This window comes from Enterobacter cloacae complex sp. IR53041 (assembly GCF_049238285.1).
GTDB lineage: Bacteria > Pseudomonadota > Gammaproteobacteria > Enterobacterales > Enterobacteriaceae > Enterobacter > Enterobacter roggenkampii.
Map to the genome: position 1 here is coordinate 1 of NZ_JBMKHB010000035.1, position 45,582 is coordinate 45,582.

Below are 45,582 nucleotides of genomic sequence, written 5' to 3' on the forward strand. Positions count from 1 at the left end.
TTTACGGCAATGAGAGCAGAGATAGCGCTGATGTCCGGCAGTGCTTTTGCCGTTACGCACCACGCCTTCAGTAGCGGAGCAGGAAGGACATCTGAAGGAGATGGAAGCCACGCAAGCACCTTAAAATCACCATCATACACTAAATCAGTAAGTTGGCAGCATTACCGAGTTGCAAATAGAGTTACTTACCCATGTTTTAATTCATGCTATTAATAACGCTGGCATGCGCGAACTGGCATTGCGTATCTCTTCATTACTGGATTTTCTTCCACTATATAATGTTGATTGCCAGCCTGACGGTAAGATGATCTACGATACCTATACCCAGCCAGAGTGGAAAACGGCATTGTTTGATCACTATTTAATTCTTCTGTACCACTATGCCGAGACAAAGAAAAAATCCACTTTCTGCGGTACGGTGATCAAAACCAGAAGCCTTCCCGATACTCCTGAAACCCAGGCGATCGCCAAAAGACTGTTGGCTTTCAGCCCACGGCTGGGAAAACTCGCCAGTAAAGCCTGTCAGGTACACATTCAGGCTATTAACGTGCAAGAGGGTGAACCGCTTAATCTGGATAGATGCATGCATACGCTGAACCAGATACGTCATCAGGTCACGGTGAAACCATCGGTAAAAAAAGCCAAAAAATAATATAGCGAAAACGCTGCCACGATATTCCGTGGCAGCGTTGGAATTACCGGCACCTGAACAATAGGTGCGACGCTATTACAGTAAGGCCCTGCTTTAGAACGTCTCCCAACCTGCATCATGGCCTGCAGCCGCAGACACAGGGGACATTTTAAGAGGACGTTTAGGGGCTTTGGCCGCAGCCGCCGCCGTTTGTACCCCAGGTAAACGGAATACATCAACCAGTTGTTGCAGCTTGACCGCCTGATCTTCCAGACTTCCCGCAGCAGCAGACGATTCCTGAACCAGAGCGGCGTTCTGCTGTGTTGTCGTGTCCATTTCAGACATGGCCTGAGCAATCTGCGCAATACCCCGATTTTGCTCGTCAGACGCTGCGGCAATTTCCTGCATCAAATCTTTAACCTGGGTAACGGAGTGAACAATCCCACTCATACTTTCACCCGCCAGATCGACCTGTTTTGCGCCTTCTTCTACAAAATGAACTGACTCGCCGATGAGCGTTTCAATCTCTTTTGCAGCCTGTGAGCTGCGCTGAGCTAATGAACGTACCTCTCCGGCAACAACGGCAAACCCGCGCCCCTGGTCGCCCGCACGCGCAGCCTCAACGGCGGCATTGAGCGCCAGAATATTGGTCTGGAACGCGATACCGTTAATAACGGTGGTAATTTCAGAGATGCGGCGTGAGCTTTCGATAATATCTTTCATCCGACTCACGGCATTACCTACAACAATACCCCCCTGACTCGCCGTATCGGACGCGGTAACAGCCAGCAAACTCGCCTGTTGGGCGTTTTGCGCGTTCTGTTTTACCGTCGAGCTCAGCTCTTCCATACTGGCAGCAGTTTCAACAACGGCGGCAGATTGTTGTTCAGTACGCGCTGACAGCTCATCATTGCCTAAAGAAATTTCGTTTGCCGCAGTATTTACCGAAGCAGAAGCATTCCTCACCATACTGAGGGATTCCGCCACCCGCTCAACGAGATGGTTAAATGCCGTGATGGCATGGCCAATTTCATCCTGGCGGCCGGCCGGCAGATTTTTGCTCAGATCAAGGTCTTCACTGATCTGCACCATGCCATCTCTCATGGCATTTAAACGGCGACGAATATTTAAAACCGTAAGCAGACCAAACAGCCCAAGAAGAATGGTTGCAGCCAGCGTTGCGCTCACTGATAAAATCAGTGCTTTGCTAATAAGCGATTTACTGGCCGCATTCGCCTGTACAACTAAAGAGGTGTTGTAGTCAATCTGGTCATTAAAATCAGCAAGTAATGCAGCAATTTTTTCTGCGATTAATCCGCCTTTTTGCATGCTTTGGATAAGCGCTTTGTTGTCATTCGATTCTGATATTTTAAAATATTGGTCCATTGCTCCGCGGAACGCCTGTAAATCCGCCAGTGTTTTATTGCTCAGTTCTACTTCGCGCGGGTCAGAAGCTAATTCTTTAAGATAGTATTGATGTTTTACAAGGAGCTCATCATAAATTTTATTGGCACTTTGTTTAATGACATCCATTTGCGCCGGGTCTTCGATTAAACCATGCAAATAAAGTTGCGAATGAATGCCTGTAGCCTGAATCATTTCCTTATTCATTGTCGTCAGGCTGGGAAGAATATTTTCCTGGAAATAATTAGTGTCCTCACTAATTTTTGATAAAGAAATCATTGCAATGATATTCGTGCCAATCAAGCTAATGATAAGTAGAGAAAAAGCGAGTAATAACCGTTTGGTGATGTTCATCATACCTCTCCAATTTAACTTTAGTATCTTTGAAATATCATGATGAATAACCACCATGAGGGATAGTCCTTTCACACTTCGGTTTTATTTATCGGAACGCTTTATTAAAACTTTAGGGAAGGTGCGAACAAGTCCCTGATATGAGGTAATGCTGCCAACTTACTGATTTAGTGTATGATGGTGATTTTGGTAATGACTCCAACTTACTGATAGTGTTTTATGTTCAGATAATGCCCGATGACCTTGTCATGCAGCTCCAGCGATTTTGAGAACGACAGTGACTTCCGTCCCAGCCTTGCCAGATGTTGTCTCAGATTCAGGTTATGTCGCTCAATGCGCTGAGTGTAACGCTTGCTGATAACGTGCAGCTTTCCCTTCAGGCGTGATTCATAAAGCGGCCAGCCATCCGTCATCCATACCACCACATCAAAGACCGACAGCAGCTCCAGAAGACGCTCCAGTGTGGCCAGAGTACGCTCACCAAAGACGTGTGCCACCACCGTCCTGCGCATCCTGTCATAGGCGTAAAATAACCAGCGCTGACGTGATTTAGCCCCGACGTAGCCCCACTGTTCGTCCATTTCCGCGCAGACAATGACGTCACTGCCCGGTTGTATGCGCGATGTTACCGGCTCCGGCCTGAGTTTTTTAAGTGCCGTAAAATCGTGTTGAGGCCAACGCCCATAATGCGGGCACTGGCACGGCACCCAACCCCATTCATAGCCATATCAATGATTTTCTGATGTGTACCGGGTTGAGAGGCGGTGTAAGTGAAGCTGATTTGCCATGTTTTACGGCAGTGAGAGCAGAGATAGCGCTGATGTCCGGCAGTGCTTTTACCGTTACGCACGACGCCTTCGGTAGCTGAACAAGTGGGACATCTGATGGAAATGGAAGCCACGCAAGCACCTTAAAATCACCATCATACACTAAATCAGTAAGTTGGCAGCATTACCGATTTGTCTTGTGATAAATATCCTTAACAGACGGCGAGCTCGTCCGCCCATTTTGTTGCGGCCTGCATGGTTTCTATAACAGTGAACTCGCTGATATTGAGGGTATTACATATTTTCGCGGTTTCCTCCCAGTTAAGTTTCTCATAACATAACGACAGGGTCAGTATGTCAAAAAGTTCACCTTTATGTTCACAAAGCGCGGCAGTTACGTTTTGCGGGATTGAAATCTGTTTAATTAAATCGTCCATGGGGAGTTCAAGAATGACATCCAGCAATGAAAACAGACCGCATATAAATGCGTTATAGGATAATGAAACATTATTTATTTTTCCGGCAATTAATTCGCAGAATTTTCCGCGAACCATGCTCAGATGATAAAGTTCACTGATGCCGGAACGCCCCATATTTGAAAGGGCGGCCACCGCAACAAACCGCCGGAGTTCTTTGCCCCCCAGATACATCAGCATTTCTTTCAGGGTAAGATTGTCCGCCTGAATTATGCCATGTGATTTAAACAGCATGTTTCTGACGTAGCGCATGATTTTATATGACAGCGTCAGATCGGTTTTAAGCAGACGTTCGACCGCGGCAAAGTCCGGGTTTTCCCTGTTCACCTCCATCATCAGCCTGGAGAGTGGCAGGGGGTTCTGGGAAAGGCATTTATTTCTGAGGATTTCCGGGCGACTGAAGAAAAATCCCTGGAAAAGCGCGAAACCCGCCCGGCTGTAAAGCTCAAACTCGTCCCTTGTTTCCACTTTTTCAGCAAGGAATTTTATGCCCTGCAGAAGCTGACTTTTTCTGTGGATATATTGCCGGATATCTTCATAGTCATTGTCTCTGACATCAAATTTGATGACAGAAATATACTGCATAAAGCGGTCCCATTCATCATCCATCGTGAAATCATCGAGCGCAAGCTGGTAACCCCTGTCGTGCATATCCTTTACGGCACAGAAAAGCGCATCATCCGGGACTGCATTTTCCAGAATTTCGATGACCACTTTTTCATTCGGCAGCGTATCGCCCAGTCCGTTAATGATCATCTGGTGCGGCACATTAATAAAAGAACTGTGATTGTTGGCTATACGGGGAACAGGGATGCATAAAAACTGGTCAGAAATCATTCTGGACGTGGCGTATTCTGGTGAAACATCGGGAAAGGCATTGTTCATTCCGTCCCTGAAAAGCAGCTCATAAGCGACGGTCTGCATTTTTGTGTCAAAAATAGGCTGGCGTGCGATAAATGAATACATATTCCCGGTCCCCAGGTCAGCGTTATAATTTTTAGAAATGTAACCTTTCCATGCTTATAACACGCACTACGGACAATAAATTTGATCCGGAGCACAACTCAAATCATAAAAGAACCGGGATGATGCGACATCACCATTCCCGGCCAACAGAATTGTTCACTGATTTATTCCTTCCCTGCAATTTAATTTTCGGGGTAAATTTCATTTATGTCCATAGAAAAAATCATTTTATCCACAGTTTTTGACAGACGTCATACAATTTTTTAACCGTTACACAGAGAATTAAACCGGTACCATTAATACCGTAACTGATTATTATTACCAGTGGGCATCCGATAATAACAAGTCTGATAATGATCAGGCTATTATTAATTCCCGTCTGCCGCATCACCTGATGAATAATAAATCGCCATCAATGCAATAATAATCATTACTGACAAGAAAACGGATGGCCACCATGTTTTCATCTGTCCATCATGAAGAAACACTCGCCTTCCTTTGCCTGACATTACGGCAGCCGGTTAGCGCCTGGTGCGCACAGAGGATCTCATCGAGCAGGACAAACCTGTCAGACACAACCAGGATTGCACCACTTGCCCCGTTAAGGTATGTGGCAAAAACGATCTGTACAGTCATCCCCCAGACTTTCCCGTCACGACAGAGATACGATATTCTCGTTCTGTACGTCGATGCTCTGATAATTTTAGGGAAGGTGCGAACAAGTCCCTGATATGAGATCATGTTTGTCATCTGGAGCCATGGAACAGGGTTCATCATGAGTCATCAACTTACCTTCGCCGACAGTGAATTCAGCAGTAAGCGCCGTCAGACCAGAAAAGAGATTTTCTTGTCCCGCATGGAGCAGATTCTGCCATGGCAAAACATGGTGGAAGTCATCGAGCCGTTTTACCCCAAGGCTGGTAATGGCCGGCGACCTTATCCGCTGGAAACCATGCTACGCATTCACTGCATGCAGCATTGGTACAACCTGAGCGATGGCGCGATGGAAGATGCTCTGTACGAAATCGCCTCCATGCGTCTGTTTGCCCGGTTATCCCTGGATAGCGCCTTGCCGGACCGCACCACCATCATGAATTTCCGCCACCTGCTGGAGCAGCATCAACTGGCCCGCCAATTGTTCAAGACCATCAATCGCTGGCTGGCCGAAGCAGGCGTCATGATGACTCAAGGCACCTTGGTCGATGCCACCATCATTGAGGCACCCAGCTCGACCAAGAACAAAACGGCCATCAACATCGAATACATGAAAGCCAGCATCCGGGCCAAGGTGGAGCACCCATTTCGCATCATCAAGCGACAGTTCGGCTTCGTGAAAGCCAGATACAAGGGGTTGCTGAAAAACGATAACCAACTGGCGATGTTATTCACGCTGGCCAACCTGTTTCGGGCGGACCAAATGATACGTCAGTGGGAGAGATCTCACTAAAAACTGGGGATAACGCCTTAAATGGCGAAGAAACGGTCTAAATAGGCTGATTCAAGGCATTTACGGGAGAAAAAATCGGCTCAAACATGAAGAAATGAAATGACTGAGTCAGCCGAGAAGAATTTCCCCGCTTATTCGCACCTTCCTTAAATTCTGGCGTCAGTTTGTGACGCCAGTTGGTTCAAAAACCATACAGATTAAAATAGACCTACGTGACGCTGGGGATTATGATAACTTCAATGATTTAATATGCGTTAATGTTAGCTCAACCTATTTTTTGAATTATAGTCGACATCCATACCAGTACACTTCACCCTATGCCCTTCCTCAACGGCGTCACGTTATAATCCTCACCTCTTTCTAAGGAAACCAGCAAGTTAGCCCATAAATCTAAGGCTTGTTTCCTCTCGTCGAAATACTGATAGCGGTTGTAAATCCCCTCAACGCCTTTAATTCTGTGATTCAGGCAGCGTTCTGCAACAACTGGATCAACTCCCAATGCGGCCAGATGAGATCGCGCTGTGCGTCGGAAATCATGAATGGTGAAGTTAGGAACGCCGGGCATGTTGGCTTTTATTTTTGCTAACGCTACTGGCAATGTGCTTTCCTGAATGTGGGGGATCATCCGGTGCTGCATCTTCCTGGCCGGAAGCACCCACTGACTATTGCAGGACATCCGGTGCAGTTCTTTCAGCCATTCAAGCGCCGGTGCTGGAATGGGGATATCGATCGCATCGCCATTCTTAACCCGCTCTGCGGGTAAGTGCCAGACGGCTTCATCAAGATCAAACTCTTCCCAACGAGCACCGCAAAGCTCCATTTTGCGGCAGCAAAAGACTAACAGGAGTTTCATTGTCAGTTCATTTTGACGTGAGAATCCCTTTGTCATAGGCATGGCCTGAAAGAACTGGATGAGTTCTTCACGGCTTAGCCAGCGTTCCCGGCTTTGCTCCTGACCGCCCGCATCAGCAATTTCAAATGCGCCTGTAGGATTAGTTTCCAGCATATGCCGTTTTATGCCGTAATCGAATATACGGCGAGTCCACCTCAACACATCGTTAGCGACTGTCGGCGCACCACGCTGGACGATTTTTTGCAGCATGTCGTCGATATGCCAGGCTTTAACGTCTTCGATTCTGAGATGCCCAATATTGGGGTTGATGTCCTTGTCTATGCGACGGCGCAGAATGTCCGGGTGTTTCCACCGGTTGAGGATCTGGCGCTCAAAGTATTCAGCGGCCAGCTCTGAAACACGCAGCGCGTGCTTTTCTTCCTCCATTTTCTTTAACGCATCAGCCTTGCGTTCTTGCTTCTCTCCCGATACGTCGTAGCCCAGCGCAACACGGGCTGACATCTCTTTAGCCGTTTCGCGTGCTCTAGCGAGCGACAGTTCAGAATACGTGCCTATGACCATTGCCCGCTGTTTGCCCGCAAAGCGATAGCGAAAACGCCAGAAGGGTATCGAGTAATTCTCAGGGAAGCATAAATACAGCCCGCCTCCGTCAGAGCGACCAGCAAAATGCTCACCCGCTTTTATCCATGCTCTGATTTGTATGTCTGTCAGTTTCGCCATGCTTACCTTGTCTCATTGCTGTGTACATAAGCGGCGTGTCATAAATGCCAGTATGTACACGTCTATGTACACACGAAACACGCGCTGTAGTGATACAATATGAGACTATATAAAACAAAAAGGCCATGATTTACAATGGCCTTTTTGTCCTGATGCGACTTAGTGAGACTCTATGAGATCGCGTGAAACACTACTCGATATTTTGAATCTGCTCGCGCATTTGCTCAATCAGTACTTTCAACTCAATCGCTGAATTCGTCACTTCCGCATTGATCGACTTAGACGCAAGAGTGTTCGACTCGCGGTTGAACTCCTGCATCATAAAGTCCAGACGGCGGCCTACCGCTTCTTTTTTCTTAAGAATGTTGTAGGTCTCTTTAACGTGCGCTTCCAGACGGTCCAGCTCTTCAGCGACATCAATACGTTGCGCCATCAGCACCAGCTCTTGTTCCAGACGGGTGTTTTCCAGCTGAACTTCTGCCTCTTCCAGTTTGGCGACCAGGCGCTCACGCTGCCACTGCAGCACTTCCGGCATATGGGTGCGAACCTTAGCCACTTCCGCACTCACGCCTTCTAGGCGCTGCTCAATCATCGCTTTCAGCGCCTGACCTTCGGTTTCGCGGGCAACGATAAAGTCATCCAGCGTGCCGTCGAGGGCGGCCAGAATTTCAGCGGCAATCGCGTCCAGATCCTGCTCGCCGGCGGCCATGACGCCAGGCCAGCGCAGAATATCAACCGGGTTGATTTCGCCTTCATCGCTCTGCATTTTGACCCAGTTCGCCGCATTCACGAGCTGTTTCGCCAGTTTTTCGTTGAGGATCAGCTCGCCCTGTGCGCTGGCATCGGGCTCAAAGCGCAGGTTACATTCCACTTTACCGCGCGTCAGACGCGTACGGATACGCTCGCGAACAACAGGCTCAAGGCTGCGGAACTGCTCCGGCATACGGAAATACGTTTCCAGGTAACGCTGGTTTACCGAGCGCATTTCCCATGTAGCGCTACCCCAGCTACCCTTGATTTCACGCCGGGCGTAGGCGGTCATACTGCGGATCATAGACATTCCCGTTTTTAAAGGAGAGATGGGGGGATTATAGCTTTCGGGGGCTTCTCAGGATAGGAATAAGCGTCCTTTATCCGTATAATGCGCAGCCACATTCGTTTCAAGCCGGAGAATCCATCATGCGTCCATCAGGTCGTAGCGCCAATCAGGTGCGTCCCGTCACCCTGACCCGTAACTATACAAAACACGCTGAAGGCTCCGTGCTGGTTGAGTTTGGTGACACCAAAGTGCTGTGTACCGCATCCATCGAAGAAGGCGTTCCGCGCTTCCTGAAAGGTCAGGGCCAGGGCTGGATCACCGCCGAGTACGGCATGCTGCCGCGCGCGACCCATACCCGTAACGCTCGTGAAGCGGCAAAGGGTAAGCAGGGCGGTCGTACCATGGAAATTCAGCGTCTGATCGCGCGTGCGCTGCGCGCCGCCGTTGATCTGAAAACCCTCGGCGAATTCACGATTACCCTGGACTGCGACGTGATTCAGGCCGATGGTGGCACGCGTACGGCCTCTATTACCGGCGCCTGTGTAGCGCTGGCCGATGCCCTGAACAAGCTGGTTGCAGCCGGTAAGCTGAAAACCAATCCAATGAAAGGCATGGTTGCGGCGGTCTCCGTAGGCATCGTTAACGGTAAAGCGCTTTGCGATCTGGAATACGTTGAAGATTCCGCTGCAGAGACAGACATGAACGTGGTGATGACCGAAGACGGTCGCATCATTGAGGTGCAGGGCACGGCAGAAGGCGAGCCGTTCACCCACGAAGAGCTTCTCTCCCTGCTGGCGTTGGCCCGAGGGGGAATCGAATCCATTGTCACGACGCAGAAAGCGGCGTTAGAAAATTGATTTTAAAGGCGACCAATGAGTCGCCTTTTTTTTGCCTGTAAGACAGAAAAACCAAAGGAGCTAATCCATGAAATCGTATCAGCGCCAGTTTATTGAGTTTGCGCTTAACAAGCAGGTACTTAAGTTTGGCGAATTTACGCTGAAATCCGGGCGTAAAAGTCCTTATTTCTTCAACGCCGGGCTGTTTAATACCGGGCGCGATCTGGCACTGTTAGGCCGTTTCTATGCCGAAGCGCTGGTGGATTCCGGGATTGATTTTGACCTGCTGTTTGGCCCGGCCTATAAGGGCATTCCGATTGCGACCACTACCGCGGTGGCGCTGGCGGAACATCATGATCGCGACGTGCCGTACTGCTTTAACCGCAAAGAAGCCAAAACCCACGGTGAGGGCGGGAATCTGGTCGGCAGCGCGCTGCAGGGCCGCGTCATGCTGGTGGACGATGTGATCACCGCGGGCACGGCGATCCGCGAATCAATGGAGATTATCCAGGCCAACGGTGCAACGCTGGCTGGCGTGTTGATTTCGCTGGATCGTCAGGAGCGTGGTCGCGGAGAAATTTCCGCCATTCAGGAAGTGGAGCGGGATTACAACTGCACTGTGACGTCAATAATCACCCTGAAAGATCTGATTGCGTATCTGGAAGAGAAGCCTGAGATGGCGGACCATCTGGCAGCGGTAAAAGCGTATCGCGAAGCGTTTGGGGTTTAAGTGCATTGCCCGGTGGCGTTGTGCTTACCGGGCCTACCCGTTCGTAGGCCGGATAAGGCGACGCCGCCATTCGGCGATGGCGTTACTGTAATTGTGCTGCGACTAACGGCCAGCGGGCGTCAAAATCGTCCGTTGGACGGTATTTGAACTCGCTGCGCACGAAGCGGGAAAGCATCCCTTCACAAAACGCCAGAATCTGGCTCGCCAGCAGCGTTTCATCAATGCTGTATCCTTCACCCTCACGCATTTTCTTCTCGCGCAGAACCTGGCGCAGCTGCGCTTCAATGCGTTCGAAAAGCTGGTTAATGCGGCCCTGGAGTCTGTCCTGCTCAAACATCAGCGCGTGGCCGGTCAGGATACGGGTTAAGCCCGGATTGCGTTCACCGAAGCCCAGGATTAACAGCACTATCAGACGCAGACGCGCGGTAGTGTCTTTTTCGTCTTTCAGAATCAGGTTGATGCGCGTGATCAGGCTGTCTTCAATAAACTCGATCAGGCTGTCGAACATCCGGGTCTTGCTCGGAAAATGACGGTACAGCGCCGCCTCAGACACGCCTACGGAGGCGGCCAGTTTAGCGGTGGTGATGCGTTGACTGCCATCGCTGGATTCAAGCATCAGAGCCAGAGATTGAAGTATTTCTTCGCGACGATTCCTTTTCGCGGTTTGTTTTTCTGCCATGTTACAAAATACCCCTGAAAATAAGCACTTGCCAGGCTGGCATCCACACAGCGACCGCAAACGGACGTTTGCGGTTTGTTATTGCATTATGACGCTGTGAGATACGTGTTTGTCGGGCCGTTATTTGCGCCCGGAATGGCCGAAGCCGCCTTCGCCACGGTCAGTGGCGTCAAAGTCTGCCACCAGGTTAAATTCTGCCTGTACCACCGGTACAAAGACCATCTGTGCGATACGCTCGCCCGGTTCAATGGTGAAGCTGTCCTGACCACGGTTCCAGACGGAGACCATCAGTTGACCCTGATAGTCGGAGTCGATCAGGCCCACCAGGTTACCCAGCACAACGCCGTGCTTATGGCCCAGGCCAGAACGCGGCAGGATAACCGCTGCCAGCGACGGGTCAGCAATGTGAATCGCCAGGCCAGTCGGAACCAGGGTCGTGGCACCCGGAGCCAGTTCTACGGCGTCATCGAGACAGGCGCGCAGGTCAAGACCGGCAGAGCCGGAGGTGGCATAGGTTGGCAGCGGGAATTGCTCGCCAACACGCGGGTCCAGAATCTTAACGTCGATTTTTTTCATCATAACGGGTAACGATCTCGTCGAGTAAATGTTGGCCCAGGAGTTCCTTGCGCTCAAGCGGTAAGACTTTATCTCCATCCTGCCAGAAAAGGTGCAGTGCGTTGCTGTCGCTGTTAAATCCTTGTGTGGCCAGCGATACGTCGTTCGCGCAAATCAAATCGAGGTTTTTGCGGGTACGTTTTTGCCGGGCATATTCTTCCACATTATTCGTTTCTGCGGCAAACCCAACAACGTATGGCCGGTGGCTTTTTAGTGCGGCGACACCGGCAACAATGTCCGGGTTTTTCACCATTTTTAGTGTTAATTCATCGCCTTGCTTTTTAATTTTAGCCTCGGCGATCGTCTCAGCACGATAGTCTGCAACGGCCGCACAGCCAATAAAAATCTGCTGGCTTTGCGCATGTGCCTGCACGGCGGCTTCCATCTCCAGCGCGGTGGTAACGTCAATTCGCTTCACACACGCAGGCGTAGGCAGAGAGACCGGGCCGCTCACCAGCGTGACGTTCGCACCACGCTTCGCGGCGGCGGCGGCAATCGCAAAGCCCATTTTGCCGGAGCTATGGTTGGTAATGTAGCGCACCGGATCCAGCGGCTCGCGCGTGGGGCCCGCGGTAATCATGATGTTGAGATGTTGCAGATCGTTGACAGGCGAGAAGTGGGCTGCGGCCATATCAACAATCGTCAGCGGATCAAGCATGCGGCCCGGGCCAACATCGCCGCAGGCCTGGCTACCGCTGTCCGGACCCCAGATAAGCAGGCCGCGTGAGGCCAGGGTCTCAAGATTGTGCTGCGTAGCCGCGTTACGGTACATCTGCTGGTTCATGGCAGGCACGACGGCAACAGGCGCAGGTGTGGCCAGACAAATGGTGGAGACCAGGTCGTTTGCCATACCGGCCGCTACCCGGGCGATTAAATCAGCCGTGGCGGGGGCGAGGATAACCAGGTCTGCCCATTTCCCAAGCTCAATATGGCCCATCGCGGCTTCGGCGGCCGGATCGAGCAGGCTGTCAGATACCGGGTATCCTGAAACGGCCTGCAGGCTCAGAGGAGTGATAAAGGCTTTACCGCCTTCGGTTATCGCGACCCGCACATCTGCCCCGCGCTCGCGCAGACGACGCACCAGCTCCGGCGCTTTGTAGGCAGCAATACCGCCGCTCACGCCAAGAACGATTTTTTTATCGGCCAGGCTCATCATGATTCTTTCCTGTTGGGGTTCACCAGAGAGCGGGCATTTTATCACAATCCCCAAAACGGGGTGATTTTGTCCTTCGACCACTTTGCGAGGCGCTACGCAAGAACGCAACGTGGTCGTCGAGTGCCTGACTGGCCTGTGGCAGCATGCGGTTAAAAAAGGGAGAAAGAGCATGGAAGAAGAGGATGAGCCGCTGCTGCCGCGCGAAAAACTGCTGCGCTATGACGTCACCCTGTTAAAAGATGATGAACTGCTGGCGCTCTTTTTACGTACCGGAACGCCCGGTAAAACGGTATTTACGCTGGCAAAAGAGCTGATCTTACATTTCGGTTCTCTGCACGGTTTGCTGACCGCCGAACTGGCGCAGTTTAAGCACGTAGAAGGGATCGGTGTGGCGAAATATGCCCAGTTGCGGGCCATTGCTGAACTTGCCCGCCGTTTTTACAATGTCCGCATGGAGAAGGACGATCCGATCCTGACGCCAGCGATGACGCGTGAATACCTGCAAAGCCAGTTAACCGATATCGAGCGCGAGATCTTTATGGTGATCTTTGTCGATAACAGAAACCGGGTACTGAAACATAGTTGCCTCTTTGCCGGTACGTTAAGCCACGTTGAGGTGCATCCGCGAGAAATTGTGCGGGAAGCGATAAAAGTGAATGCAGCGGGCGTGATCCTCGCGCATAATCACCCCTCAGGCTGTGCAGAACCGAGCAGAGCGGACAAAGAAATCACCGAGCGCATTATCAAATGCTGTCAATTCATGGACATTCGTGTGCTGGACCATCTGATAATTGGCCGCGGAGAGTACATTTCTTTTGCAGAACATGGCTGGATTTAGGCTATTTCTCGCGATCCATCGGGATCTTTGTCTGTTCGGGACTTGAGCACACCGCCGAGTCAGCGTATACTACGCCACCTTTGAGAATCTCGGGTTTGGCATTTGGGCCTGGCAATCGAGAGTTCACTTAGAACTATGCGATGACCGGGCTGTAAAGCCTGACGAGGCGCCGATACCCCATACGAAGCTCGAGCTAATTTGATTTTTGGAGAATAGACATGTCCCGAGTCTGCCAAGTTACTGGCAAGCGTCCGGTGACCGGTAACAACCGTTCCCACGCACTGAACGCGACTAAACGCCGTTTCCTGCCGAACCTGCACTCTCACCGTTTCTGGGTTGAGAGCGAGAAGCGTTTTGTCACCCTGCGCGTATCTGCTAAAGGTATGCGTGTAATCGATAAGAAAGGCATCGATACAGTTCTGTCTGAACTGCGTGCCCGTGGCGAAAAGTACTAAGTACTTAAAGAGGAAATAAATCATGGCTAAAGGTATTCGCGAGAAAATCAAGCTGGTTTCTTCTGCTGGTACAGGTCACTTCTACACCACCACGAAGAACAAACGTACTAAGCCGGAAAAACTGGAACTGAAAAAATTCGATCCAGTTGTACGCCAGCACGTACTGTACAAAGAAGCTAAAATCAAATAATTTTAGTCTCCTTGTATCGAAAAACCCCGCAACTGCGGGGTTTTTTGCATTCTGTATCTCAACGGAGGAACCATGCCTGAATTACCTGAGGTAGAAACCAGCCGTCGCGGCATTGAGCCCCATCTGGTCGGTGCGACGATTCTTCACGCGGTTGTCCGTAACGGGCGTCTGCGCTGGCCGGTATCCGATGAGATCCATGCCCTGAGCGATAAACCCGTCCTTAGCGTGCGGCGCCGCGCGAAATACCTGCTGCTGGAGCTGCCCGACGGCTGGATCATTATCCACCTGGGGATGTCCGGGAGCCTGCGCGTTCTTACCGAAGAACTGCCTGCGGAAAAGCACGACCACGTGGATCTGGTGATGAGCAACGGCAAAGTGCTCCGTTACACCGATCCACGGCGCTTTGGCGCGTGGCTGTGGACGAAGGAGCTGGAAGGGCATAACGTGCTGGCGCATCTGGGCCCGGAGCCGCTCTCAGACGCGTTTAACGCGGAATACCTCAAGGCGAAGTGCGCGAAGAAGAAAAGCCCGATTAAGCCCTGGCTGATGGATAACAAGCTGGTGGTCGGCGTGGGGAATATCTACGCCAGCGAATCGCTGTTTGCGGCCGGGATCCACCCCGATCGGCTGGCCTCGTCGCTGTCGGCGCAGGAGTGCGAGCTGCTGGTTCGGGTGATTAAAGCCGTATTGCTGCGCTCGATTGAGCAGGGGGGGACAACGCTGAAGGACTTCCTGCAAAGTGACGGCAAGCCGGGCTATTTTGCCCAGGAGCTGCAGGTGTATGGCCGTAAGGGCGAACCGTGCAGAGTCTGCGGCACACCCATTATTGCCACGAAGCACGCCCAGCGCGCCACGTTCTACTGCCGTCAGTGCCAGAAATAGGGCTACTTGAGCTTTTCCATCAACGCCTGGTGGACGTTAACCGGCAGGAAATGGGTAACGTCCCCGTGATGGCGCGCCACCTCTTTCACCAGCGTGGACGAGATAAACGACCACTCTTTGGAGGGCATCAGGAATACGCTCTCCAGCTCCGGCATCAGGTGGCGGTTCATGTGCGCCAGCTGCATCTCATATTCGAAGTCTGCCACCGCGCGTAAACCGCGGATCAGAATGTTCGCCTGCTGGGCGCGGGCGAAGTTCGCCATCAGGTCGCTGAATCCGACAACCTCAACATTCGGCAGGTGCGAAATGGCATCGGTGGCGAGCTGCACGCGCTCGTGGAGGTCAAACATCGGCTTTTTGCTGGGGCTGGCGGCAATCGCCAGGATCACCTTGTCGAACATGCACGCCGCACGGGTGATGATATCAAGATGACCGTTGGTGATCGGATCGAAGGTACCCGGATAAATCGCTTTTGTGCTCATGGCTCACGTTTTCTCTGAGTAGCCGCGGCAGAGCGCCCACAGCTCGGTGTATTTGTTGAAAGTATACTGGGCATTGACTACCGCAAGTAACCAGCCCTGCTTACCGTCCAGCACGCCACCACGCAGCAGCAGCGTTTTCAGGAACGCGCCCAGCGTGTGGGTGAAGATTCCGGTCAGCGAGGCCTTCTTGCCGCGCTGGTGACGCTCCTGCGCCCATGTGGTGGCATAGTTGAGCTGTTTGCGCTGGAAGCTTGCGAAATCGCGGCAGGTCAGGTGCAGCAAATCGCCCGTCAGGGGGATGACCTGGGCATTGTCGCAGGCCAGAGATTCATGCACCAGATTGTCGTTGTACTGATACCGCTCGCGCTCGTAGAGGCGCGTCACGCGGTCAGGATACCAGCCGCTGTGGCGCATAAAACGGCCAAGGAAGTAGTTGCGGCGGGCAATGCTGTATACAGCACCAGGTTGAGGTGAGGAAAGCACCGCCTGAATGGCCTGCTGAAGCTCCGGCGTGATGCGCTCGTCAGTATCGAGCATCAGGACATAATCTCCGGTGGCAAACCCCTGCGCGCGCTGGCGCTGGAGGCCATAGCCTTGCCAGTCAGTATCGATAAAGACTTTTGCGCCCGCTGCCCGGGCAACGTCCACCGTGTTGTCCGTACTTCCGGAATCAAGAACGACTATCTCGTCAGCCCAGGCAACCGACGCCAGGCAGTCCGGAAGCAGGTCGGCGGCGTTTTTGGCGATCATCACGACCGACAGACGCGTTGACATCAGTGGCTCCGCTGGGGCAGGTAAGGTTGCAGAAGTTGCAGCAGACGGGTCAGGGCACCCTGGTTCTGGTGCAGCACTTCGACCGCATGTCGCCCGTACCACAGGCGATAATCTTCGTCAGTCAGAAGGGTTGAGACCTCTTTAACTACGGAGTCCGCATCGGTCACGGTAATTAAACCATCGGCCTGCTGTAATTTCGCGCAGATATCTTTGAAGTTAAACGTATGTGGCCCCATCAGCACCGGAATCGCGTGGGCTGCCGGCTCGAGCGGGTTATGGCCGCCGCGCTCCACCAGGCTGCCGCCGACAAACGCGAGGTCAGCAATGCCGTAGAGCAGCATCAGTTCGCCCATCGTATCGCCAATCACCACCTGGGTGCTGCCAGACGGGATCTCCCCGCTGCTGCGCAGCGTGAAGCTGAAACCGGCTTTCTGCACCATTTCACGGGCATCTTTAAAACGTTCCGGATGGCGGGGCACGAGGATCAGCAGTAAGTCCGGGAAGGTTTCCAGCAGCTTTCGGTGCGCCTGCAGGATAATCTCTTCTTCGCCATCATGGGTGCTGGTCGCAATCCAGACCTGACGACGCGGGGCCCACTGGCGGCGAAGCGTGATGGCGCGGGCGGCGAGTTCAGGGGTAACCGAAATATCAAATTTCAGGCTACCCGTCACCGCAAGCTGGTTGCGTTTGAGGCCCAGAGAGATAAAGCGTGCCGCATCTTCTTCATTCTGCGCGGCAATCAGGGTGATTTTGCTCAGCAGGCGGCGCATAAATTTACCCAGCTTGTCGTAACCTTTCGCCGAGCGCTCTGACAGGCGCGCGTTGGCAATCACCAGCGGAATTTTACGGGCATGCAGGGCGGAGATCATGTTCGGCCACAGTTCGGTTTCCATCACAATCACCAGCTTCGGGCGAACGGTATTCAGGAAACGATTCATGGCGCAGGGGAGATCGTAAGGGAGATAGACGTGATGAACGTCTTTGCCAAAAGCGGATAACGCGCGCTCCGAGCCGGTTGGCGTCATCGTCGTGACGGTAATCGGCAGCGACGGGTAGCGGTGACGCAGGGCGCGAACCAGCGGGATTGCCGCCAGCGTTTCACCGACAGAAACGGAATGCAGCAAAATACCGTCCGGCGCGACTTTATTGCGGCAGAAGCCATAGCGTTCAGCCCAGCGTTTACGATACGCAGGCGCTTTACGGCTACGAAGCAACAGTCTCAGCCACACCAGTGGCTGAATGATGTAGAGCAGAGCGGTATACAACAATTCCAAGCGATTATCCGTTTTTTTAGTTTCGGCGGGCAAATTCTAAGCATTTAAGCCAGGTAAAGCTATCTCTTATGCCAGATACCGTTTCAGACGGAAATAACGGCGTCCCAGGCGCCAGTGCTGGCGCAGCCCACGGGCGTTTTTCCAGATTAGCGACCAGATCCCGCGGTCAAACAGCTCGCGGATGATTTCACGCTTTTTGCTCTGATCGCCGATGTTGTTAATGGCGTGAAGAATGCCCAGACCCTCTTTGGCAATCTGCCACTGGCAGGCCGGCACATGGCGCACCGCATCCGGGTAACGCTGGTTGATTGCATCCAGCATTTCGAGGATTTTCATGTAGTGGCGGGCGTTGCGCATTCGCGTGTCGTCCGTTCCCGGCGTGTGCGACACCGAGGCCGAGTGGATCAGGTAATCGTAAAAGGTTTCGTCGGTGTACTGCACGCGTTTGGCGGTCAGCAGCACTTCAGTGGTCCAGGGGATATCCTGGTGGCGCAGACCGTGTTCAAAGGTGAAGCCCTGCTCCTTGATGAAAGCATGGCGGTAGATATTCAGCCAGGTCACGTGCAGGAACTTTCGCGATGAAAGCGCGCGCTGAAGCCAGGTTGGGCCGTCCAGTACGTCGGTGGACTGCAGCTTGTCGGACGGGAAGATCTTTTTCGACGGGCGTCCGTCGTCGTAGATATAGGTACCGTTGCAGGTCGCGACATCAAGATCGTTCTTTTTGGCCATCTCAAGCAGGCGCGGGTACATGCCCGGATAAATCACGTCGTCGATGTCCGGGAAGGCGACGTATTCGCCCGTTGCCACCGCCAGGCCGGTATTACGCGCGGCCGACACGCCCTGATTGGCCTGATCGATAACTTTGTAGAAGGGGAATTCGCTGGCGTACTGCGCAATGATGGTGGAGGAGCTGTCGCTTGACCCGTCGTTCACAACGACCAGTTCCAGACTGTCCAAATGTTGAGCTTTAATGCTGTCGAAAAATGCATTGAGGAATTTTTCACCGTTATAAACGGCGACCACGAGGCTCAATAAAGGTTTGTCGGACATGCTTTCTCCGTTGTGTTCAGGGCAGGCCACCCAATATGGTGGTACCATTCGCGCTGTATTATATCTGGTGGATACTAAAAACATATGCCTGGAGGGACAAAGATCGTTTCAGGTGGAAAATTAGCGTCACGCGGGCGAGATTTTTAACAGGAAATATATGCATATTGTTCACACTGAAGCAGACGGCGGCAAAGGCGGGCAGCCTCTGCGCATTATCAACGAATCGCTTGGGATGATTCAGCGTGGCCATCAGGTGACTCTCCTTTGTCCGGAAACTGCGCCGCTCCACGCGCTGGCACGCAATGCCGGTCTGACGGTGGTCACGATGCCGTTGAAGCGTAAGAACCTTAAAAACCTGCAGGTGCTGCGTCGCTGGATGAAGGATAACCGTCACTCGATTGACGTCATCAACAGCCATAACTCTGCCGATACCTGGCTGGTGGCGCTGGCGAATCTGACGCTGTCCAACCCTGTACCACTGGTGAGAACCCGTCATGCGTCCGGCGTACCGCGCAACAACTGGACGACCCGCTGGCTCTTCCGCACGGCCTGCGCGCATATCGTGACCACCGGCGAGGCGCTGCGCCATCAGGTGGCAAATATTGGCGTGCCGATGTCTCAGAGTACGTCGGTGCCAAGCGGTGTCGATACGCAGCGTTTCCATCCGGGAGATAAGCACCAGGCCCGGGTTCATTGTGGTTTGTCGCAGGACGATTTCTGGCTGGGCGTGGTATCGCATTTGCGCCCGAACAAAGGCCATAGCGTACTGCTGCGCGCCCTGGCGAAAATCGACAATCCACACATCAAGCTGGCGATTGTCGGCGAAGGTCCGCACAAAGCTACGCTGGAACAGGAAATCACCGCCCTGGGGTTACAGCAGCGCGTGGTCATGGCGGGACATCAACCCGATCCGGAACGCTGGTTTCCGGCCTTTGATATTGCGCTCAGCCCTTCGCACGATATGGAAGGTGTTCCGCAGGGCGTGCTGCAATCGTTAGCCAGCCGTATTGCCACCATTGCGACGGATGCGGGTGGAACGGGAGATGCGGTGATTAACGGGCAGACGGGAGTGCTGGTCGCGCAGCGCGACGAAAACGCGCTGCACGATGCCATAATGAAACTCTATGACGACTCAGCCCTTCGTGAGACGCTCGCGCAACAGGGATATGACTACCTGAGCACGCACTTTACCCGCGAATGTATGCTGGACGCGATGGAGAAAGTCTTCTCCGATGCCGCTCAGCGCAGCAAATCACGATAAAGCGCCTGTAGCTCTTTCGCCATTCTGTCCAGGGTGAAGGGCTCGGCGGTTGCACGCGCAGCGGCGGAGTAATCGACACCCTGTTCACGGCCTTTCAGCCACAGCGAGATGGCCTGCTGGTAGCCTTCGCTGTCCAGCGCATCGCGCACCCAGCCGTTTTGACCCTCGGTTATCCACTCCGCCGCGCCGCAGCCGTGGCTGGTAAGCAGCGGCAAACCACAGGCCAGCGCTTCCACGCAGACGTTCGGGAAGGGATCGTAGAGCGTCGGCAGGATAAGGGCATCCGCCGTGCCATAGACTTCACGCACGTTGGCAACGGGGCCCAGGAACTTCACTCGTGAGGAAATCCCCAGCGCCTGTGCCAGCTTTTCGAACTTCCGCGCATGTTTATCGCGGCCGGCAATCAGCAGCCAGACGTCAGGATGCGCCACAATGGCGCGCAGCGCGGTGGCGACGCCTTTGCGGCTGAAGCCTGACCCAACATACGCCAGCACCGGTGCGTCAGGAGGAATACCCAGGGCATCACGCTGCGAAAGGGCGCGGACCTCAGGGCTAAACTGAACGGTGTCCACGCCGTTGTAGATCACCGTCAGCTTGTCGTCCGGCAGCCCGAAGCGACGCACGATATCATCGCGCACCATCTTCGAATTACAGATCACCTTGCGCAGCTGCGGATGGGTAAACATCTGCGCCTCGGCCTGCAGAATGTAGCGGTGATAGCGGCTCAGAGATTGCGCCCAGCGCGCCAGCGGCGACAGAATGCGGCCATATTGCTCAAGCCAGGTGGCGTGAACACCGTCGCCTGCCCGGAAGATGGTGGCTCCCGGTATGCGTTCGTGGCTTTGCACAATATCAAACTGCGCAAAATGCGCGGCGGCTTCGAGGGCAAAACCGGATTCACGCGCGATGCGATTGTGAAACGGCGGATTGACCGTCAGCGTTTTCCAGCCTGCGGCATCCTCCCACTGGCGGGCAATCAGCGTGACATCAAGGGAGGTATCCTGCGCCAGCACGTTCAGCGCACGCGAGACGAAACGCTCTGCGCCACCGTTGGGGTTGTAGGTCTGTCGGACAATCGCCAGCTTCATGCAGGGGTTTCCGTTTCCAAGAGCATCGTATCAATGGCGCTCAGCACCTGCTGTGGGGTGATGGCCGTGATGCAGTCAGAGACACCGCTGTCTCCGCAGCCCGCTTTGCCGCACGGCTGGCAGGTAAACCCGGCCACGATTACACGATAATTTACCCCCCACGGCGCCCATTTGATGGCGCCGGTAGGGCCAAAGATGGCGACGGTTGGCGTACCGACAGCGCTCGCAAGATGCATTGGCATGGAATCCACGCCGAAGTACACCCGGGCGTGCTTCATGAGCGCGCCCAGCTCTTTCAGGTTCAGCTGACCGCTTAAATCAAAGACCGGCTGGGTGAGGGCTGCGCGCAGCGCATCCATATAGGCCTTCTCTTCTTTTGACGGTGCGGCGGAGAGGACGATCGGCAGGCCGCGCGCCGCCAGGTTATCAATGGTCGCTGCCAGCTTTTTGATATCCCAGGCCTTAAACATCCAGCGCGAGGTCGGGTGAACCAGAATGTAGGATTTACTCGTGAGCCCAAACCCGGCCAGCTTTTCGGCCACAGAGGCTTCTGCCGCGTCACCGGGCACAAAAAGCGTATGTTTGTCTTCATCGGACTGCGGATGAATGCCGATCCGGCGCAGGGCATCCAGATTAACCTCCACCATATGACGGCTGTTGTCCTGAATCGCCGGATAGAGCGTGGTGAACGATTTCACCCAACGACGACGCGCCAGGCCCCCGCGCTTATCCGGCTTAAAGCCGACGGAGACGCGCGGTTTCAGGCGACGCGCCAGGCGCGCGCCGTGCCAGTGTTCGGTCAGGTTAATCAGCACGTCATACTGACGGCCTTTCAGGGTGTTCAGCAGGGCGCGGTAGAGGCGGAATTGTTCAAACCAGCCCTTCTTGCGCCAGTTGCGCCCAATAGTGTGCACCTGGTCGATATGCGGGTGGCTGGTCAGCATCGCCTGGGTATCGTCATAAACCAGCGCATCGACTTCCACGTTCGGCCAGTTCTTTTTCAGCACGGTAAAAACCGGCGAGGTAAGCAAAACGTCACCGTGGTGACGAAGCTTAATAATCAGCACGCGCTTTGGCGGGCGCTCCGCTGAGAAAAAATCAGACATAGGCTCTCTCTGCTGCCAGCAAAGGCTCTAATTGCGCAAATACCGCAGCGGCGCTGAGGTCGCTCAGCTGCGATGAGTGTTCCGGGCGGCAGATATATTGATTTTTTCCATAGCCGCCGATAAGCCCCGGGTCCGTTGGGCCGTAAAGCGTAATATTAGGACGGTCCAGCGCCGCCGTCAGGTGGCTGAGTCCCGTATCCACGGAGACCACTGCCGTAGCGCCTGCCAGCGCCTGAGCGACGCCATCCAGCTTCATGCGCGGCAGAACGTCCACATAATCAAACCCTGCCGCCAGGCGTTTGGCCCGCGCCTCTTCGTGCGGTGCACCCCACGGGAGTTTGATACGTAACCCCTCACTCCCCAGCAGGCCGATCAGTTCGCGCCAGTGCGCTTCCGGCCAGTGCTTGTCGTCGCGGGTCGTTGCATGAAGGAAAATCAGGTAGGGTGCGTCTGTTTGTTGCGAACCGTGCAAAAAATGCTGCGAAATGGCGTAATCGCCCTGCGTTTCCGGCTTTGCATAGCCAAGACTCTTTGCAAATAGCTCGCGGGTACGTTCCACCGCGTGCTGCTGCTTCGCGATGTGGTGGCGGTGGTTATAGAACAGGCTCGCCAGCGGTTCGCGGGCGGTTTGCCAGTCCATGCCGTGCTTTACGCCGCGCGCCAGTCGCGTCACCAGCGCGGCGCTTTTGACCAGCCCCTGCGCGTCGATGATGGCATCATAACGCTGCGCCTGTACCGCCTCGCGGAAGGCTTTGCGTTCGGCTTTAATCGGCGCGGAGAACCACGCTTTCCGCCAGCGGCGAATCGCCACCGGGATCACGCGGTCGACCGCTTCATGCCAGGTGGGGATCTGCGCGAAGCCCTCTTCCACCACCCAGTCAAAACGAATGCCCGGTACGGCCTGCATGGCGTCCGTCAGTGACGGTAGCGTGTGCAGAACATCGCCCATCGACGAGGTTTTAACGATCAGTACCCGCATTCGTTATCCTTCTTCGCTCAACAGCAGTTCGTTAAGCTCTTCAAGAACGCGCTGCGGGGTAATGTCGATCAGGCTCTGATGATAACCTTCAGCGGCATCGCCTTTGCGCACCTTGTGGTAGCCGGTGATCAGGCGAATAACGCGCGCTTTATGGGAAAGCGGAGGCGTAAAGTCCGGGCTGCTTGGCCCATACAGCGCCACCAGCGGACGGTTGAGCGCAGCGGCGACGTGCATCAGGCCTGAATCGTTGGTAACCACAGCGTGGCAGGCAGCAATCAGGATAACCGCCTGCTCAAGCTGCGTTTCTCCCGCCAGGTTGCGGCACCAGGCCTGCTGTTCATTACTGAGCGTCGCGAGAATTTCGTTGCCCGCCTCGTGGTCTTTTGCCGAACCGAACAGGACAATCTGGTAGCCTTCGTCGATCAGCTGTTTCGCCAGCTCTGCATAGTGGTAGTGCGGCCAGCGTTTTGCCGGGCCGAACTCGGCGCCAGGGCAGAAGCCAATCATCGGACGTTCAGCCGAAAGGCCAAACGCGCTGCAGGTCTGGGATTTTTCACCGTCGTTAACCTGAAGCTGGGGCCAGAGCAGCGGCTGCGGCAGGTCTTTCGCGCTGCGCATCACGCCTTTGTCATAGGCCAGCGCCACGTAGCGCTCCACCATTAATGGCCAGGCCGCTTTATCCAGCACGCGCGCATCGTTCAGCAGGCCGTAGCGCATTTCGCCGCGCCAGCCGGTGCGATGCGGAATGCCCGCAAAGAAGGGCACCAGGGCAGATTTAAAGGAGTTGGGCAGAACATACGCGCGGTCATACCGCTTCTCGCGCAGGCTATGGCCGAGCTTGCGGCGTTCGCCAATTTCCAGCGCCCCGTGGCCGAGCGGCATCGGGATAGCTTCATTCACTTCCGGCATACGCGATAACAGCGGACGGCACCACGCGGGTGCCATCACGTCGATTATCGCCTGGGGATAGCGCGCCTTGAGCGTGCGATAGAGACTTTGCGACATCATCATGTCGCCCACCCATGACGGGCCGATCACCAGAATCTTCATACTTACGCGTCGCGGTTCAGCCAGGCCATATACTCCGTTACGCCTTCGGCAACGGTTTTGAACGGCTTGTCATAACCCGCTGCGCGCAGGTTAGTCAGGTCAGCCTGGGTGAACGCCTGATAGCGGCCTTTCAGCTTGTCCGGGAACGGAATGTACTCAATGCTGCCTTTTTTGTGGTACGCCAGCGTGGCGTCAGCCACCGCCTGGAAGGACTCTGCGCGGCCGGTACCCAGGTTGAAGATGCCGGACACGCCGTTTTCCCAGAACCACAGGTTTACGGCCGCCACGTCGCCCACGTAAACGAAGTCACGCTTAAAGCCGTCGCTGCCTTCGAACAGTTTTGGACTTTCACCGTTATTCAGCTGGGTGTTCAGGTGGAACGCCACGCTCGCCATGCTGCCTTTGTGGCCTTCGCGCGGTCCGTAGACGTTGAAGTAGCGGAAGCCGACGATCTGCGAGTTCGCTTCTGGCAGTACCTGACGCACGTACTCGTCGAACAGGAATTTGGAGTAGCCGTAGACGTTCAGCGGCTGCTCATATTCGCGGGACTCGATGAAGTCCGAGGTGCGCCCGCCGTAAGTGGCGGCAGAAGAGGCATACAGGAACGGAATTTCACGCTCCAGGCAGTAGTGCAGGATCTCTTTGGAGTACTGATAGTTGTTGTCCATCATGTACTTGCCGTCCCACTCGGTGGTGGAGGAACACGCACCTTCGTGGAAGATGGCTTCGATCTCGCCGAACTCTTCGCCCGCCATAATCTGGATAAGGAAGTCTTCTTTATCCATGTAGTCAGCGATGTTCAGATCCACCAGGTTGACGAACTTGGTGCCGTCTTTCAGGTTGTCAACCACCAGGATGTCGGTGATGCCTTTGTCATTGAGAGCCTTAACAATATTGCTGCCGATAAAGCCTGCGCCGCCGGTAACGATGATCATAACTGTAACCTTTGAAGTGTGGAGCCCGGGGACAATCCCGGACGCTAATGTTTCTATCATATCATTAGTATGGCTGCCCTTCAGCCATTCACCGACATAGCGCAAGGGTACACGTGATTTATGCTGCAAAAACGACAAGAGATGACGTGTCATCTCGTCATGAACTATAGGTTTGGGTAATATGTCCCGAAATTTGCCGAGTCTGGAGAATTGCAATGCGTGGTGATTTTTACAAACAGTTAAACAGCGACCTCGAGACCGCACGTGCGGAAGGGTTGTTCAAGGAAGAGCGTATTATCACGTCTGCACAGCAGGCGGACATCACCGTTGCCGACGGCAGCCATGTGATCAACTTTTGTGCGAACAACTACTTAGGTCTTGCGAATCACCCTGAGCTGATTGCCGCGGCAAAAAACGGCATGGATACCCACGGTTTTGGTATGGCCTCAGTACGCTTTATCTGCGGTACCCAGGACAGCCACAAGCAGCTTGAGCAAAAGCTGGCGAACTTCCTCGGAATGGAAGACGCGATTCTCTACTCCTCCTGCTTCGACGCCAACGGCGGCCTGTTCGAGACTCTGCTCGGCGCAGAAGATGCGATTATCTCCGACGCCCTGAACCACGCCTCCATCATCGACGGCGTACGCTTGTGTAAAGCGAAGCGTTTTCGCTACGCCAACAACGACATGGTTGAGCTGGAAGCGCGCCTGAAAGAGGCCCGTGAAGCGGGCGCTCGCCATGTGCTGATCGCCACCGACGGCGTATTCTCCATGGACGGCGTGATCGCCAACCTGAAGGGCGTGTGTGACCTGGCGGATAAATACGACGCGCTGGTGATGGTCGATGACTCTCACGCGGTCGGTTTTGTCGGCGAAAATGGTCGCGGCTCCCACGAATACTGCGACGTAATGGGTCGCGTGGACATCATCACCGGCACGCTGGGCAAAGCGCTCGGCGGCGCATCCGGCGGCTATACCGCTGCGCGTAAAGAGGTGGTGGAGTGGCTGCGCCAGCGCTCGCGTCCGTATCTGTTCTCCAACTCCCTGGCACCGGCGATTGTTGCCGCCTCCATCAAAGTGCTGGAGATGGTGGAGTCCGGCGCTGAACTGCGCGACCGTCTGTGGTCCAACGCGCGTCTGTTCCGTGAAAAAATGAGCGCAGCAGGGTTCACCCTGGCTGGTGCTGACCACGCGATCATTCCGGTGATGCTGGGTGATGCGGTCGTGGCGCAGAACTTTGCCCGCGAACTGCAGAAAGAAGGGATTTACGTCACCGGGTTCTTCTTCCCGGTGGTGCCAAAAGGTCAGGCGCGTATCCGCACCCAGATGTCTGCGGCGCATACGCCTGAACAAATTGAACGTGCGGTGGAAGCCTTTACCCGCATCGGTAAACAGCTGGGCGTCATTGCCTGAGGACGTGTGATGAAAGCGTTATCCAAACTGAAAGCGGAAGAAGGGATTTGGATGACCGACGTGCCGGAACCGGAAGTCGGTCATAACGATCTGCTGATCAAAATTCGTAAAACGGCTATCTGCGGTACTGACGTTCACATCTACAACTGGGACCAGTGGTCGCAGAAAACCATTCCTGTACCGATGGTTGTCGGTCACGAATATGTCGGTGAAGTGGTGGGTATCGGCCAGGAAGTGAAAGGCTTCAAAATCGGCGACCGCGTCTCCGGTGAAGGTCACATTACCTGCGGCCATTGCCGTAACTGCCGCGGCGGGCGTACGCACCTGTGCCGCAATACCATCGGCGTGGGCGTGAACCGTCCGGGCTGCTTCGCGGAATACCTGGTGATCCCGGCCTTTAACGCCTTCAAAATCCCGGACAATATTTCTGACGATCTGGCCTCCATTTTCGATCCGTTCGGCAACGCCGTGCACACGGCGCTCTCCTTCGATCTGGTCGGTGAAGACGTGCTGGTCTCCGGCGCGGGACCCATCGGCATTATGGCGGCAGCCGTGGCGAAGCATGTAGGTGCGCGCAACGTCGTGATCACCGATGTAAACGAATACCGCCTGTCGCTGGCGCGCAAAATGGGCGTCACCCGCGCTGTGGATGTCTCGAAAGAGAGCCTGACCGACGTGATGGAAGAGCTGGGCATGACCGAGGGCTTCGATGTGGGTCTGGAGATGTCCGGTGCGCCACCGGCGTTCCGCACCATGCTCGACACCATGAACCACGGTGGCCGTATCGCGATGCTGGGTATCCCGCCGTCGGATATGTCCATCGACTGGAACAAAGTGATCTTCAAGGGGCTGTTCATCAAGGGCATCTATGGTCGTGAGATGTTTGAGACCTGGTACAAGATGGCGGCGTTGATTCAGTCCGGTCTGGATCTGTCCCCGATTATTACTCACCGTTTCTCCATCGATGAGTTCCAGCAGGGCTTTGACGCGATGCGTTCCGGCCAGTCAGGGAAAGTGATTCTGAGCTGGGATTAAATCTGCCTGCTGGCACCACTTTTACGGGTGCCAGCGTTCTTTCTTAGCGGTTTGACTTTCCAGAGGTTACTTGTTAACTTTTGGCGAAATTTTCTCCATTCCGTCTTCTCCGCACGTTCATTCAAGTAGTTAAAATGATTGCGTCAGGAAAGATTCTGCCAGGCTAATTAGGTCATTATGTCCACACTGTTTCCACAGAAGTTGGTTGAGACACCTTCGCGATTTACCGCTTTCTTAACTTTCTTTATTTCCCTGCTAATAGTCATTGGCGTTAATATTATACATGCTAAATATAATGCGGTAATTAACCGTGCGCTGGTTTTTGCGCTGATATTGCTGGCGTTAAAATGTATAAACAATAAAATATTCAGAAATGTACTTGCGATTATTTTATTAATTCCAGTCGCGGCAGACATCACTTTACAGTTATATGCCTGGAGTAATTTCAATTCTGCGTTTAGCTATGGGTTTGCGCTAAGCGTACTTAATACGACACCGGGTGAAGCAAGTTCGATGCTCGGTTTGTACTGGCGCGATTGCCTGATTTTTATCGCCCTCTCGGCGTTTTTCATTTTTACCACCAATACCGGGATATGGCCTGTCGCGCCGCGTTTTCGTCGCTGGCCCGCCATTGCGCTTGCCGTCACGCTGCTGGCTTTTTATGGTCAGGCCTTGCAGCATCAACTCAGGAAAAGCAGCGTAGAGAGCCTGGCGCAGCGCGTGGTTCAGGCAACACCTGTCAGCACGTCTAAAGTCTTTATGCAGGCCATCGAAGATAATGCCGTGGTGGCCAATATCGGTAATAACATTCCTGATTATAAAATCACGCTATCCGATACTGGCATCGAAAACTATGTATTGATTATTGGTGAGTCTGAGCGCACGGCAAATATGGGTATCTATGGTTATCCTCGAGATACGACACCGGAGCTGGAGAAGCAAAAATCGCAGCTATTATTGTTCCGTAATGCTGTAACGCCTGCTCCGGTCACGATTATGGCGGTTCCGCTGGCGTTGACCGCCGATACTGTGAATGCACGAGATCCTCGTAAGTATGGCGATAACGTCATCAATATCGCTAACAAAGCGGGATATGATACGTACTGGTTTAGTCGTCAGGGTAAAGGAGGGGCGCATAATAACGTCATTACCGGAATTGCCCTGAACACGAAACAGCATGAGTGGATTGACGGGGGCTACGACGAAGACCTTCTGCCGCTGTTGCGGAATGCGTTAAAAACGCCGGGCAAGAAACTGATTGTTCTGCATTTGTACGGAAGTCACGAACCTTCCTGTCGACGCTTCCCTGCCAGCCAGGCGGTGCTGCAGGGTGATAATGAAGCTGATGATTGTTATGACAATTCGGTGCGATACACAGACACAGTGATGGGCAACGTTTTTAGCCTGCTCGAAAACTCGCGCTCATCCGTCATGTATTTCTCAGATCATGGCTTGATTCGCGATCCGAAACGTGCTGTAGCTTACTCGCACGGGAACGTTAATCCTCCACGCGAGGCGTTGCAGATCCCCGTGTTTATCTGGTACGGAAATCAGGTGGATTCTAGCAAGCAATACACCGGAGATTACAATACCGTGTGGTCAGCTGATGATATTAATACGCTGGCAGAGCTGTGGCTTGGAATCCATCGCCAGGGGGAGACTGTCCAGTCGGTACAGTCCTGGCTCGCTGGTTATAATAAGGACGTTACTGTGCTGGACACGACCGGGAAGTCCTATGACTGGCGTAATATTCGTTAACACAGGTGCGATAAACTTGCCTTTAGCAGCGTGCTAGTCTGCTTTGCCTTTATAGTAAATGGAATGATGATGATTAATGTAGAACGAGATAAGGTCCAGTTTGTATTGCTGCAGCTACTCTTCGGACTGTGTGCTTTAGCTTTTGGTTGCGTCGTTGTTTCACCTAACTTATCCGCCAAAATTTTGGGCCTGGCGGGTGTGACAGCATTCGTTATTTTCTTATTGGATATTAAAAACTTCAGAAAGAACGATGCATTCTGGCTTTGTCTGGTCCTGTTGATTATTGGGATTTGCGATTTGGCCTGGTACCGGATGTATAAGGTTGACAGTGAGGCGATCAACTCGTATCGCGCCTATCTGGAAGTCGGGAAAATCTGCCTTTTCGGTGCATTCTCCATCTTCATGCTTGTGAGCAGGGAGCAATTCAAAATCGGCAGCAATAAGATTCATATGTTGCTGGTCATCACGCTGCAGGCGATGATTATTGTCTATGCAGGATACCAAAATATTTTTCTTGGTAACCAAAGGGTTACGTTTTCTCTTGCCGGTGGGGCGGATGCGACAGGGGCCGCTTATACCATTGCATTTATTTCGTTCTACACGATTCTGGTGCTTCAGCACAGTTTAAGTAGATGGAAAGAGTTGTTTGTACTCGGGCATTTTTTTATCACTTTCCTGGTACTGGTGGCGACAGAAACTCGAGCAGCCATTCTGACCTATCCGATTATTTTCTTCGCATTGCTGGTAGTGAAGTTCTACAAGGAAAAGCATATCCCATGGAAGGGAGTTGTGGTTTTCCTGATCGCGTTGCTGGCTGGTGCATTTATGATGAAAGACAGCCTGATAAAGCGTTATAACGACTTTAACAATGACATTGTTTCCTATGATAAAGCGAACAGTGCCACTTCTGTTGGGGCTCGTTTTGCTATGTGGAAAACGGGATTAGCTGCGTCTAAAAATAATTATTTATGGCAGTCGACAGATGAGCGAAACGCAAAGATAATTGCCGAGGTTAATAAAGACCCAAGCTTGTCAGGCGCGCTGGATCACATCCGCGGTCATCTTCATAATGAAATCGTCGAAACGCTTTCAGTGAAAGGACCTTCAGGCGTTCTTCTTTATATTCTGTTTGTGATATCGCTTGGCTGGTATGCATTACGTAAACGTAAAAGTATTATACTTTTCGCGTTCCTGGTTTCGATTGTTATGTTCGGCGTAGGTGGTGTGATGTTCTATTCTAAAACAACTCCTGTTGCGTGGATGTTGACGCTGATAATGTCGATTGTTTTCCTGGAACAAAACAAACATCGTACTGTCATTAAGTAACCGTTTTGATTCTCCCTCGGGAAAAAGGTATTCTTCCGAGGGAGAAATACCTTTTACCAGACGAGTACCCCATGAACGAACTGATTTCAGTCATCATCACCACCCACAACAGAGAGGCGTTGCTGGAACGCGCAATTCGTTCAGTTATTGCTCAGACATATCCCGCAGTAGAATTGGTTATTGTTGATGACTGCTCCAATGAGAAAACCCCTCAACTTATCGAGCGTATGCGCGCTGAGTGTGAGGCGCGCTTTGTACATTTCATCTACGAGCGTAACGAAAAGAACAGCGGTTCTAACTTCAGCCGTAACCGGGGCTATGCGCTTTCGCACGGCGTGTTTGTAACGGGGCTTGATGACGACGATTATTTCCTGCCAGAGCGTCTGACGAAGCTCGCTGAGCGGTATGATGATAAGTATGCTTTCGTGACGGACACGCCCGCCAGGTTGGACAAAACCCACCGCACCTATCCAGAAACTGATGACAAACGAATCATTGAGCTGCAGGATATTCTGTGTGAAAACGTGGTTGGCAATCAGGTATTGACCACAAAAGAAAAACTGTTAGGCGTAGGCGGATTTTCCCCTGAAATTAAACAGCAGCAAGATCGCGATGTGTGGATTAAATTAATTCTGAAGTATGGTCCAGGAATCAAATACAGTTTCAGTACTGCGATGGTGGATGCTGAACACGGGTGCGATCGGATTACGTCGCAGGTTAAAAAATACAATGCGTATCGGAAACTCTATTTTAAATACCGCCGGCACATGTCTGAAGTGACCCGCAGCAATAATTTATTCCAACTTATGTCGTTTCGTGGCTTTACATCATCGCGCATGAATTGCTTATTACGTGGGCGTAAAAAAGATGCTAAATTAAAAATGAAACTGTTTCGCCGTACGCTAAAAGAGCTATTCTGAATTTAATTAGGTGAAATGATGAATCTCAATGCAACGAATAAGCTCATCAAGAAAACCCGGCGCTGGCACAAAAAAACGGGTTTTTCTCTTTTTCAGCGTGCTGCTTGCCATTTTGAGCGGAAGAAAAAAGAAGCGATTTTTAGCATTATTGATGATCTCAAGGTTCAACCTGACGATTCGCACACAGCGGAACCGATGCAATCAAACATTATCTGGATCTGCTGGTTCCAGGGGCTGGATAACGCGCCTGAGTTAGTTAAACGCTGTGTCGACTCTGTTTATAAACACTCAAATGGATATGAGATTGTAATTATTACTGAAGATAATTTTTCGGATTATATCACACTACCTGGTGTGATTATTGAGAAATATAATTCTGAATTGATCGGTAAAGCTCACTTCTCTGATTTATTACGTTGCTGTTTATTGTATGAATATGGCGGTGTATGGCTTGACTCTACCATATTTATGGCTCATGATTTACCTTCCTACCTTGCCAATTACTCATTTTGTTCTTTGCGTTTCACTCCAGCAGATTGCTCTGGGAGTATTAGCAACGGTTTCTGGACAACTTATTTTTTGGTTTCCGAGAAAAATGGCTATTTAATCGGTAATGTAATGAATGTGCTTTTAGAATACTGGCAAAAGCATGATAAAATCATAGACTATTTTTTAATGGATTATATCTTTTCTTATTATTTTGAAAACGATAGCCACTCAAGAGAAATTATTTTATCTCAACCTGTGCTCGGTGAAAATCGTTTTTTACTAAAAAATAGTATGAATGAGCATTTCTCACTTGAAATACAAAAACAATTTATGGAAGACCCTATAGGCATATATAAATTGTCTTATAAAGGGTCTTACCGTACTTCAAACAACGGCCAGCCGACAATATATAGCCTGATCCTTGATGGCACTTTCGAACTAAAGTGAGAAAAAAGCCACCATGACGGTGGCTTATTATCGTCAGGCTTTCTTACCCCATCCCTGCCACTGCTGCTGGACGTATTTCACCAGCGCACTGTTACTGATGCTCTCTCCGATGACAGAGAAGAAGCGGGTCGCGTAGACCGGTTCAAGCGGCTGCTTCGGTACACAGCGCTTCACGCCGCGGAACGGATTACGCGGTGCAGTCGGCACGGGCTGCGCAGAATTCGGCGTAGAGCTATCCACCTGCGGCTCATTCAGCAGATCGCTCGGGCGCACCAGCGTGATATCAGAAGGTAAAGTCGGCAGCATTTGCTGCAGGACGCGAACGGTAGACGGGTGGGGGTGACCAATGGCAATGGCCGAACCATTGCGGCGGGCCAGCTGTACCGCGCGATTAAACTGCACGCGAATATCGGCTTCGTTCTGGGTATCATCCAGGAACACCTTGCGCTTAATCACCTTTACGCCCGTTCCCTGAGCGGCGCGCATCGCCTGGCTGTTGCCGATGGTCATGCTGTCGAGGAAGTAGAGATTGTAACGCTCCAGCGCCTGCATCACTTTTAGCATCCCGTACAGGCTGGAGGTCATCGCGCTGCCCATATGGTTGTTCAGCCCTACGGCATACGGCACCTTGTTGTAGGCGTCTCGGATGATGCGCTCAATCTCCTCACTGCTCATATCCGGGCGCAGGGTATCTTTTTCCAGCGGCTGCTTGCTGAGTGGGGCCATAGGCAGGTGGATGAGAACCTGATGCCCGCTGCTGTGGGCTTTGGTCGCCATCTCACGCGCGTGGGGGGCATTCGGCAGGACGGCAACGGAGATGGCCGACGGCATCGCCAGCACCTGGTTTTCATAATGTGGGCGATAACCGAAATCATCAATCACGATAGCGAGCTTACCGGCGTATACCGGTGCAGCCAGCGCCAGCGCGCTGACGACGGAGAAAACGATTCGACGAAATTGAAGCAAAACTTATCTTCCCAACCACGGCTGTGGATTGACCGCCTGACCCTGACGACGAATTTCGAAATAGAGTGACGGGCGGCCCTGACCGCCACTGCTGCCCACAAGGGCGATGGGTTGGCCAGCGCGCACCTGCGTGCCGACGCTGACCAGCGCGCTCTGGTTGTAGCCGTAAAGACTCATGTCGCCTTTACCGTGCTCGACCACTACCACAAGCCCGTAACCCTGCAGCCAGTCGGCCAGAATCACGCGGCCATCGGCGATGGCTTTCACTTCGCTACCTTCAGACGCACCGATAACGATCCCTTTCCAACGTAGCTCACCCTGCAGCTGTTCGCCATAGCGATGCAGAATTGAACCGCGAACGGGCCAGAAAGCCTGACCGCGAGGAGAGCCGAGGCCGCCGGTACGCGACATCAGGGAACGTTCGCTTTCGCTTGGCTTGTAGGTGGTCCCTTTGCGGGACGCTTCCTGCTGCTTGTCGCGAACGGCCTGCGCCTCGCGAGCCTCTTTTTCGGCGCGCGCTTTCGCCGCGGCTTCCGCACGGGCGATGCTGTTACGCAGTTTGGATTCGTTGGCGCGCATTTCGCTCAGCTGGCTCTGCCCTTCCTGAATCGAGGACTCGAGACCGGCCAGGGTTTTCTTGCGCTCGTTGCGTGCCTGCTCAAGCTTTGCCTGCTGGGCCTGCTGATCGTAGAGCAGCGTCTGCTGCTGGCTCTGCTTCTCTTCCAGCTCGGCTTTTTGCGTGGAAACCTCTTCGCGCGTCTGCTTCAGCTGCGCGATCGTCTCCTGACGCGCCTGGTTCAGATAGCCAAAGTAGGCCTGCAGGCGCTGGCCGCGCTGGCTCTCTTCGCCGCTGAGGATCAGCTGGAGTCCGGTATGTTCACCCTGGCGGAATGCGGCATCAAGCTGTGCGGCAAGGTTGCGCTCCTGCGCATCGCGCTGGCGCTCCAGTTTGGCAATCGACGCGTTCATCTCGTCGATCTGCTTATTCAACTGGGCAAGGGTGTTTTGCGTTTCACGGAGTTTACGTGTGGCAGCGGAGATGGCCTCTTCCTGCTGCTTAAGCTGGGCGAGCAGGGCGGCGCGCTGTTGCTGCTGTTGGCGTACCGCACGCTCTTTGGCGGCGATATCGGCCTGAATGGATTTCAGCTGGTCGCGGTCATCCGCGTGGGCAGATGCGGCGCACAGCAATACGCCAGCGCTGAGTGCGCTGGCGTAAAACAGAGGTCTGACTGATAACCTAAGCGGCTTCACGACCCATGTGATTGAAAAAATCGCCTTTCCCCTCATGGGGAGCGATTATTCCACGATGAACAGCGGCTTACCAGTCATCTCTTCAGGGATCGGCATCCCCATCAGCGACAACATGGTTGGCGCGATGTCAGAAAGCTTGCCGCCTTCTACGGCTTTCACTGATTTATCACCCACATAAATCAGCGGAACCGGCAGGTTGGTGTGGGCGGTGTGCGCCTGTCCGGTCGCCGGGTCGCGCATCTGTTCAGCGTTACCGTGATCCGCGGTGATCAGCAGCTGGCCGCCCACGGATTCAACCGCTTTCGCCACCTGCTCAACGCAGTGGTCCAGCGCTTCAACCGCTTTCACTGCCGCTTCCATCACCCCGGTATGACCGACCATGTCGCCGTTCGGGTAGTTACAGATGATGGTGTCGTATTTGCCGCTCTCGATGGCCGCAACCAATTTTTCAGTCAATTCTGCAGAGCTCATTTCTGGCTGCAGATCGTAGGTGGCGACTTTCGGGGAGTTGATCAGAATACGTTCTTCGCCTTTGAACGGCTCTTCAACGCCACCGTTAAAGAAGAAGGTCACGTGCGCGTATTTTTCCGTTTCGGAAATACGCAACTGCGTTTTGTCGTTCTTCGCCATCCACTCACCGAAGGTGTTTGCCAGCGAGGCCGGTGGGTATGCGCACGGCGCTTTGATGTCTGCCGCGTATTCGGTCAACTGGATGAAGTCGATGTTTACTACTTTCTTACGGGCAAAACCGTCGAAGTCGCTGTTGACGAACGCACGGGTAATTTCGCGCGCGCGGTCAGCGCGGAAGTTCATGAAGATCAGCGCGTCGCCGTCTTCCATGGCGGCATCGGCCTGGCCTTCAGCGCGAATCACGGACGCTTTCACGAATTCGTCGTTTTCATCGCGTGCATAAGCCGCTTCCAGCGCTTCAACGGCGGTCGCAAACTGGAATTCCCCTTTTGCCAGGGTCAGCAGGTCATAGGCCTGTTCAACGCGATCCCAGCGGTTGTCGCGGTCCATGGCGTAGTAACGACCAATGATGGAGGCCACGCGGCCTTTACCCAGCGCGGCGAATTTGTCTTCAAAGGCTTTCAGGGAGCCTTCCGCACTGCGTGGTGGCGTGTCGCGACCGTCCAGGAAGGCGTGCAGATAGATTTTTTCCGCACCGCGCTCAGCGGCCAGTTCAACCATTGCCATGATGTGATCTTCGTGGCTGTGAACGCCGCCAGCAGAGAGCAGACCCATGATGTGAACGGCCTTGCCAGCAGCAACGGCTTTATCAACCGCGCCACACAACGTTGGGTTGGTGAAGAAGGTGCGTTCTTTGATTTCAACGTCCAGACGCGTTAGGTCCTGATACACGATACGCCCGGCGCCCAGGTTAACGTGACCGACTTCGGAGTTGCCCATCTGGCGGTCCGGCAGGCCCACTTCCAGGCCAGACGCGTCAATCAGCGTATGCGGACGTTTTGCCCACAGGGCATCCATGACCGGGGTTTTGGCGTTGAAAATAGCGTTATCCTGGCTGTCTTCACGGTAGCCATAGCCATCCAGAATCACCAGTACCATAGGTTTTTTAGAAACCGACATTGCGACAACCTCATGCTCAAGAGTCAAAATTTGCGTAATTTTACTACAGCTGAATCGATCAAATAGCCGCAGAAGATCAAAGAAAGCGCAGGGGCAAGGTACTCGCCAGACCATTTTGAGGCATTTTTTTAGGTGGCATGCCGCAGAAAATGGATTAGGTTAGGGTCGCTGGCTGTATTTGCCAGAACGCACAGGTATACTCCTGTCCTGGTTTTTTTAATCACTAAGTCGGGAGTAGTAACCCTCCATGCAAGAAATTATGCAATTCGTTAGCCGCCATCCGGTTCTGAGCATCGCGTGGATTGGCCTGCTGGCTGCTGTGCTGTTCACCACATTTAAGAGCCTGACGTCTAAGATTAAGGTTATCACCCGTGGTGAAGCGACGCGTCTGATTAACAAAGAAGATGCTGTCGTGGTCGATCTGCGTCAGCGTGACGATTTCCGCAAAGGGCACATTGCAGGTGCGATTAACCTGCTGCCTGCTGAAATCAAAGCGAACAACGTGGGCGAGCTTGAGAAGCATAAAGCCCAGCCGATTATCGTTGTTGACGGTACCGGCATGCAGGCGCAGGAATCCGCCAGCCTGCTACATAAAGCAGGCTTCGAAAACGTATCTGTGCTGAAAGAAGGCATTTCCGGCTGGAGCGGGGAAAATCTTCCTTTGGTACGCGGTAAATAAGGAGTTCAGTCATGGCCCATATTGAGATCTACACCAAAGCGACGTGCCCGTTCTGCCACCGTGCGAAAGCGCTGCTGAACAGCAAAGGCGTCACGTTCCAGGAACTGCCGATTGACGGTGACGCGATTAAACGCGAAGAGATGATCCAACGTAGTGGTCGTACGACGGTTCCACAGATTTTTATTGATGCGCAGCACATTGGCGGCTGTGATGACTTGTATGCGCTCGATGCCCGTGGTGGACTCGATCCGCTGCTGAGCTAAGAGACTTTAGGACAATTAAAAAGGGTATTTCCATGTCAGAACAAAGCAATAATGAAATGATTTTCCAGATCCAGCGCATCTACACCAAAGATGTCTCTTTTGAAGCGCCAAATGCGCCGCACGTTTTCCAGAAAGACTGGCAGCCAGAGGTTAAACTTGATCTGGATACCGCATCAACCCAACTGGCTGATGACGTGTATGAAGTCGTACTGCGTGTGACCGTGACCGCTTCTCTGGGCGAAGAGACTGCTTTCCTGTGTGAAGTACAGCAGGGCGGTATCTTCTCCATCGGCGGTATCGAAGGCAACCAGATGGCGCATTGCCTGGGTGCGTACTGCCCGAACATTCTGTTCCCGTATGCACGTGAATGCATCACCAGCCTGGTTTCTCGCGGTACATTCCCGCAACTGAACCTTGCGCCAGTTAACTTTGATGCGCTGTTCATGAACTATCTGCAGCAGCAAGCTGGCGAAGGTGCTGAACAACATCAGGATGCCTGATGAGCACTGTTAATGCGTCAATGACTGTGATCGGTGCCGGCTCATACGGCACCGCTCTTGCCATCACGCTGGCAAGAAATGGTCACGATGTGGTCCTGTGGGGCCACGACCCAAAACATATCGCGACGCTACAGCGCGACCGCTGTAACGTGGCGTTTCTCCCGGACGTTCCGTTCCCTGACACCCTGCACCTTGAAAGCGACCTTGCGACCGCGCTGGCGGCCAGCCGCAACATTCTGATTGTGGTCCCGAGCCATGTCTTTGGCGACGTGCTGCGTCAGATTAAGCCGCTGATGCGCCCGGATGCGCGCGTTGTCTGGGCGACGAAAGGACTGGAAGCCGAAACCGGACGCCTGCTGCAGGACGTTGCCCGCGAAGCGCTGGGTGATGCGATCCCGCTGGCGGTCATTTCCGGCCCGACCTTTGCCAAAGAGCTGGCCGCTGGCCTGCCGACGGCGATTTCACTGGCCTCCACCGATCGGGCCTTCTCCGACGATCTCCAGCAGTTGCTGCACTGCGGCAAGAGCTTCCGCGTTTACAGCAACCCCGATTTTATCGGCGTGCAGCTGGGCGGCGCGGTGAAGAACGTGATTGCGATTGGCGCCGGGATGTCCGACGGCATTGGTTTTGGTGCCAACGCCCGTACGGCGCTGATCACCCGCGGTCTGACCGAGATGTCCCGCCTGGGCGAAGCGCTGGGTGCCGATCCGGCCACCTTTATGGGAATGGCTGGCCTGGGCGATCTGGTGCTGACCTGTACCGACAACCAGTCTCGTAACCGCCGCTTTGGCATGATGCTCGGACAGGGCAGCGATGTGAAAGACGCGCAGGAGAAGATTGGCCAGGTGGTGGAAGGCTACCGCAATACCAAAGAAGTCCGCGAGTTGGCGCACCGTTTCGGTGTCGAAATGCCAATAACCGAGGAAATTTATCAGGTATTGTATTGCGGAAAAAATGCGCGCGAGGCAGCATTGACCTTATTAGGTCGTGCGCGCAAGGACGAGCGCAGCAGTAACTAGTCGGAACCGTTGTCACCTGAATGACCCAGCCAGCGCAGAACTGGCTGGTCATTAACTATCGTCTGGAGTAAGCAATGCCGTGTGAAGAACTGGATATCGTCTGGAATAACATTAAAGCCGAAGCCCGGGCGCTGGCCGACTGTGAGCCTATGCTGGCCAGTTTCTACCACGCAACGCTACTCAAGCACGAAAACCTCGGCAGCGCGCTGAGCTATATGCTCGCCAACAAGCTGGCGTCCTCGATCATGCCCGCGATTGCGATTCGTGAGGTGGTGGAAGAGGCTTACGCCGCTGACCCGGAAATGATCGCCTCTGCCGCCTGCGATATCCAGGCGGTGCGCACGCGTGACCCGGCGGTCGATAAATATTCTACGCCGCTGCTGTACCTGAAAGGCTTCCACGCCCTGCAGGCTTACCGCATCGGCCACTGGCTATGGAATGAAGGCCGCCGCGCGCTGGCGATCTTCCTGCAAAACCAGGTTTCCGTGACGTTTCAGGTTGATATTCATCCGGCGGCGAAGATTGGCCGCGGGATCATGCTCGACCACGCCACCGGGATCGTTGTCGGGGAAACGGCGGTGATTGAAGACGACGTCTCGATCCTGCAGTCGGTTACCCTGGGCGGTACCGGGAAAACCAGCGGCGATCGCCATCCGAAAATTCGTGAAGGGGTGATGATTGGCGCGGGTGCCAAAATTCTCGGCAATATCGAAGTCGGGCGCGGCGCGAAGATTGGCGCAGGCTCCGTGGTGCTCCAGCCGGTGCCGCCGCACACCACCGCCGCTGGCGTACCGGCGCGCATCGTCGGTAAGCCAGACAGCGATAAGCCGTCCATGGATATGGATCAGCACTTCAACGGCATTCACCATACCTTCGAGTATGGTGACGGCATTTAACTTCTGAGAATGGCGCCCGGATATCCCAGCTGGCGCCATGCTTCATACACCACCACCGACACCGCGTTCGACAGGTTCATGCTGCGGCTGTCCGGCATCATCGGAATACGGATTTTCTGCTCAGCGGGCAGGGCATCCAGGATCGTGGCCGGCAGGCCGCGGGTTTCCGGGCCAAACATCAGATAGTCACCTGCCTGATAGCTTACGGCGCTGTGCGCTGGCGTGCCTTTGGTGGTCAGGGCGAACATGCGCTGCGGCTGCTCTGCTTCCAGAAACGCGGCGTAATCGTGGTGGCGAATAACGGCGGTAAATTCATGATAATCCAGCCCTGCGCGACGCAGGCGTTTGTCGTCCCACGTAAAGCCCATCGGCTCAATAATGTGCAGACGAAAACCGGTGTTGGCACACAGGCGGATAATATTGCCGGTATTCGGCGGAATTTCTGGTTCGAATAAAACGATGTTAAGCATGCTGCCCCCTTAATTGCGGGGGCAGGATAGCAGAAAAGAGAGGAACTACGCGACGCCGGGTTCCTGCGAGCGGCTGTACAGCATTTTGTAGACGGTTGCCGCCGCGGCCACCAGGGCGGGCACGCTGAGGATCATTAAAATACTGTCCGCCTGCCACTGCATGGAAAGAAGCTGGGCGCTGGTCATGGTTCCCGCCACGCCGCCAAAGCGGCCGATGCCCTGCATCCAGGCGATGCCCGTCGCGCGGCACTCGGTAGGGTAAAAGGTGGCGACCAGGGTCTGCATGCCCGACTGCGCACCGTTCATCGCGATCCCCATCAGGAAGATCAGCCCGCCAAACAGGGCGATATGGTTATGCTCAATGCCCAGTACCAGAATAAGGCCCATCGTCAGGACGAAACCACACGCAACCACCCTGTGCGCTTCCCAGCGGTCCATCATCCAGCCCGCGAGCAGAATGCCTGCGGTACCGCCAAAGGTGAACAGCGAGGTGAGCCAGGCGGATTCCGCCAGGGCATAGCCCATCCCCTGCATCAGCGTCGGCATCCAGCTCAGCAGGACGTAGTAAATCACCAGCCCCATAAAATAGGTCACCCACAGCATCAGGGTGCCGGGCAGCCAGGGCATGGAAAACAGCTGCGACACGCTCCCTTTTTTAGACGCGACCTTCTCCTCCGCCAGGAAAAAGCCCGTGACGCCCTCCAGCGTGCTGCGCGAGAACCGGCTGGCGATACGGCGGACCTGCATGATGTCTTTCCCGCGCTGCACCAGAAACTTCACCGACTCCGGTAAAAGCAGCGCCAGCAGCAGCGTTAAAACCAGCGGCGCAATTGCGCCGGTCAGCAGCACGCTTCGCCAGCCGTGGTGGGGAATCAGCCAGGACGAGATCGCGCCGCCGCCCGCCGCACCCAGAGGGAAGCCGCAGTACATGGTATTGATCGCCATCGCGCGACAGCGCTGGGGGGCAAACTCGGAGATCAGCGTAATGGCGTTCGGCATGGCGGCACCGAGCCCCAGGCCGGTCAGGAAGCGCCACAGCGTCAGGGTATTCAGGCTTTGCGCCCAGGCCGTCCCCAGGCTCGCAAGGCCGAAGAACAGGCACGAAAAGACCAGCACGCGCTTGCGCCCCATCCGGTCCGATACCGGACCGGCAATCAGCGCGCCCAGCGACAGCCCCAGCAGCGCGGCGCTCAGCACCGGCCCCAGATCCTGCTTGTGGATCCCCCATTCTGCCGACAGCGTAGGCGCGATGTAGCCCATCGCCGCCGTATCAAAGCCATCGATCGCCAGAACCAGAAAGCCCAGCACAATGAGCAGCCAGTGAAACCCTGAAAAGCGGCTGTCGTCGATCACCTGCTGAATATCCACCTTACCTGAATAGGTCATACGCTCCCCTCTGATGTGATGTTGTTTTTGTGTTCTTGTCTTTGCTTGTCTATACAATTGCGGGCGACAGGTAGATGTCAAATTTTCTTATCCAATATGTTATCTGGATGTTATTTTTGGCATAAAAAAGCGCCCGAGGGGGAGATCGGACGCATGAGAAGAGATGTTAACGAGGGATAATTCAGGCCGCGTTTCCCTGAGCAAGCGGAGCCAGCGCTGCCGGTAATTTGCTTAACTCCTGAACCAGAGAATCCCTGCTGATTTCGCTAATCGTTTTTGCACCGGTCAGCGTCATAGCCACCTTCATCTCTTTTTCGATCAGGTTAAGCAGATTCGCCACGCCCGCCTGGCCCGCGGTCGCCAGGGCGTACAGATACGCGCGCCCCAGCAGCACGCTGTCGGCACCCAGCGCAATCATGCGCACCACGTCCAGCCCGTTGCGGATCCCGCTGTCGGCCAGGATGGCGATATCGCCTTTCACCGCATCGGCAATGGCCGGCAGGGCGCGGGCGGAGGAGAGCACCCCGTCGAGTTGGCGGCCGCCGTGGTTAGAAACCACAATCCCGTCTGCGCCAAAGCGGACCGCATCGCGGGCATCTTCCGGGTCGAGGATCCCCTTGATCACCATCGGGCCATCCCAGAATTCGCGGATCCACTCCAGGTCTTTCCAGGAGATGGACGGATCGAAGTTGTTCGCCAGCCAGCCGATGTAATCCTCCAGCCCGGTGGGTTTACCCAGATACGCCGAGATATTCCCCAGATCGTGTGGACGACCGTTCAGGCCGACGTCCCACGCCCACTGTGGATGCGTTACCGCCTGCCAGTAGCGGCGGAGCGCCGCATTTGGGCCGCTCATGCCGGAGTGCGCATCGCGGTAGCGCGCGCCGGGGGTCGGCATATCAACGGTAAAGACCAGCGTGGAGCAGCCCGCCGCTTTGGCGCGCTCCAGCGCGTTACGCATAAAGCCGCGATCGCGCAGGACGTACAGCTGGAACCACATCGGTCGCTTGATGGTCGGGGCGACCTCTTCGATCGGACAAACCGAGACGGTAGAGAGGGTAAACGGAATGCCTTTGGCATCCGCCGCGGCGGCGGCCTGCACTTCACCACGGCGGGCGTACATGCCGCATAAGCCGACAGGTGCGAGCGCGACCGGCATGGAGAGCGTTTCGTTGAACAGTTTCGTCTCAAGGCTGAGGTCAGACATATTCTTCAGCACGCGCTGGCGCAGCGCCACCTCCGACAAGTCTTCCACGTTGCGGCGCAGGGTGTATTCGGCATACGCCCCGCCGTCAATGTAGTGGAACAGGAACGGGGGCAAAATGCGCTGCGCCGCGGCGCGATAGTCACTGGCTGCTGAAATAATCATGCTTTGTTCTCCCTGGAAATATCACTGTCGCCAGGCAGACGGGTAATACGCGCCTGTCGGGCCTGGTCTTCATCGAATCGTTTAATCGTGGTGTGCACGAAACCGAGATGCGCCATCATCGCTTTGCGTGCGGCCTCGGCATCACCGGCCAGAATGGCGTTGAGCACCGCCTCGTGTTGTTCGGTCAGCTGGGCAAACACCGGCGGAACCAGATACATCCGCTGGCGGCTCTGCTTCACGGAGGATTGCAGCAGGTCGAAGAACCCGCGCATGGTCTGGAGCAGCACCACGTTGTGCGACGCCTCGGCAATCGCCAGGTGAAAGCGCACGTCCGCCTGGGAGGCGATATCCGGGTCGCTGCTTTGCGTGGCCTCAAAGCAGGCGATGAGTTTCTCTTTGTCGGCCTCGGTTGCCCGCATGGCCGCGTGCCAGGCGGTACTGGTTTCGATGGCGTGACGCGCTTCAAGGATGTCGAAGCTGTAGTCCGGGTCGTTCTCCATCAGCGTTTTCAGCGGCTGAACGATGTTTTGCTCGGACCAGTCGTCATGCTGCCAGCGTACAAAGGTGCCGCCGCCGCGACGGCTTACCAGCACCCCTTCGCTGACCAGCGTTGCCAGCGCCTCGCGCAGTGAATTGCGCGACACGCCAAGCTGGGCGGCGAGCTGGCGTTCGGCGGGCAACTTCATGCCCGCTTCCAGCTGTTGTTCTTCAATCAGCGCCCGCACGCGAGAGGCAATCTCGTCGGACAGGCGTCTGGGCATCACTATCATGGGATCATCCAGGTTAAGACATAGGCCTGCAGGGTGGTGATGACTCCGACCATACAGGTGAATATCAGGCTATGTTTCACGGTAAAGCGGAACAGATCCGACTCTTTACCGACCAGTCCCACCGCCGCACAGGCAATGGCAATGGACTGCGGGGAGATCATTTTCCCGGTCACGCCGCCCGTCGTGTTTGCGGCCACCAGCAGGACGTCCGACACGCCAATCTGCTGGGCCGCCGTGGCCTGCAGTGCGGCAAACAGGGCGTTAGACGAGGTATCGGAACCGGTCAGGAACACCCCCAGCCAGCCAAGGAACGGCGAGAAGAAGGTGAAGGCGTGGCTGGTATGGGCCAGCGCCAGTGCCAGCGTTGATGACAGGCCGGAGTAGTTCGAGATAAACGCGAACGCCAGCACCATGCCGATGGAGTAAATCGGCAGCATCAGCTCCTTAATCGTCGCCGCAAAGGTTTGCACCGCGGCCGCAGGTTTCATGCGCAGCCACACCACGGAAAGAATAGCGGCAAACAGGATGGCGGTCCCGGTGGCGGAGAACCAGTCGAATTTATAGACCGCGGCATACGGCGTGGCGGCGTGCACCACCGGCGGCATACGGGCGACCATCTTGTCGAGGAACGGGACAGAAACGTTAATGACCATGTCGTACAGCGCGCCGCCCGGGGCGAACAGGGCTTTAAACGGCGGGATGCTCCACAGCGTAACCGTGGCGGTCAGGAACAGGAACGGCGACCAGGCGCGGATCACCTGGCCTGCGGTGTAGCCGGTGCGGGCCAGCGTTTGATCGACCTGCGAAGCGCCCATGTCGGCGAAGCGGAAAATACGAACCGGCTGCCAGCGTTTCAGGAACAGCGTCAGGCAGACCAGCGACACCAGCGAAGAGATGATGTCCGGCAGCTCCGGGCCAAGGAAGTTCGAGCTGAGGTACTGGGCAATCGCGAACGAACCGCCTGCCACCATCACCGCAGGCCAGGTCTCCTTCACGCCGCGCCAGCCGTCCATAATCGCCATGATCCAGAAGAGGACGATAATGGTCAGGAAGGGCAGCTGGCGGCCAACCATCTGGCCGATCTCGAAACTGTCCAGCCCGGTGACCTGTCCGGCCACCAGAATCGGAATACCCATCGCGCCAAACGCCACCGGCGCGGTGTTCACAATCAGGCACAGGCCCGCGGCATACAGCGGGTTAAAGCCCAGACCGACCAGCAGCGCGGCGGTGATCGCCACCGGTGCGCCAAAGCCTGCCGCGCCTTCCAGAAACGCCCCGAAGGAGAAGCCGACAATCAGCATCTGCAGGCGCTGGTCCGGCGTGATGGAGAGAATCGACGAGCGGATGATGTCGAACTGCCCGGTTTTCACCGAGATTTTATAGACGAAGACCGCCGCGATGATGATCCACGCAATCGGCCACAGGCCGTAGAAGAAACCGTAGACGACGGAGGCCAACGCGCGATCGACCGGCATCTTGTAGAAGAACAGCGCCACCATCAGGGCGATGGCGACGGTGTACGTCGCGGCAAGGTAGCCCTTCAGCTTGAGCTTAATCAGCGCAAAGAAGAAGAACAGGATCGGCAGCGATGCGATCAGGCTCGATAGCCAGATATTTCCGGCCGGGTCGTAGTTTTGTTGCCAGAGGCTCATGCAGGTCTCCTGGGGACCAGACAGCCTGCGCTGCGGGTGAGTCTCCGCTCATCTCTGCGTCACAGTCTGTGTAAAAGTGGTCCTGCCAATGTTGTGTTGTAGGGTTAATGACAATGAATGGTTAACCAGATGTTATGAGCTAGCAATGGTTTTGTGAGCGGAAATAATGGAATTGTGAACCGGGGGAGGATTGATTGCACTATTGGTTGGACCAATTCACGCGAAGGGGAAAAGAGTAGGCCGGGTAAGCGCAGGGTATGAACCGGAAACATGGGTAACACTTTAGACCGGATACATGGGTAACAGTTATAACTGGCATAGAAGAGGAGACTCGCTATGCCCTGGAC

46 protein-coding genes are annotated in these 45,582 nt (G+C 54.4%); 20 read left to right on the top strand and 26 right to left on the bottom strand.

Annotation, left to right across the window (positions count from 1 at the left end):
* The coding region (locus ACOTXF_RS19905) for an IS1 family transposase (RefSeq protein ID WP_421635297.1) at positions 1 to 111 on the bottom strand (111 nt) is incomplete at its 3' end.
* Between the two features lie 58 nt (positions 112 to 169).
* On the opposite strand from ACOTXF_RS19905, the gene yjeJ reads away from it, so the two are divergent.
* Positions 170 to 652: a YjeJ family protein gene (gene yjeJ / locus ACOTXF_RS19910; RefSeq protein WP_072038181.1), complete on the top strand. Its 483-nt coding sequence runs from the start codon at positions 170 to 172 to the stop codon at positions 650 to 652.
* 93 nt (positions 653 to 745) lie between these two features.
* On the opposite strand, the gene ACOTXF_RS19915 is transcribed toward yjeJ, so the two are convergent.
* The 3 genes from ACOTXF_RS19915 to ACOTXF_RS19925 all read right to left on the bottom strand — a co-directional run bounded on the left by ACOTXF_RS19915 (position 746) and on the right by ACOTXF_RS19925 (position 4,598).
* Entirely contained in the window at positions 746 to 2,446 is a 1,701-nt protein-coding gene (locus tag ACOTXF_RS19915; protein WP_269837649.1) for a methyl-accepting chemotaxis protein, read from the bottom strand.
* Positions 2,447 to 2,592: 146 nt separating this feature from the next.
* A protein-coding gene (locus tag ACOTXF_RS19920) for an IS1 family transposase (protein ID WP_176691070.1) occupies positions 2,593 to 3,290 on the bottom strand; the annotation gives its coding sequence in 2 pieces (ribosomal slippage) (positions 2,593 to 3,041 and positions 3,041 to 3,290; 699 coding nt in all).
* Between the two features lie 78 nt (positions 3,291 to 3,368).
* Entirely contained in the window at positions 3,369 to 4,598 is a 1,230-nt protein-coding gene (locus tag ACOTXF_RS19925; protein WP_039025660.1) for an EAL and HDOD domain-containing protein, read from the bottom strand.
* 775 nt (positions 4,599 to 5,373) lie between these two features.
* Between ACOTXF_RS19925 and ACOTXF_RS19930 the strand changes: the two genes are divergently transcribed.
* Entirely contained in the window at positions 5,374 to 6,045 is a 672-nt protein-coding gene (locus tag ACOTXF_RS19930; protein ID WP_069602396.1) for an IS5 family transposase, read from the top strand.
* Positions 6,046 to 6,355: 310 nt separating this feature from the next.
* Here ACOTXF_RS19930 and ACOTXF_RS19935 read toward each other — a convergent pair whose 3' ends face one another.
* Both ACOTXF_RS19935 and ACOTXF_RS19940 read right to left on the bottom strand, forming a co-directional pair.
* A complete protein-coding gene (locus ACOTXF_RS19935; protein ID WP_048975621.1) occupies positions 6,356 to 7,618 on the bottom strand; it encodes a tyrosine-type recombinase/integrase in 1,263 nt (420 codons plus the stop codon).
* Positions 7,619 to 7,808: 190 nt separating this feature from the next.
* Positions 7,809 to 8,672 carry a YicC/YloC family endoribonuclease gene (locus ACOTXF_RS19940; RefSeq protein ID WP_008502687.1) on the bottom strand — a complete coding sequence of 288 codons (864 nt, stop codon included), beginning with the start codon at positions 8,670 to 8,672 and terminating at the stop codon, positions 7,809 to 7,811.
* 125 nt (positions 8,673 to 8,797) lie between these two features.
* Between ACOTXF_RS19940 and rph the strand changes: the two genes are divergently transcribed.
* Positions 8,798 to 9,514, top strand: a complete 717-nt coding sequence (gene rph, locus ACOTXF_RS19945; RefSeq protein WP_045414836.1) for a ribonuclease PH — start codon at positions 8,798 to 8,800, stop codon at positions 9,512 to 9,514.
* 67 nt (positions 9,515 to 9,581) lie between these two features.
* A complete protein-coding gene (gene pyrE, locus ACOTXF_RS19950; protein ID WP_008502689.1) occupies positions 9,582 to 10,223 on the top strand; it encodes an orotate phosphoribosyltransferase in 642 nt (213 codons plus the stop codon).
* Positions 10,224 to 10,305: 82 nt separating this feature from the next.
* On the opposite strand, the gene slmA is transcribed toward pyrE, so the two are convergent.
* The 3 genes from slmA to coaBC all read right to left on the bottom strand — a co-directional run bounded on the left by slmA (position 10,306) and on the right by coaBC (position 12,670).
* Positions 10,306 to 10,902: a nucleoid occlusion factor SlmA gene (gene slmA, locus ACOTXF_RS19955; RefSeq protein WP_008502690.1), complete on the bottom strand. Its 597-nt coding sequence runs from the start codon at positions 10,900 to 10,902 to the stop codon at positions 10,306 to 10,308.
* Between the two features lie 120 nt (positions 10,903 to 11,022).
* Positions 11,023 to 11,481 (bottom strand): dUTP diphosphatase, encoded by a 459-nt coding sequence (gene dut, locus ACOTXF_RS19960; protein ID WP_008502691.1) that lies wholly within the window; start codon positions 11,479 to 11,481, stop codon positions 11,023 to 11,025.
* Positions 11,459 to 12,670 carry a bifunctional phosphopantothenoylcysteine decarboxylase/phosphopantothenate--cysteine ligase CoaBC gene (gene coaBC, locus ACOTXF_RS19965; RefSeq protein ID WP_115415095.1) on the bottom strand — a complete coding sequence of 404 codons (1,212 nt, stop codon included), beginning with the start codon at positions 12,668 to 12,670 and terminating at the stop codon, positions 11,459 to 11,461. Before coaBC ends, dut begins: the two co-directional genes overlap by 23 nt.
* 172 nt (positions 12,671 to 12,842) lie before the next feature.
* Here coaBC and radC point away from each other — a divergent pair, with 172 nt between their 5' ends.
* The 4 genes from radC to mutM all read left to right on the top strand — a co-directional run bounded on the left by radC (position 12,843) and on the right by mutM (position 15,038).
* Positions 12,843 to 13,511, top strand: a complete 669-nt coding sequence (radC, locus tag ACOTXF_RS19970) for a RadC family protein (protein ID WP_039267069.1) — start codon at positions 12,843 to 12,845, stop codon at positions 13,509 to 13,511.
* Positions 13,512 to 13,729: 218 nt separating this feature from the next.
* Positions 13,730 to 13,966 (top strand): 50S ribosomal protein L28, encoded by a 237-nt coding sequence (gene rpmB, locus ACOTXF_RS19975; protein ID WP_002436699.1) that lies wholly within the window; start codon positions 13,730 to 13,732, stop codon positions 13,964 to 13,966.
* Between the two features lie 22 nt (positions 13,967 to 13,988).
* Positions 13,989 to 14,156 carry a 50S ribosomal protein L33 gene (gene rpmG, locus ACOTXF_RS19980; protein WP_003024094.1) on the top strand — a complete coding sequence of 56 codons (168 nt, stop codon included), beginning with the start codon at positions 13,989 to 13,991 and terminating at the stop codon, positions 14,154 to 14,156.
* A 72-nt stretch (positions 14,157 to 14,228) separates the two neighbouring features.
* Positions 14,229 to 15,038: a bifunctional DNA-formamidopyrimidine glycosylase/DNA-(apurinic or apyrimidinic site) lyase gene (gene mutM / locus ACOTXF_RS19985; RefSeq protein ID WP_021242414.1), complete on the top strand. Its 810-nt coding sequence runs from the start codon at positions 14,229 to 14,231 to the stop codon at positions 15,036 to 15,038.
* Positions 15,039 to 15,040: 2 nt separating this feature from the next.
* On the opposite strand, the gene coaD is transcribed toward mutM, so the two are convergent.
* The 4 genes from coaD to ACOTXF_RS20005 form a co-directional block, all read right to left on the bottom strand.
* Positions 15,041 to 15,520, bottom strand: coding sequence for a pantetheine-phosphate adenylyltransferase (coaD, locus tag ACOTXF_RS19990; protein WP_008502695.1), 480 nt, complete (start codon positions 15,518 to 15,520; stop codon positions 15,041 to 15,043).
* Positions 15,521 to 15,523: 3 nt separating this feature from the next.
* Positions 15,524 to 16,294 carry a glycosyltransferase family 2 protein gene (locus tag ACOTXF_RS19995; protein WP_045414842.1) on the bottom strand — a complete coding sequence of 257 codons (771 nt, stop codon included), beginning with the start codon at positions 16,292 to 16,294 and terminating at the stop codon, positions 15,524 to 15,526.
* Positions 16,294 to 17,568: a lipid IV(A) 3-deoxy-D-manno-octulosonic acid transferase gene (waaA, locus tag ACOTXF_RS20000; protein WP_232926986.1), complete on the bottom strand. Its 1,275-nt coding sequence runs from the start codon at positions 17,566 to 17,568 to the stop codon at positions 16,294 to 16,296. The genes ACOTXF_RS19995 and waaA overlap by 1 nt, the downstream gene beginning before the upstream one ends.
* A gap of 66 nt (positions 17,569 to 17,634) precedes the next feature.
* Complete coding sequence (locus ACOTXF_RS20005) at positions 17,635 to 18,618, bottom strand: glycosyltransferase (protein ID WP_025910598.1); 984 nt, start codon at positions 18,616 to 18,618, stop codon at positions 17,635 to 17,637.
* A 157-nt stretch (positions 18,619 to 18,775) separates the two neighbouring features.
* Here ACOTXF_RS20005 and ACOTXF_RS20010 point away from each other — a divergent pair, with 157 nt between their 5' ends.
* The gene (locus ACOTXF_RS20010; RefSeq protein WP_045414845.1) at positions 18,776 to 19,879 is read left to right on the top strand and encodes a glycosyltransferase family 4 protein; all 1,104 of its coding nucleotides are present in this window, start codon (positions 18,776 to 18,778) and stop codon (positions 19,877 to 19,879) included.
* Here ACOTXF_RS20010 and ACOTXF_RS20015 read toward each other — a convergent pair.
* Genes ACOTXF_RS20015 through rfaD form a run of 5 tightly spaced genes read right to left on the bottom strand, consistent with a single transcriptional unit; the run spans position 19,858 to position 25,037 of the window.
* Positions 19,858 to 20,967, bottom strand: coding sequence for a glycosyltransferase family 4 protein (locus ACOTXF_RS20015; protein WP_045414847.1), 1,110 nt, complete (start codon positions 20,965 to 20,967; stop codon positions 19,858 to 19,860). The two genes, ACOTXF_RS20010 and ACOTXF_RS20015, sit on opposite strands and share 22 nt — an antisense overlap.
* Positions 20,964 to 22,073 (bottom strand): putative lipopolysaccharide heptosyltransferase III, encoded by a 1,110-nt coding sequence (gene rfaQ / locus ACOTXF_RS20020; RefSeq protein WP_023294805.1) that lies wholly within the window; start codon positions 22,071 to 22,073, stop codon positions 20,964 to 20,966. Before rfaQ ends, ACOTXF_RS20015 begins: the two co-directional genes overlap by 4 nt.
* Positions 22,066 to 23,052: a lipopolysaccharide heptosyltransferase RfaC gene (rfaC, locus tag ACOTXF_RS20025; protein WP_047745831.1), complete on the bottom strand. Its 987-nt coding sequence runs from the start codon at positions 23,050 to 23,052 to the stop codon at positions 22,066 to 22,068. The genes rfaQ and rfaC overlap by 8 nt, the downstream gene beginning before the upstream one ends.
* A 3-nt stretch (positions 23,053 to 23,055) precedes the next feature.
* Entirely contained in the window at positions 23,056 to 24,102 is a 1,047-nt protein-coding gene (gene rfaF / locus ACOTXF_RS20030) for an ADP-heptose--LPS heptosyltransferase RfaF (RefSeq protein ID WP_008502706.1), read from the bottom strand.
* A 2-nt stretch (positions 24,103 to 24,104) separates the two neighbouring features.
* Positions 24,105 to 25,037, bottom strand: coding sequence for an ADP-glyceromanno-heptose 6-epimerase (rfaD, locus tag ACOTXF_RS20035; protein ID WP_008502707.1), 933 nt, complete (start codon positions 25,035 to 25,037; stop codon positions 24,105 to 24,107).
* Between the two features lie 215 nt (positions 25,038 to 25,252).
* Between rfaD and kbl the strand changes: the two genes are divergently transcribed.
* The 6 genes from kbl (at position 25,253) to ACOTXF_RS20065 (ending at position 32,424) form a co-directional block, all read left to right on the top strand.
* Positions 25,253 to 26,449 (top strand): glycine C-acetyltransferase, encoded by a 1,197-nt coding sequence (kbl, locus tag ACOTXF_RS20040; protein WP_023294809.1) that lies wholly within the window; start codon positions 25,253 to 25,255, stop codon positions 26,447 to 26,449.
* Between the two features lie 9 nt (positions 26,450 to 26,458).
* Positions 26,459 to 27,484, top strand: coding sequence for an L-threonine 3-dehydrogenase (tdh, locus tag ACOTXF_RS20045; protein ID WP_021242426.1), 1,026 nt, complete (start codon positions 26,459 to 26,461; stop codon positions 27,482 to 27,484).
* 177 nt (positions 27,485 to 27,661) lie between these two features.
* The gene (locus ACOTXF_RS20050; RefSeq protein WP_047745829.1) at positions 27,662 to 29,242 is read left to right on the top strand and encodes a sulfatase-like hydrolase/transferase; all 1,581 of its coding nucleotides are present in this window, start codon (positions 27,662 to 27,664) and stop codon (positions 29,240 to 29,242) included.
* A 63-nt stretch (positions 29,243 to 29,305) separates the two neighbouring features.
* Complete coding sequence (locus ACOTXF_RS20055) at positions 29,306 to 30,568, top strand: O-antigen ligase family protein (protein ID WP_309487407.1); 1,263 nt, start codon at positions 29,306 to 29,308, stop codon at positions 30,566 to 30,568.
* 71 nt (positions 30,569 to 30,639) lie between these two features.
* Positions 30,640 to 31,488 carry a glycosyltransferase gene (locus ACOTXF_RS20060; RefSeq protein ID WP_047745825.1) on the top strand — a complete coding sequence of 283 codons (849 nt, stop codon included), beginning with the start codon at positions 30,640 to 30,642 and terminating at the stop codon, positions 31,486 to 31,488.
* 15 nt (positions 31,489 to 31,503) lie between these two features.
* Positions 31,504 to 32,424, top strand: a complete 921-nt coding sequence (locus tag ACOTXF_RS20065) for a capsular polysaccharide synthesis protein (protein WP_232926984.1) — start codon at positions 31,504 to 31,506, stop codon at positions 32,422 to 32,424.
* 33 nt (positions 32,425 to 32,457) lie between these two features.
* On the opposite strand, the gene ACOTXF_RS20070 is transcribed toward ACOTXF_RS20065, so the two are convergent.
* Genes ACOTXF_RS20070 through gpmM form a run of 3 tightly spaced genes read right to left on the bottom strand, consistent with a single transcriptional unit; the run spans position 32,458 to position 36,231 of the window.
* Positions 32,458 to 33,390 (bottom strand): divergent polysaccharide deacetylase family protein, encoded by a 933-nt coding sequence (locus tag ACOTXF_RS20070; RefSeq protein ID WP_047745822.1) that lies wholly within the window; start codon positions 33,388 to 33,390, stop codon positions 32,458 to 32,460.
* 3 nt (positions 33,391 to 33,393) lie between these two features.
* Positions 33,394 to 34,653: a murein hydrolase activator EnvC gene (envC, locus tag ACOTXF_RS20075; protein ID WP_025910576.1), complete on the bottom strand. Its 1,260-nt coding sequence runs from the start codon at positions 34,651 to 34,653 to the stop codon at positions 33,394 to 33,396.
* Positions 34,654 to 34,686: 33 nt separating this feature from the next.
* Positions 34,687 to 36,231, bottom strand: a complete 1,545-nt coding sequence (gpmM, locus tag ACOTXF_RS20080; RefSeq protein ID WP_232926981.1) for a 2,3-bisphosphoglycerate-independent phosphoglycerate mutase — start codon at positions 36,229 to 36,231, stop codon at positions 34,687 to 34,689.
* Between the two features lie 247 nt (positions 36,232 to 36,478).
* Between gpmM and ACOTXF_RS20085 the strand changes: the two genes are divergently transcribed.
* The 5 genes from ACOTXF_RS20085 to cysE all read left to right on the top strand — a co-directional run bounded on the left by ACOTXF_RS20085 (position 36,479) and on the right by cysE (position 39,588).
* A complete protein-coding gene (locus ACOTXF_RS20085) occupies positions 36,479 to 36,910 on the top strand; it encodes a rhodanese-like domain-containing protein (RefSeq protein WP_008502714.1) in 432 nt (143 codons plus the stop codon).
* Between the two features lie 11 nt (positions 36,911 to 36,921).
* The gene (grxC, locus tag ACOTXF_RS20090) at positions 36,922 to 37,173 is read left to right on the top strand and encodes a glutaredoxin 3 (protein WP_008502715.1); all 252 of its coding nucleotides are present in this window, start codon (positions 36,922 to 36,924) and stop codon (positions 37,171 to 37,173) included.
* Positions 37,174 to 37,205: 32 nt separating this feature from the next.
* A complete protein-coding gene (gene secB / locus ACOTXF_RS20095) occupies positions 37,206 to 37,673 on the top strand; it encodes a protein-export chaperone SecB (RefSeq protein WP_008502716.1) in 468 nt (155 codons plus the stop codon).
* Complete coding sequence (gene gpsA / locus ACOTXF_RS20100) at positions 37,673 to 38,692, top strand: NAD(P)H-dependent glycerol-3-phosphate dehydrogenase (protein WP_008502717.1); 1,020 nt, start codon at positions 37,673 to 37,675, stop codon at positions 38,690 to 38,692. The genes secB and gpsA overlap by 1 nt, the downstream gene beginning before the upstream one ends.
* A gap of 74 nt (positions 38,693 to 38,766) precedes the next feature.
* Complete coding sequence (gene cysE, locus ACOTXF_RS20105; protein WP_008502718.1) at positions 38,767 to 39,588, top strand: serine O-acetyltransferase; 822 nt, start codon at positions 38,767 to 38,769, stop codon at positions 39,586 to 39,588.
* Here cysE and trmL read toward each other — a convergent pair.
* From trmL to lldP, 5 genes are all read right to left on the bottom strand, one after another.
* Positions 39,585 to 40,058 carry a tRNA (uridine(34)/cytosine(34)/5-carboxymethylaminomethyluridine(34)-2'-O)-methyltransferase TrmL gene (trmL, locus tag ACOTXF_RS20110; protein ID WP_021242431.1) on the bottom strand — a complete coding sequence of 158 codons (474 nt, stop codon included), beginning with the start codon at positions 40,056 to 40,058 and terminating at the stop codon, positions 39,585 to 39,587. The two genes, cysE and trmL, sit on opposite strands and share 4 nt — an antisense overlap.
* A 45-nt stretch (positions 40,059 to 40,103) precedes the next feature.
* Positions 40,104 to 41,444 (bottom strand): MFS transporter, encoded by a 1,341-nt coding sequence (locus ACOTXF_RS20115; protein WP_232926978.1) that lies wholly within the window; start codon positions 41,442 to 41,444, stop codon positions 40,104 to 40,106.
* 181 nt (positions 41,445 to 41,625) lie between these two features.
* On the bottom strand, positions 41,626 to 42,813 hold the full coding sequence (lldD, locus tag ACOTXF_RS20120) for a quinone-dependent L-lactate dehydrogenase (protein WP_008502721.1): 1,188 nt from the start codon (positions 42,811 to 42,813) through the stop codon (positions 41,626 to 41,628).
* A complete protein-coding gene (gene lldR / locus ACOTXF_RS20125; RefSeq protein WP_032654503.1) occupies positions 42,810 to 43,583 on the bottom strand; it encodes a transcriptional regulator LldR in 774 nt (257 codons plus the stop codon). Before lldR ends, lldD begins: the two co-directional genes overlap by 4 nt.
* A complete protein-coding gene (lldP, locus tag ACOTXF_RS20130; protein WP_045414869.1) occupies positions 43,580 to 45,235 on the bottom strand; it encodes an L-lactate permease in 1,656 nt (551 codons plus the stop codon). The genes lldR and lldP overlap by 4 nt, the downstream gene beginning before the upstream one ends.
* Between the last annotated feature and the right edge of the window lie 347 nt (positions 45,236 to 45,582).

What these genes read in the sequence shown, in the direction of transcription:
- ACOTXF_RS19930 (WP_069602396.1), top strand. Translation starts at nt 5,374, where the DNA reads ATGAGTCATCAACTTACCTTCGCCGACAGTGAATTCAGCAGTAAGCGC.
- lldR (WP_032654503.1), bottom strand. Translation starts at nt 43,583, where the DNA reads ATGATAGTGATGCCCAGACGCCTGTCCGACGAGATTGCCTCTCGCGTG.
- ACOTXF_RS20065 (WP_232926984.1), top strand. Translation starts at nt 31,504, where the DNA reads ATGATGAATCTCAATGCAACGAATAAGCTCATCAAGAAAACCCGGCGC.
- ACOTXF_RS20115 (WP_232926978.1), bottom strand. Translation starts at nt 41,444, where the DNA reads ATGACCTATTCAGGTAAGGTGGATATTCAGCAGGTGATCGACGACAGC.
- mutM (WP_021242414.1), top strand. Translation starts at nt 14,229, where the DNA reads ATGCCTGAATTACCTGAGGTAGAAACCAGCCGTCGCGGCATTGAGCCC.
- rfaD (WP_008502707.1), bottom strand. Translation starts at nt 25,037, where the DNA reads ATGATCATCGTTACCGGCGGCGCAGGCTTTATCGGCAGCAATATTGTT.
- cysE (WP_008502718.1), top strand. Translation starts at nt 38,767, where the DNA reads ATGCCGTGTGAAGAACTGGATATCGTCTGGAATAACATTAAAGCCGAA.
- radC (WP_039267069.1), top strand. Translation starts at nt 12,843, where the DNA reads ATGGAAGAAGAGGATGAGCCGCTGCTGCCGCGCGAAAAACTGCTGCGC.
- ACOTXF_RS19935 (WP_048975621.1), bottom strand. Translation starts at nt 7,618, where the DNA reads ATGGCGAAACTGACAGACATACAAATCAGAGCATGGATAAAAGCGGGT.
- rfaF (WP_008502706.1), bottom strand. Translation starts at nt 24,102, where the DNA reads ATGAAGATTCTGGTGATCGGCCCGTCATGGGTGGGCGACATGATGATG.
- lldD (WP_008502721.1), bottom strand. Translation starts at nt 42,813, where the DNA reads ATGATTATTTCAGCAGCCAGTGACTATCGCGCCGCGGCGCAGCGCATT.
- ACOTXF_RS19995 (WP_045414842.1), bottom strand. Translation starts at nt 16,294, where the DNA reads ATGTCAACGCGTCTGTCGGTCGTGATGATCGCCAAAAACGCCGCCGAC.
- rpmB (WP_002436699.1), top strand. Translation starts at nt 13,730, where the DNA reads ATGTCCCGAGTCTGCCAAGTTACTGGCAAGCGTCCGGTGACCGGTAAC.
- slmA (WP_008502690.1), bottom strand. Translation starts at nt 10,902, where the DNA reads ATGGCAGAAAAACAAACCGCGAAAAGGAATCGTCGCGAAGAAATACTT.
- gpsA (WP_008502717.1), top strand. Translation starts at nt 37,673, where the DNA reads ATGAGCACTGTTAATGCGTCAATGACTGTGATCGGTGCCGGCTCATAC.
- grxC (WP_008502715.1), top strand. Translation starts at nt 36,922, where the DNA reads ATGGCCCATATTGAGATCTACACCAAAGCGACGTGCCCGTTCTGCCAC.
- rph (WP_045414836.1), top strand. Translation starts at nt 8,798, where the DNA reads ATGCGTCCATCAGGTCGTAGCGCCAATCAGGTGCGTCCCGTCACCCTG.
- tdh (WP_021242426.1), top strand. Translation starts at nt 26,459, where the DNA reads ATGAAAGCGTTATCCAAACTGAAAGCGGAAGAAGGGATTTGGATGACC.
- secB (WP_008502716.1), top strand. Translation starts at nt 37,206, where the DNA reads ATGTCAGAACAAAGCAATAATGAAATGATTTTCCAGATCCAGCGCATC.
- rpmG (WP_003024094.1), top strand. Translation starts at nt 13,989, where the DNA reads ATGGCTAAAGGTATTCGCGAGAAAATCAAGCTGGTTTCTTCTGCTGGT.
- trmL (WP_021242431.1), bottom strand. Translation starts at nt 40,058, where the DNA reads ATGCTTAACATCGTTTTATTCGAACCAGAAATTCCGCCGAATACCGGC.
- ACOTXF_RS19925 (WP_039025660.1), bottom strand. Translation starts at nt 4,598, where the DNA reads ATGTATTCATTTATCGCACGCCAGCCTATTTTTGACACAAAAATGCAG.
- coaD (WP_008502695.1), bottom strand. Translation starts at nt 15,520, where the DNA reads ATGAGCACAAAAGCGATTTATCCGGGTACCTTCGATCCGATCACCAAC.
- ACOTXF_RS19940 (WP_008502687.1), bottom strand. Translation starts at nt 8,672, where the DNA reads ATGATCCGCAGTATGACCGCCTACGCCCGGCGTGAAATCAAGGGTAGC.
- ACOTXF_RS20050 (WP_047745829.1), top strand. Translation starts at nt 27,662, where the DNA reads ATGTCCACACTGTTTCCACAGAAGTTGGTTGAGACACCTTCGCGATTT.
- coaBC (WP_115415095.1), bottom strand. Translation starts at nt 12,670, where the DNA reads ATGAGCCTGGCCGATAAAAAAATCGTTCTTGGCGTGAGCGGCGGTATT.
- rfaQ (WP_023294805.1), bottom strand. Translation starts at nt 22,073, where the DNA reads ATGTCTGATTTTTTCTCAGCGGAGCGCCCGCCAAAGCGCGTGCTGATT.
- dut (WP_008502691.1), bottom strand. Translation starts at nt 11,481, where the DNA reads ATGATGAAAAAAATCGACGTTAAGATTCTGGACCCGCGTGTTGGCGAG.
- kbl (WP_023294809.1), top strand. Translation starts at nt 25,253, where the DNA reads ATGCGTGGTGATTTTTACAAACAGTTAAACAGCGACCTCGAGACCGCA.
- ACOTXF_RS20005 (WP_025910598.1), bottom strand. Translation starts at nt 18,618, where the DNA reads ATGTCCGACAAACCTTTATTGAGCCTCGTGGTCGCCGTTTATAACGGT.
- ACOTXF_RS20055 (WP_309487407.1), top strand. Translation starts at nt 29,306, where the DNA reads ATGATGATGATTAATGTAGAACGAGATAAGGTCCAGTTTGTATTGCTG.
- lldP (WP_045414869.1), bottom strand. Translation starts at nt 45,235, where the DNA reads ATGAGCCTCTGGCAACAAAACTACGACCCGGCCGGAAATATCTGGCTA.
- ACOTXF_RS20015 (WP_045414847.1), bottom strand. Translation starts at nt 20,967, where the DNA reads ATGAAGCTGGCGATTGTCCGACAGACCTACAACCCCAACGGTGGCGCA.
- ACOTXF_RS20085 (WP_008502714.1), top strand. Translation starts at nt 36,479, where the DNA reads ATGCAAGAAATTATGCAATTCGTTAGCCGCCATCCGGTTCTGAGCATC.
- ACOTXF_RS19915 (WP_269837649.1), bottom strand. Translation starts at nt 2,446, where the DNA reads ATGGTGGTTATTCATCATGATATTTCAAAGATACTAAAGTTAAATTGG.
- ACOTXF_RS20060 (WP_047745825.1), top strand. Translation starts at nt 30,640, where the DNA reads ATGAACGAACTGATTTCAGTCATCATCACCACCCACAACAGAGAGGCG.
- gpmM (WP_232926981.1), bottom strand. Translation starts at nt 36,231, where the DNA reads ATGTCGGTTTCTAAAAAACCTATGGTACTGGTGATTCTGGATGGCTAT.
- ACOTXF_RS20010 (WP_045414845.1), top strand. Translation starts at nt 18,776, where the DNA reads ATGCATATTGTTCACACTGAAGCAGACGGCGGCAAAGGCGGGCAGCCT.
- pyrE (WP_008502689.1), top strand. Translation starts at nt 9,582, where the DNA reads ATGAAATCGTATCAGCGCCAGTTTATTGAGTTTGCGCTTAACAAGCAG.
- rfaC (WP_047745831.1), bottom strand. Translation starts at nt 23,052, where the DNA reads ATGCGGGTACTGATCGTTAAAACCTCGTCGATGGGCGATGTTCTGCAC.